The sequence below is a fragment of the Hymenobacter puniceus genome (assembly GCF_014333525.1).
Taxonomy (GTDB): domain Bacteria; phylum Bacteroidota; class Bacteroidia; order Cytophagales; family Hymenobacteraceae; genus Hymenobacter.
In genome coordinates, this window is sequence record NZ_JACSCX010000004.1 from 57,672 (window position 1) to 115,342 (window position 57,671).

Here is a 57,671-nt window from a genome sequence, read left to right on the forward strand (position 1 = left end):
AAATCGACGACTCGCTGCTCTCCGACCGCGAAATGCTGGCCGACCTCGTAGTAGCGGCCGTGAACAAGGCCCTCGACGAAGCCGGCGACAAAGCCAAAGAAGAGCTGAAGCGCAAAACCAGCGGCCTGATTCCCAACATTCCCGGCCTCGACCTCGGCGGCTTTGGCCTCTAGTATTGCTCCGGAATCGGCGGCGGCCACCTGCGCCGATGTAGCCGTGGTGGTGCTGAACTGGAACGGGGCGGCCCTGCTGCAACAGTTTCTGCCCTCGGTGCTGGCGCACAGCCAAGGAGCCACCGTTTGGGTGGTTGATAACGCGTCGACCGATGACTCGGTGGCGGTGCTGGCCCGCGAGTTCCCGAAGGTGCAGGTGCTCCGGCACACTACTAACCTGGGCTTTTGCGAAGGCTACAACCAGGCGCTACGGCAGCTGCCCGCGCAGTTCCAGCACGCCGTACTGCTCAACTCCGATGTGGAAGTGACGCCGGGCTGGCTGCAGCCGCTGCGCCAGCTCCTAGAAGAGCGCCCCAGCATGGCAGCGGTGCAGCCCAAAATCCGGGCCTTCGCCGACCGGACGCAGTTCGAGTACGCCGGCGCCGGCGGTGGCTACCTCGACCAACTGGGCTACCCTTTCTGCCGCGGCCGCCTTTTTGATACGCTGGAAGCCGACCACGGCCAGTACGATGACGCCCGGCCGGTAGCCTGGGCCACCGGCGCCTGCATGGTGGTGCGCCTAAGCAGCTGGCGCGCGCTGAATGGTCTGGAGCCCGAGTTCTTCGCGCACATGGAAGAAATCGACTTGTGCTGGCGGCTCTGGAATGCCGGCCACGAAGTGTGGTACCACGGTGGCAGCACCGTTTTTCACGTGGGCGGCGGCACGCTGCACAAGTCTAACCCGCGCAAAACCTACCTCAACTTCCGCAACGGCCTGGCTTTGGTGTACAAAAACACCCACCCCAGCGAGCTAACCAGCACCCTTGTAGTGCGGCTGCTGCTCGATTGGGTGGCCGCCCTGCGCTTCCTGCTACAAGGCGCCACCCCCGACGCCCGCGCCATCGTGCGCGCCCAGCGCGACTTCTACCGCCGCCGTGCCTATTGGAAGCAGAAGCGGCAACAGTTTCCGCCGCGGCTTACGCTGGCTGAGCGTCCCGGCGTGTTTCGGGGCAGTTTAGTCTGGGCATATTTCGGGCAGGGAAAGCGGAAGTTTTCGGACCTCAACACGAATCTATTAACCTGGCAATCACAACTCTAAGGCAAACAACTTGCAGGAGTTACCAGCACATGAATCTGTGAAATTCCCTTTTTTTAATCTGCAACATCTGTGATTAAAAAAAGCCTGCCTTCTTATGAAGGCAGGCTCTGAAACCAAGTGTATCAAAGTTTATTGATTGGCTTACAAGTCCCAGACGGTGCTGCGCTGCCGGCGCATAGCCCGGCGCACATTCATCCAGAAGGCCAGCGCGAAATACAGCACAATGGGCGAGCCGAAGGTAAAGAACGAGGCGTAAACGAACGACAGCCGGACGCTTCCCGTGGAAAAGCCCAACCGGTTGCCTAAGGCATTGCAGACACCGAAGCTCTGCTTTTCGATGTAGTCGGTGAGTCGTTTCATAACGGTTGGTAGTAAGTGTGGCACGCTGCTAACCTGGTACAAGATAGCATGATACGATAGCGCAAGCAAGCTGAAGCAGGGTAATTTCCTTCGAAGATACGTCTCCCTGGCGCGGTTTTGCGTTTGTTGTTGGAAATTCCGCCCCGAACCTCTTTGTATGAGAAGCCCGTTGCCCCGTAATCTTTCTATTCTGTTGCTGGCGCTGGCTGGTACGCTGCCTGCTTGTACGCTACCCCGGATGCTGAAGGTTGCGCAAAGTGGCCAGCAAGTGAGCGTGCAGCCGGCTGTGCTGGAAAGCAACGGCGAAAATGTGCTGTTTGAGGTGACGGCCCGCGTGCCGGCCAGCCACCTCAAAAAAGGCGCCGCCTACGGCCTCAACCTACGTTACGTCTACGACAACGGCCTGCGCGAAGACACGCTGGGCCGCCTCAGCTTCCAGTCGGGCGAGTATGTCTACGACGAGGAAAAGAAAGATCAGCTGGTCATCAAAAAGCAGCTTTCCTTTCCGTACGCACCCAACAAAAACCCCGGCCAACTCTTGGCCCTGGCCGAAGTGCGGGAGCTGAAACCCAACGGCAAGCGCCTCAAGGGCCAGGAAACCCGGCTGGCGCGGGGCGTGGCCAGCACTGGCCGTCTGGTCGTGCGCCAAGATACAGCCATTGTGCTGCTGCCCGAAACTGCCGACAACAACATGAGCGGCACCCGCGTGCTGCCGTTTTTCTTTGATGCCGGCCGCTCGGAAATCCGCAATTTCCTGGGCACTAACGTAGCGGCGCTGGAAGATTTCATCGAGGCCAACCAGCGCACCGAGAAGGTGATGATTGTGGCCGGCCACTCGCCCGACTCGCTCGATGCCCACGACCTGCGCTTGGCCGACAAGCGCGTGCAGGCCCTGCAGCGCTACTACAAAAACCGCGTCGACACCGACTCCTACCTCAACCGGGTGCGCGACATCGACTTCGAAACCGAAGCCTACCACCGCCGCTGGGACCTATTCCTGAACAAAGTGCAGGAGTCGGCCCTGAAGCCGGCGCAGGTAGATTCGGTGCTGCTGCTCATCAACGACACGCCCGGCACCTACGCCCAGAAGGAGAAAAGCCTGCACGGCCTGTCATTCTTCGACTACTTGGAGCAGTACATCTACCCCGTTATGCGCTTCGGCACGGTGGCCGTGCAGTACACTGCCCCCAAGCGCTATGACTCGGAAATCTACCTGCTGTCCAAGAAGATTGTGGATAAGCAGCTGGAAGTAGACGCTCTGACGCCGGAAGAGTTGCGCTACTCGGCCACGCTCACGCCGCTGCTGGCCGAGAAACAGCGCATCTACGAAACTTCGGCCGCCACCACGGGCCGCTGGGAAGCCTACCACAACCTGGCCGTGGTGCTGCTACAACGCTCCGAAAAGGAAGTGAGCGACAAGGTGCGCAAGGCCTATCTGCGCCGGGCCGCCGTGAATTTCACGCTGGCGGCCCACCGCAACCCCACGGCACCCATGTTCTACCGTGTGGCCACCGCCTACCACCGCGCCGGCGACAAGTTGGAAGCCCTGCAGAACTACGACTACGCCATCAAGCTCGGCGGCGCCCGCCCGGTGCTCGACAAGGTATTTGCTGACAAAGCGGCGCTGGAAATCGAAATCGGGCAGCTCGATGATGCGCTGGGCAGCCTCAGCTACAGCGCCAAAAGCTACCAGAATACCATGAACCGTGCCCTGATCTATCTGCTCAAGGGCAACTACGACGGAGCTGCTGGCATCTACCAAGAGGCCCTCACGCTGCAGCCCAACGACCCGCTGGCCTACTACTGCCTGGCCGTGGTAGCCGCCCGCCAGAAAAACGAAGCCGCCATGGGCGAGAACCTGCGCCGCGCTGTGCAAATCGACCGAAAGTTTGCCAACCGCGCCGTCGAGGACCTGGAGTTCATGGATTACGCCAGCGGTAAGGTGTTTCTGGAGACGCTGCGGTAGATGAGCGAGTGCACTTTTGATATTTATAACTATGAGAACAATTATGAGTTGCGTACTGCTACTAGGGTTAACAGCGTGTAACTCCACACCACAAGAGAAGCAGCAGGTGGTCAAACATTTTAAACCTATTACCTATAGCCTCGCTAAGCTTTCAGAGAATAATAACCATCTGCTGGATAGCCTACGGGCACTTCATAAAGCTGACACTTCTCTCATTAAGTGGCTCTCTCCCACTTCTAACACAATGCCGGGCGAAGATGCTTTCTATCAGGCAACTCGTTTCTACAGATACAACGATTTCACAATAGGTGAAAGCAAAGCGGTGATAGTGGCCGTAATTACAGATTTCAACACTCTATCTGCTTCCCTACAACTCCTCATGTTTGATAAAGCAGGCAAATGGCTTTCTACAATGCCTCTTGCGCTCTATTACGATGAAGCAGGTGCGACAGACGCAATGACTTCTATCCAAACCACCTTGGACACATTCGTTCAGCAACGAGTAGTAGAAGATTTTAAATACGGTCCTGAAACCCCAGAAGTGCCGACCGAAATACTTGGACGTTTATCTACTACTACGCACACATTGGTCAAGCTTGATAAGAATGGTGTTCACAAAACCCAATTAGACAGCACCACGATACTGAAAAAGCAATGACATTCTCAATGTCTACTCTCACCGTTTGCCCGTCCCGGCTACTCGTCGTAGCTTTACGCGCCGGCTGAGGCCGGCTTTTTCATTCTGACTTTCGAACTGCCACAGACTATGCGGACCATCCAATTCCGGGAAGCCCTGCGTGAAGCCCTGTCCGAAGAAATGCGCCGCGACCCGCGCGTGTTCCTGATGGGCGAAGAAGTAGCCGAATACAACGGCGCCTACAAAGTAAGCCAGGGCATGCTGGACGAGTTTGGCCCGGAACGCGTGATTGACACCCCGATTGCCGAACTGGGCTTTGCCGGCATTGGCGTGGGCGCGGCCATCAACGGCCTGATTCCGGTCATCGAGTTCATGACCTTCAACTTCTCGCTGGTCGCCATCGACCAAGTAATTAACTCGGCTGCCAAAATCTATTCGATGTCGGGCGGGCAGTACTCCTGCCCCATCGTGTTCCGCGGCCCAACGGGCAGCGCCGGCATGCTCAGCAGCCAGCACTCGCAGAACTTCGAGAACTGGTACGCCAATACACCCGGCCTGAAAGTGGTGGTTCCTTCTAACCCCTACGATGCCAAAGGTCTGCTGAAAGCCGCCATCCGCGACCCGGACCCAGTAATTTTCATGGAGTCGGAGCAGATGTATGGCGATAAAGGCGAGGTGCCGGAAGAAGAGTACCTGCTGGAAATCGGTAAGGCCAACGTGGTGCGCGAAGGCAAATCGGTGACGCTGGTGAGCTTCGGCAAGATGATGAAGATTGCCCTGGCTGCCGCCGATGAGCTGTCCAAGGAAGGCATCGAAGCCGAAGTAATCGACCTGCGCTCGGTGCGCCCGATTGACTACGACACGCTAGTGAATTCGGTGAAGAAAACCAACCGCATGGTGGTGGTGGAAGAAGCCTGGCCGCTGGCCAGCATCAGCTCGGAGCTGGCCTACACCGTGCAGCGCCGCGCCTTTGACTACCTCGATGCCCCGGTAGTGCGCGTTACCTGCATGGATGTGCCCCTGCCCTACGCCCCTACCCTCATCGAAGCCTCGCTGCCAAATGTAGGCCGCACCGTGAATGCCGTGCGTGAGGTGATGTACGTGAAGAAATAAGGAAGCTTAAATTTCCACAAAAAAGCCCCGCAGCCAGATTGGCCGCGGGGCTTTTTTGTGCGCTGTGCGGTCGGGCTGACCGCTACAGTTCTTCAGCTTTAGTCCTGAAGCAGGATGCGGGTGAAGCGCATGCCTTTGCTGGTTTGCAGGCGTGCCATGTAGAGGCCAGCTGCCAGCTTCTCGCGGCGGAACTCGTAGGTATAGGTCTGGCCGGCTTTGCCCTGGCCTTCAGCTACTACGGCCACCACCGAGCCCTGCAGGTTCAGCACTTCCACGCGGTAGCTGCCTTCATCGGTGAGCTGGAAAGCCAGCCGCGTGGAAGCCGTAGCGGGGTTCGGGCTGGAGGTAAACAGCTCCGATTCGGCCAGCAGTGCCTTTGGCTGCCTCATATCATCCATAGAAGCATTGGCGGCGCTGCCACAAACGCCCACATTGTCGCCGTGCCGCAGGTGGTCGATTACATCGGCGCTGGAAATGCAGATGGAGTTGCCGCGGTGGCACACCTGCACCTTGTCGTTGCGGTTGCCGCAACGCACATCCACCACGTTGATGGTCACCTGCGCTGTTTCCACGCAGCTGTTGATGTTGGTGGCCGTGACGGTGAACGTGTAGGTGCCGGGTGCTGTGGGCGTGAACACCGGTGTGGCGCTGCTGGTGCTGCTCAGCCCGGTGGCCGGCGCCCAGCTATAGCTCACAATATCGACGCCGCTGGCTTGCAGCGTAAGGCTGGGCAGGCCGTAGCCCAGGTAAATCGTTTTAGGTGCCCCGCCCACAAACGTCGTCAGTGGCGAAACGGTGATGGTAGGTGGGTTGCAGGCGTAGAGCGGCGGCAGGTCGAAGTTTTCCACCTGATCTGAGCGGCTGGTGCGCAGGCCCTGGCTGGCGCCGAAACCCAGGCCACGCTTGGCAAACACCTGCCAGATCAGCTTTTGGTTGAGGCCACCGTTGGCCATGTCGGCCGCCAGAATAGCATTGCGCCCATCCACGAAGCCGGGGCTACAGGCCTGCCCCTTCATTCCATCCATCACCAGCTGCATGGCCAGGTTGTTGCCGCCAGTACCGCTGTAGAGGTTGGCATCATACCCATACCGGTCAATCAGGGCCCAGTTCAGGTCCCAGAGCATGGTGCACCACACAAAGCCCACGCCATGCGGCTGGGTCAGGGTTGGGCTATTGGTGTCGCCGTAGGTGTAGTCGTTCACGGCAAAGTCGGTGCTGTAGGGGGCGGGCCGGATGCCCTGGGCTGTGGTAGCCTGGCCCAGGGCGTAAGTGCCAATACCGCGCCGCTTGGGGCTGGTGTCGCCGGTTTTCATGGTCAGCATCAGCCCAAACCAGTCGCTCCAGCCTTCACCCATCTGCTCGGCATTCTGCAGGCAGTTGACTACAGCCGGGCCTCCCGTGAGACGGTTGGAGATGCCGTGGCCGTATTCGTGGGCAATGATACCGTTGTCGAAGTCACCGTCAATTTCCGGGCCCGAGCCCACATTGCGCAGCGCCACCCGCACTTCCTGGGCAGCATCCAGCGCCGCCCGGATGGTAGCGCCATCAGCTTGCCCGATCATCACGGCCGGGATGGTGATGGGCACGGCTGCCGTGCCGCCCATGGCCGTAGGGTCGCCGGCTACGTTATTGATAACTATTGCCGCAATTGCGCCGGCTTCCTGCGCATTCTGCACTTTCTGAGCGAATGTGCAGCTGCCCCGGTACACCACGGCAATATTGCCGGCCATGGCAGTTGCATTGCTGAAAGTAGTGCACCCCTCCTGTCCTACACCCACAGCTGTGGCTGCCAGCACAAGTTTGCCAGTAACGGGTACGGGCGTCAGGGGTGCGCTGAAAGAAGCCTGCACGCTCTTGTAGCTGCCAGCCAGCGCAGCCGGGGCCGTCACCTTGAACATGTCCGGGTCGGGGATGCCGCTCCACAGATACATCTGCATGCGGGGCCGCAAGCCATCGGCGGGCGTGAAGAAGTTGGCGTTGTTGCGGGTAGTAGCAATGTTGCGGCTGTCCTGGGCTTCACCCCGCACGTCGTCGTTGCCGATGCCACCGCGCCCGAAATTATCCACCTGAAAAGAGCCGCTCATCTCATCGAAGCCATACTGGTACCAGATGTCGTGCATGATGTTGTTCATGTAAAACAGGTTGGTGATGGCGGCGTCGCGGTAAGTGACTGGCTGCTGGGTGAAATCAATGGGGTAGTCGAACAGCAGTGAGGCGCCGGCATTGGGGCTGTAGTTGAGGGCGCCGTTGTTGTTGTTGGTGGGGTCTTCGTAGGCGTGCACGTTGTTGCCGCGCGTGGTGGTGTAGCTGGTGGCGCCGGCCGTCTGCCAGCCCGCTGGCGAAGCCGTGGCGTCGGCAGCCGTGGTGGCCACAAAGTCGCGGGTGCCGTGGCTGGGGCTCTCGGCCGGAATCGGGAATACATTGTACGCGTTAGCCGTCGGCGCAGCCAGCATGGAGGCTTGCCGCAGCGGCAGCAGCAACGGTGGCTGCGCGCCCAGGGCCAGTCCCCCGGCTCCATTGTTATCGAACTCGCAGTGGGTCACTAGATTGTCCCGGTCCAGCTGCTGGCCAGTGGCGGCATCCAGCCGGATATTCCACGCGTTCAGAGCGCTCAGCTCATAGATAGCAACCTCCCAGGCCAGCCGCAGCTGGCCATCAGCCAAGGGTTGATAAACGAGCCGGGCCGAGATAGGCTCCAGAGAAATACCCGCCGTGGAAAACACGGCAGCCCGATCCGCACTGCGAGCCTGGGTTTGCAGCGTGAGTGGCGCACGCATGCTCAGGCCCAGTATACGGGCCGCGGCGGCCACTGCTTCTGCAGCCCCCAGCACCGGCCGGGTAGTGGGCTGCTGGTTTCTGGCCTGTGGCAGCGCTTGAAAGCGGGCCTCAACATTCAAAACCTGATCAGCGGCGCTCAAACTCACGGTAGACAGCGCCCCGTGAATATCGATGCCCTGGTACTGCTGCTGCAGGTAGAAGTGCTTCACGCCGTTGTGGCGGCTCATTGTCTCGCTGCTAACTACCAGGTCGGCCAACGTGGCATCCGTCAGGCCCAGCTGCTGCTGGTGCTGCTGCAGATAGCGGGCGGCCCCCACAGGCACGGCACGCCGGCTGGCTTGCTGCTGCCCCAGTGCACTGGCGCTAACCAGCAGCAACAAGAGCAATACCCACATTCCCTCTCGAAATCGTCTGTTTCCGCTCATGGTGATTGTTGGTGTGGTGAGAAGATGTATTATTAATATTATAACATTTATTTATATATTTTTTATAATATTTATAAGCGTAGATAACTAAATCAAGAATGTGCCGAATTATATAACCACAACCGTACTAGCGTTTCTGTCTGGCAAGTTATCAGACCAGGAGGCCTCCGGCGAAAGTACTTAGGATGAGCACCGTGCAGGCTGCCAGCTATTTGCTGCACGCTTCTGCTTATGGCAGCTTTCCGCAGGCTTCCTAAGCAGAAGCGTACTATTGGTGTTCACCGCGAAACACCCACTACTTCAACTCGCTACCAGCACCGCTATAGCACCCTGCGCTATGCCTGGGCAGGTTGCAGCTTAGCCTTCTACCCCACCCCTACCACAAGGCCCGCGGCCCCAACTCCAGCGTGGCCTGCGCGGTGGCAGAAGCCCAGAAGCACAGCAGTACAAACGCTACATACGCCACCCCTACCCCCGCCAGCCGCTGGCGCGGCCAGGCTGCCGGGCGCCACGCAGCTGGCCAGCCAAAGCACAGCACAGCGTATAAAAACAAGTGCAGCGGCAGCAGAAAGCGGCATTCCATGCTCATGGGCAGCATGGGAATACAGGGCACGAGCAGCACGGCCAGCACCAGCCACTGCGGCAGCGTTAGGCGACGAAACTGGGTGCGAAGCAGCACCAGCCCGGCCCCAAACCACACCGAGTAATTCAGCCACGCCAAGCCCCAGGTGGGCACGTAGACTTGCTTGATGTAGGGCGTTGGGTACTGAATATCGAGGCCGTTGAACAGCCGCCACGCATACATCCGAGCAAACAGAGTGGGGTGGCGCAGCACCAGTTGCAGGTAGCTGCTGTAAGAGTCGAACCAGCCGATCTGCTCCTGCCGCACCAGCGCTTCGCCGGCATAATCCCGGAAAATCATGACTCGCTCGGGGTAGTCATTGCCGAGGCTGGTTTCGTATTTCTGGTGCAACAAACCCCATTTTAGCTTCTCGCGGTAGAGGTTGTTGGTTTCCAGGTTTTCATCCTGCGCCAGTACCAGCGGCGAGTTCTGGTGGAAATGCCGCTGGTTGATGAGCAGCTGCGGACCCAGCACCAGTGTTGCCCCAGCCAGTAGCGCCAGCCCGCGCATCAGCCGCTTCACCTGCGAAGGTGCCGGCAACACCAGCGCCAGCGCTACGAAAAACGGCACCGCAATCAGGTAGGAAGGCCGGATGTTGCAGGCTGCCGCCAGACACGCCCCGGCTGCGGCCGTCCACCACGCGCCGCGCCGGTAGAGCAGTAGCAAACCAAGCAGCAGCGCCCCCAGACTCGGAAAATCAGTGAGCGGGAAGTTGAAGTAGTCGCGCCAGAACACGAAGCCCAGCACTGCAAACGCCAGCCGGCGCGGCCAGCTCAACGGCCCCGAGTGGCTGACGGCCTGCCAGAGCCGCGGCCCCAGCCAGCCGAAGCCTACGGCCGCCAGCACCGCCCCAAACACACGCGCAAACAGGATGATGGGCAGCCCGCTGTAGAACTGCGTGATGCGCAGCGGCAGCAACAGCAGCGGCAGCAAATAGCCCCGGAAACCGTCATGGAAGTTGAGCAGTGACAGGTGACCGTTTTTATGAAAGTAGATGGAAATGAACCAGTAGTTCAGCGCATCAAAGTAGATGGCGGTGTACCCCGAGAACGGCAGATATACCAGGTACGCCACCAGAAGCAGTAGCGTCAGGCGCCGGTAAGGTGCCCGGACATGGTTGGCAGATAGCAGAGGGGCCAGCTTCAAGAATAGAGGTTTATAGGAAAAATGGCCGCTTAATCATCTACCAGGGACTTGCCGTGGTCGGGCTGCAGGTTGCGGAAAGTGGCCGCCGAAACCCAAAAGCAGCCCCCCAGCCACAGTCCGGCAGCCAGCACCACAGCCAGCGCCCGGCCCGGCCGGCCGCGCAGCCGGCGTGCCCAGGCCGCCGGCGAAAACCGGAACGACGCTACTACCAGCAGCAGCAAATGCAGGGGCAGCAAAAAGCGGCATTCGATGGCCGTAGGAATGCCGGCCGCACAAGGCAGCAGCAGCGCCAGCAGCATCAGGGCCCGGGGCCACGTCAGCCAGCGTCTGGGGCGGCGCAGCACTACCAGCATTCCAATTCCCAACACGGTGTAGTTGAGCAGCTGCACCCACGGCCGCTCCAACCCATAGTTGCGGATCAGGTACGGAGCAGGCTGCTGCACATCGAGGCCGTTGAAGAGGTGGCGCAGATAGCGTACAGTATAATTGAGCGGATGGTGCAGCAAAATGCTTGTAAACTGCCCATAAGAGCTGTACCCGCGAATTCCTTCCTCCTGCAGGACGTTTAGCCCGGCCGAATCGGCATAGATGAGGCGCTGCTGCAGGCTGGTGTCGTAGCGCAGCACACGGGTGCCCCAGGTGAGCTGCTTGAGGTAGAGTGGCGTGGTATCAGCAGGATTTACGCGAGCCAGTACGAAAGGCGTGTTCTGCCCGAAATGACGCTGGTTGATACGCCACTGCGGTGCTAGCACCAGCGCCACGCCCAGCAGCAGCAATGCCCAACGCCACAGCCGCTGCTGGCGGCTATGCTGCACGCTCCACCAGGCCGCCAGGGCCAATACTGCGGGCACTGCCGCCACGTAAGCCGGCCGGCTGTTACAGGCCGCCGCCAAGCTCAGGCCGGCCAGCAGCCACCAGCCCAATCCGGCCCGGCACAAAGCCCAGAGCGCCAATAATAGTAGCGTCAGGGCCGGTATATCAGTCAGGGAAAAGCTAAGATGGTCGCGCCAGAAGGCAAACCCCAGCAGCAGCAGCAGCAGCCAGCGCCCTCCCGCCACGCGCCCCGGCACCACGCTGCGCCACAGCGCCGGCAGCAGCCACGCATTCAGCAGCGCGGCCCAGCCCAGCCCGGCAGCTTTGGCGGCCACTGGCATCGAGCAATGCGTGATAAAGCGTACGATGAGCGCCGGCAACTGCAGCAGTGCCGCACAGTAGCCACGTGTAGGGTCCCGGAAATTGAGTAGCGAAAAGCCGGTGTCCGGGTTTTTCAGGGCCACGGCCAGCTCCCAGTAGTGGCCGGCGTCATAGGGCATCCGCTCCCCGGTAAGGCCGCCGCCGAGCAGAAAGTAGCTGCCATACAGTGCCAGCACCACCAGCACCCGCACCCGCAGCGGCCATTCCCGGCGCAACAGCGCCAGCCCCACTGGTGGCGCTACCGGAAACGGCGAACCAGAAGATGAGGCAGTTGAAACGGACATAGAACCGGGAGAAGAAAGCCGCGTAGAAGCCAGCGGCAGGGATTTGCGTACCTTTTGCCCAAAGCTACGTCGTAACCGCTCACTCCTGCACTCCTCTATGAATCATCGTCTGCACTTACGCTTCGAGCAACTTGAACTGGCTACTGCGCATTTGCTGCAGGCTGCGGAAGCCCTGGGCAGCAAGGCCCACCAGTCGCCGGGCCCGGGGCAGTGGTCGGCGGCGCAGGTAGTACAGCATCTGCTGGTAGCGGAAACCGGCATTGCGCAATACCTGGAGAAGAAGCTGCAGCAAACGGAAGAGCTGGAAAAGGCTGGCGTAGCACATACGCTTAAATCGTTGCTGTTGCGCGGACTGCTGCGGCTGCCGTTCACGCGCTTCAAGGCACCGAAGCGGCTGGCCGAGCTGACACCGGATGAAGTGGATTCCCTGCCGGAGCTGCAAACCGAATGGCAATCCATCCGGCGGCGGCTGGAGCAGCTGCTCAACGAATACCCCGGCCGGCTTCTCGACCGGGCCATCTTCAAGCACCCTCGCTCCGGCATGCTCACCATCTACCAGACCCTGGATTTCATGCTCGACCACGTGCTGCACCACCAGCGCCAGGTTGAGCGAATTGCCAAAGCCCTGAAAAAGGCGTAGTGCACAGCCAGCAGGTCATTTCACCCAAAAGAGGCCCTTCATACTGCAGTATGAAGGGCCTCTTTTGTGGGTTCTGAGCCGGGATTACGCCGGTCAGCAGGCAGGATTACTCTCCGGCTTTTTTCTCGCGCACGATGTCGGCGTAGGTGGCGTGGTGGGTGATGCCGGTGAAGGCCGCCGTTAGTTCGGGTGGCGGCAGCGTGAGCTTACGCAGGCGCAAATCCAGCCAGGCCCCGTCAACGGTTACGGTAGCAGCTTCGCGGCCGTCGGCTTTGTAGATGGTGTGGATGATGCGCCAGCGCGAGCCGTCGGCGCTGAGGCCCCCCAGCTCCGCCGTCACCCGGATGGTTTCGCTCATGTGTATTTCCTTGAGGAACCGGGTGTCTTCACGAAACAGAATCGGGCCGATTTTCAGCTCGGCGAAGCGCTGCATAGAGAAGCCCTGGTCGGCCAAAAAGTCCAGGCGGACCTGCGCGGCGTAATCGGTGTAGGCGGAGTGGCGCATGTGCACATTGGGGTCCATATCGGCCCAGCGCACTGTAAACGTCTTGCTATAGCTCATAGAGGCAGCGTACTTGATGAAGCGAAAAAAGGTTGAAGCCAGCGGCAGACTTGACTGATCGTCCTGTACTTATCCATTCGCCAGCGTGAGGCGGGCCAGGTATTGCTGCTGCTCGTCTTCGCCCAGGAACTCCACCTCGTAGCCGGCTTCCTCGGCGTAATCCTGCAGAATGCCAGCATCGGCAAACAGCCAGTGAAAGGTGGCCCCCTGCTCGGCGCCGTACTGCATGGTGTAGGTTACTTCGCCGTGGTAAGGCCCATTGAGGTCAAATACCAGTGCGCCGTCTTCGTCTTCGTAGAGGTAGCTAATGTCGGAGGAAGTAGCCAGAATCTGACCGCCGGGGGCCAGCAGCTGGCGCGCGTGGCGCAGAAAAGCCGCCAGCCCATCGAGGGTGCCTACCAGCCCCAAGCCGTTCATGAGCATCAGGATAGTGTCGTACTTTTCGTGGGTGAGGGCGGCGTCGCGCAGGTCGTGGTGCGCCACCTGGCGTACGCCACGGGCCTGCATCACCTGCACGGCCCCGGCCGAGGCGTCGATGGCCTTCACCTCGAACCCGCGGCTTTGCAGCTCCAGCGCGTGGCAGCCGGCGCCGGCGCCCAGGTCGAGCACGCGCCCCTGGCACTGCTCCAGCGCCTGCCGCTCCAGCTCAGGCATTTCCCATAAGCTCCTGAAAAAATAAGCTGCCGGCAGCGGCTCTTCCTCGGCTACATCACTGAACACGGTGAGCGTGGCATCGAGTTGCCCGTGCAGGTAGTCGAGCAGGGCGTGGCCCAGTGGATCGGCAGAAGCGGGGGTGGCAGTAGCAGGCATAAGCATCAGTCGGATGGGTAGGAGCCGGCCAGGCTCCGGCGCTGCAAGGTACGGCATCGGGCGGGCCACCGCAGATTGGCTGGCTCAATAAAGTTTCGCATCTTTCTGTGGTGCCACCCGGCTGGTTTGTTTTACGCTTCCTATCCTACTGAACTGCTATGCGCTACCCGTATTTCTGGCTGCTGATTACCCTGGCGCTGCTCACGAACCCAACCCACGCCCAACGGGCAGATGAGGGAGGCCGGCTCAGCAACTACGACTACATCAACCGGGAGCTGGGCCGCAAGCGCGACGGACTGGCAGCTACCGGCAGCCCGTATCTGCTGCCGGGCTGGGCATTGGGCACTGTGGCCATGCGTACCGGCAACGTGCAGCGCCAGCAGTGGCTGAAATACGACCTGTCGGATGGCCGGCTGCTGTGGCGCCGCCCCCAGGGCGACTCTGTGGAGCTGTTTACAACCATGGTGCGCGAGTTCACCCTGCGCGACTCCGCCACCCATCAGACGCACGTTTTCCGGCTTTATCCCGACGTAAAAACCGAACAGCCCGTGCTGCGCGCCACATTTTTTGATGTGCGCTACGATGCCGGCCGCACGGCCCTGCTGCGCCAGCTCACGCGGCAGGTGCAAACCCAGTCTTCCAGCGGCGCCCTTACCACGGTGAAGAAAGCCATGTGGAGCAGCAAAACCCTGTACTTCATCAAGCGCCCCGACCAGGTGCTGGTGCCGATACGGCTCAATGGCCGGAGCGTGCTGGAAGCGCTGGCGCCACAATACCGGGCGCAGGCCAGCACCTATAGTTCGCAGCAGCAGCTCAACCTAAGCCAGGAAGTTGACGTGGTCCGGCTGCTGGCTTACTACGACAGTCTGCAGCCTTAGCCGGGCGGCGCTGCATCTTTCCCGGGCAGGCTACGTTTGCCAGGGTTCATACCAGATTCTCCTTCTATGTCCACCAACCTAGACTACCTCGACTCCTCTCTATTGCCGCTGGAAGATAAGCTGAATGAATACTTGGCGGCTGAAAAAGCGCTACAGGCCGCCACCAACGAACGCGCCAGCCTCGCGCAGCAACACCAGCAGGAAACACTGGCGGCCGAAGCCTTCGAGCAGCGCTCTGCTACCGGTAGCTTCCCGCAGCACTCCGAGCAGGTGCGTGAGCAACTCGAGACGCTGCAGCAAGACCTGGACCGGTTGCGCCACGAGATACTGGCACTGCTGCCCGTGCGCGACGAATGGGTGAAGGTGAACCTGGGCTACGGCCCCAGCCGAGCGGGCGCTTTCCAGCTTCCCGGCCAGCCACAGGGCACTTACGAGCTGCGCGTAGTACACTAGGCCTGGTTCTCGCCTGGGGCCAGGCTGGATGTTGCAGGCTGCATACACAGGCAGTTATACACCAAACCCATGTACCCATACCAGCCGGGCGCTGAGCAGCCGGCTAATACTATGCGGATGCAGCGCTGAGGGCACTCAGCCCTACGAATGGGCCTAGCCGACCTGCATTCTCAGCCTGCCATTTCATCCTGGTCCTGTGAAGAGCCCCTGACGATTAGTTGGGGGCCTTTTTTATTCCGGGCTCACAGATGGCAAAGCAGCGCTGGGGTGCTCACCCGCTTACCAACAGGCGCTGGCTAAGCAACTCACATGCAAAGCAGGCCAGCAGAAATTCCGCGAAACGCTTCGGCAGGCCAGGATTTGCTGGCACCTTTGAGGCTCGATTGTCAAGTACAGCCCGCCATGAACGCTACGCAGCAGGAAGAAAAAGAATACCTCGAAGAAATAAAGGAACAGCTGACGTTGGCCGTGCGGCGGGTAGATGAGGCCGTCAAACAGTTTTCCAGGGAGCTTCAGCAGAAGAAAGAATACATTCACGAGCACCAGTCGGGCATGGACGAGGCCGATATGGTGGCCGCCGACCAATCCATCAACCGCATGGCCCTGACGGGCGAAGGGGCCGTGGGCCGCAAGCGCCGCCTGCTCAAGCTGGGCCAGTCGCCGTACTTCGGCCGCATTGATTTCGCCAGTTCAAACCAGGGCGCTGTACCGGTATACATCGGCGTGTATTCCTTTTTCGATGAGCAGCAGCGCCGCAACCTGATTTACGATTGGCGGGCCCCGATTTCCTCGCTCTTCTATGATTTCGAGCTGGGGCCGGCTTTCTACACCACGCCTTCCGGCACTGTACGGGGCACCATCGAGCTGAAGCGGCAATATAAAATCCGCGACGGCCGCCTGGAATTCATGCTCGACAGCGACGTGAACATCCACGACGACGTGCTGCAGCAGGAACTGGCCAAGTCTTCGGACGACAAGATGAAGAACATCGTGGCCACGATTCAGCGCGACCAGAACGCCGTAATCCGCAATGAAACCGCGCCGGTGATGATTATTCAGGGCGTGGCTGGCTCAGGCAAAACCTCCATTGCCCTGCACCGCATAGCGTTTCTGCTGTACCGCTTCCGCGAGACGATTGCAGCCAAAGACATTCTTATCATTTCGCCCAACAAAGTATTTGCCGACTACATCTCCAACGTGTTGCCTGAGCTGGGTGAAGAGCATATTCCGGAGCTGGGGATGGACGAGCTGGCCGCCGACCTGCTGGAAAACCGGTACCCGTTCCAGACCTTCTTTGAGCAGGTTTCTGCCTTGCTGGAGCAGCACAACCCGGCGTTTATCGAGCGGATCCGGTTCAAGTCGTCGTTTGAGTTTTTCGGCAAGCTAAACCAGTATCTGCTCCACATCGAAAACAACTACCTCAACTGGACTGAGCTTCGGATCGGCAGAACAGTAGTGCCGGCGTCTCTGATAGAGCAGAAGTTTAAAGCCTACCACCGGGTGCCGCTGCTGAAGCGTTTCGCACTGGTAGCCAACGACGTCCGGGCCTACGTGCGCGACGCCGCCGGGCGCAAGCTCACCGGCCAGGAAAAGGGCGCCATCAGCGAAGCAACCAACCGGCTGTTCAAATTCAACAACGTGCTGGACCTGTACCGCGACTTTTATCGTTGGATTGGCCAGCCGGAACTGCTACAGCTGGGCCACCCCGTACGGTTGGAATACGCCGATGTATTTGCTTTGATTTATCTGCGGATTCGTTTGGAGGGTGCCACCGCCTACGACCAGGTCAGGCACCTGCTGGTCGACGAAATGCAGGATTACACTCCAGTGCAGTATGCGGTGCTGTCCCGGCTGTTTCCGTGCCGCAAAACCATCCTGGGAGATGTAAGCCAGACCGTGAATCCCTACAGTGCTTCTTCTGCTGAAGCCATTGAACGGGTTTTCCCGCAAGCGGATGTGGTTAAGCTGCACCGCAGCTACCGCTCCACCGTCGAGATTACTGCTTTTGCGCAGCGGCTCATGCCCAATCCTCACCTTGTTCCGCTGGAACGGCACGGGCCGGAGCCTGCCGTTGTGCGCTTTGCCAGCCCGGCCGAAGAGCTGGTTGGAATTCAGCAACTGCTTGCGGCTTTCAAAAGCTCCGGAAGCTATTCGCTGGGAGTTATCTGCAAAACGCTGCGGCAGGCCGAGCAGGCATATGAGGCACTGCAGGCTTCCGGTGTCCATCTGCTGACAGATGAGTCGACAAAATTCAAGGAAGGAGTTGTCATTACCACGGCCCATTTGGCGAAAGGGCTGGAGTTTGACGCAGTCATCGTACCGTTTGCTTCGGCCCGCCATTACAAAACGGAGGTTGACAAAAGCATGCTCTACGTGGCCTGCACCCGGGCTATGCACCAGCTCACGCTGACCTACTCCGGTGAACTCACCCCCTTTTTATCTGCCTAGAAAGCAGAAAGGCCAGCCTGCGTGCAGCGGCTTTCCGGCGAACCGGAACGGGTTAGAATAAGCTGCGCTGGCAGCGCGCAAGGCGGCTGGTCGGAACTTGTGCGGGCAGAGTGGGTTATTGTCCTGATTTTTTGGTGGCAGCTTCTGCACGGCACCCCATTACCAGGAAAACTCCGTATCACTCCTCACCCACAGACAACACCTTGATGAAAGCCACTCTTCTTACGGTAGCCCTGGCCGCATTTGCGGTGCAGGCACAGGCCCAAACCGCCCCCACCACTACCGCGCCGCGCGTAGCCCCCGACCAGATTACGACCAAAAAGGGGCCACTCACAGTGCAGCCTATCACGCATGGCAGTGTGGTGTTCACTTGGAATGGCAAGACCATCTACGTGGACCCCTACGGCGGCGCAGAGGCCTATGCCGGGTTGGCAGCACCCGACGTCATCCTGATTACTGACATTCACGGCGACCATCTGGACTTGAAAACAATAGCGGGGCTCTCCGTTGGCAAAGCCCTGATGGTGGTGCCGAAAGCAGTGGCTGAAAAGCTGCCGGCAGAATACAAAGCGCAGGTGCGTATTCTCGGCAACGGCCAGCAGCTCGATACGCTGGGCATGCGTGTATCGGCCATTCCGATGTACAACCTGCCCGAAGCGGCGGATGCGCCGCATATTAAAGGCCGCGGCAACGGCTACGTGCTTAACCTAGGCGGCAAAAACGTGTATCTGTCCGGCGACACCGAGGATATTGCCGAAATGCGCGCCCTCAAGGGCATTGATGTGGCCTTTGTGTGCATGAACCTGCCCTACACCATGGACGTGAACCAGGCGGCGCAAGGCGTGCTGGCTTTCAAACCCGGTATTGTGTACCCGTACCACTACCGCGGCCAGAACGGACTGAGCGACGTAGATGGCTTCAGAAAAACCGTGAATACGGCCAACAAGAAAATTGACGTTCGGCTGCGCAACTGGTATCCGGCCGCCAAGTAAAACAACCAAGCCGCCCCAAAGCGCCCTGCCAAGCTAAATGCTCGGCAGGGCGTTTTGTTTGTTAGGAGCTAGCCAGCCGCCTTACGCTGGCTTAAACCGAGCAAATTGCACTATCTGGCACAAGCTGCCAGAGCCGGTATCCGCTTCTGCTGCTAAGCTCGACTAAATCAAACCTGGGTGCTGGCACCTAACTTTGGCTGTTCCCCACCTCCTACTACATGCCTACTGCCACTCCCGATTATCTGCACCTGTTCCGGCTGCTGCCGCACAACTACCTGCTGCTGCTGCCAGACGGCACCATCGTCGACAACTCCGACAAGCACGTGGGCGTGTCTATGCTGCCCCGCGAGCAAGCCATGGGCCGGAATATTTTCGAGGCCTATCCTTCGGCTCCTGAAAGCCAGCGCGACCTGAGCGAGTCGCACGAGTACGTGCGCCAGCACAAGCAGCCGCACACCATGCCCCTCACGCGCTACGACCTGCAGCGGCCGGCTCATCAGGGCGGCGGCACCGAGGAGCGCTACTGGCGTATCACGCACTACCCGGTGCTGGATAGTAGCGGGGAACTGCTGTACATTCTGCAGCACCCGGAAGATGTAACAACCCAGCACCTGGCCGACCAGCAGCGCGCCGCCGCCGAGCAGGCCTTGCTGCAAGCCCGGCAGCGGGCCCTGTTTACGCTCGAAGCCTTGCCCGTGATGGTCTGGACCGCTCAGCCCGATGGCATCATCGACTATTTCAACCAGCGCTGGCGCTCCTTCACGGGCCTGGCCACAACCGATAACCCCACGCAAAGCTGGCAGTCCGTTATCCACCCCGATGACCTGCCGCATCTTGCTCAGGAGTGGGCCGAGGCCATTGCCGAGCGCCGCGCCTACGAGGCCGAGTTTCGGATGCGCCGCCACACCGGGCACTACCGCTGGGTGCTGGCCCGAACCGTACCGCAGCTTCAGCCGGATGGTAGCGTGGAGCTGTGGGTAGGCAGCGGCGTAGACATTCATGAGCAACGCACGCTGGTGCAGGAACTGATGGAAGCCAACGAGCACCAGATGCTTTTATCAGAACAGGCTTATCAGGCCGCCAAGCTGGCACAAGAGCAGCGCGAGACATTCTACACCCTGTTTATGCAGGCACCGGCTCTGATTGCCATCGTGCGGGGGCCAGCCTATACCATCGAGTTTGCCAACCCCGCCTACCACGAGCTATTTGCCACAAATGACTTGGTGGGCCGCACTGTGCTGGAAGTAGTGCCTGACGCTGCCGAGCAAGGCTTTATCGGGCTGCTGGACCAAGTATATCAGACTGGCGAGCCATTTTATGGCACTGAGATGCCCTTGCAGCTGCACCGGCGCGCCACCGGGCTGGTAGAAGAGCGGTATTTCGACTTTGCCTACCAGGCCTTCCGCGAAAACGACCAGATCGTCGGCATTTTCAGCTTTGCCTTTGACGTTACGGAGCGGGTACTAATGCGCCAGCAGCTCAACCAGCTGCAAGGCCTGCTCAACCCTGATCATAGCTGAGCTTTTGCTCTGTTTTTCTATCTGGTAGCGCCCCTTAGTTATGGATATTGATAGCCTGGAGTTTCAACAGGCCCGCATCAAACAGGTCGTATTCAAGTCCCGGCTGCGGTCGGTGCTCTACGGCGTGCGCGAGCCCGACCCGATGCTATTCTCGCTGGCGCAAAATCCGTTTGGGCAGTGGCTTGCCACTACGCTGGCCCCGCGTTTTGGCCTGACTCCGGAAGTGCGCGGCATAGAGCGGGCGCTGCAGCAGATGCTGCGCCACGGCCAGGAACTGGTTGCCCTCTTCCAACGGGGCCGGATTGAAGAGGCCCGCGCCGGCCTAGAGCGGATTGACGCTTACGCCGCTGAAATCGACCAGCTGCTTTCCCAGCTAGAGCAACGCAGCGCCTAGGCAGCCGATTCTTCGGTTGCTGCAACTGATTATAGAATCCGTTGCCGATAAAACACGTGGTAACTGCCGGGTCCGGTTTGCCTTCCCTACGTTCTCCTTCTTGCTCTGCATGCAGCCAGCCACTTTCCTAACTGCCTTTTCACCACTCGATGACTTGTTCAGCGACTTGCTTGCTGTTTCATTGACGGGTGTAATCTTTTATATGCCGCTTTACAACGCGGCTGGTGAGCTGATTGATTTCACGTTTGAGTACCTGAATCCCACGGCTCAGCGCATGATGCGCATGCCCGAGCGGCCGACACTCACGCACAATGAGCAGTGGCCGCATAGCAAAGCCCACGGCACCTTTGCCTTTCATGTTGATGCCTACGTGACGGGCCAACCCCGCGAATACAACATCAACTACCAGGCCGACGGCTACGATAATTACTACCGCCTGGCTGCGCGCCGCTCGGGCGCGGGGCTGCTGGTGAGTTTCACTGACACTGCTGACCAGCCCCGTAGCCAGGTGGAAGTGGCCCTGCGCGAAAGCCAAACCGCCGAGCGCGCGGCCCGGGCCGAAGTAGAGCGCCAGCGCCAGCAGCTGCAGCAGGTTTTTTACCAGGCGCCGGTAGCTATTGCTGTGCTGGATGGCCCCGAGTACAGTATATCCCTGGCCAATCCTTCCGTCTGCCAGATCTGGGGCCGTTCGCAGGAGCAGCTGCTTGGCATTCCGCTGATGCAGGCATTGCCGGAACTGCAAGGCCAAGGCATCGAGTCCCTGCTTGATGGCGTACTGCACTCCGGTGAGCCATTTATTGGTACAGAGCTGCCGTTCAGCCTGTACCGGAATGGTGCCCTGGATACTATCTACTTCAACTTTGTTTATCAGCCTCAGCGAAACGAGCAGGACCAGACCACCGGGGTGCTGGTGGTAGCCACCGATGTAACCGACCAGGTGCTGGCCCGCCAGCAGGTGCATCAACTCAACCAAGAGCTGGAAGGCCGGGTAGCGGAGCGCACCGCCGCCGCCCTGGCCCTGCAGGCTGACCTGCTGGCGGCCACCCAACGCCAGGTGCAGGAGCGCGAAACGTTTTACCAGGTGTTTGCACAAACGCCCGCCAGTATTGCGTTGCTGCGAGGCCCTGAACACCGTTTCGAGTACGTCAATGAGGCATATCAGCATCTTTTTCCGGGGCGCGTGCTGGTAGGCCGTACGCTGGCGGCGGCCCTGCCCGATGCTGCCGAGCAAGGGTTTGTGGCTTTGCTCGACGGGGTGTACCGCACAGGTAAAACGTTCTTCGGTACCGAGCTTCCGCTGGCAATTGAGCAGCCTGAGGGCCGTCCTGCCCGGCAGGCATACTTTAATTTTACGTATCAGGCCTACCACGAGCATGGCCAGATAGCTGGCATCTCCATCTTTGCCTATGATGTAGCCGAGCAGGTGCTGGCCCGCCAGCAGCGGGAGGCGCAACAGCGGCAGCTGCACGATTTGTTCTGGCAGGCCCCGGCGCCCATTGCCATCCTCGATGGCCCCACCCTAGTGTTCCAGCTGGTCAATCCCGCGTACCAGCGCATCTTTCCGGGCCGCGACTTAGCTGGCAAGCCGCTGCTGGAAGCTCTGCCCGAATTGCTTGGTTCGCCGGTGCCAGATCTGCTGCAGCAGGTGTACACCACCGGCCAGACCTACGTTGCGCTGGAGCTGCCCCTCATGCTGTCCCGCCACGAGGGTGAGCCGCTCGAGGAAATTGTATGGACGTTCACTTATCAGGCGCGCCGGAATGAGCGTGGCGAGATAGATGGTGTCTTGGTGTTTGCTTATGACGTAACCGAGCAGGTGCACGCCCGGCGCCATGTTGAAGAAAGCGGCCAGCAGGCCTTGGCTCTGGCCAGTGAGCTGGCAGCCTCCAATGCACAGCTCACGCGCACCAACATCGACCTGGATAACTTTATTTACACCGCGTCTCACGATTTGCGTGAGCCTATCACCAATCTCGAAGGCTTAATAGTGGCCCTGCGCGAAGAGCTGCCGCCCTCTGCGTTCCAGGTTCCGCTTGTTTCGTCATTGCTGCTGATGATTCAGCAGGCCGTGGCGCGGTTCCAGCTGACCATTGCGCAACTAACAGATCTGGCGCAGCTGCAGCAGGCCCAGTTACAGGCCATTGAGGCAGTAGATGTTGCCAGTTTGGTAGAGTCTATTTGTTTGGACCTGGCTCCTCGCCTGCAGGCCGCTGATGCGCAAGTAAAAGTAGATATACCTAAAGGGCTGGCTGTATCATTCGCCCCGAAGCACCTGCGGAGCATCTTCTATAACCTGCTCAGTAATGCGGTGAAGTACCGTGACCCTTCCCGGCCCTTGGTTGTGTCGTTGCGGTGCTCCCGCACAGCTGACTCCGTGCTGCTGGAAGTCCAGGACAACGGCCTGGGGTTGGATGCAACCCAGCAAAGCAAGCTGTTTGGCTTGTTTCAGCGCCTGCACCATGATGTGGAAGGCTCCGGCATTGGGTTATATATGGTCAAGCGCATCATCAACAATGCCGGGGGTAGCATCACAGTCCAGAGTCAACCCGGAGTAGGCTCTACCTTCTCTGTTACCCTGAACGATTCTTTGCCCTTGGTAGTAGCAGGACGGCCAGAGTAAGCAGTCCGGCTAAGGCAGGCAGTGCGTAGCAGCAAAAAATTATTTGTGCTTCTTAAAGCTCAACAGCTACCAAAAGCCTGGGTTTGCGCCTCATTTTCACCATTCACTTGAAACGAGTGAGGCAGTACCAGCCAGTGCCTGCTTGCAAGGTGGCCGCTGGTCTGGCTCACTTAACGCCACTTAACTAAGCTCTGCTGCCGAAACGACTTTCCGAGCCAGTCACATGATTCTGAGCAGTAGCTCGCTCGACTGTATCTACCCCCACTATCCGCTCATAAAACTAGGCGCCGCTTTCACCGAGCTACGCGCATCTACCTGACTATAAGAAATAAAAAAAGGACGACTAGCAGCCGTCCTCTTTCCCACAACCAAAACACCTAAATATTATTTAGATGATTACAGCGCTTACAACTATCAGGCCAAACAGATAGAATAGGAGCCATTTTGCTGCCCGCTTACTCATGTATTTTTCCTGGCGCTTGTAGCACCTGTAGCTTAAAGAGTTGCCTAGCTACTACTGGCACAGTGCGCGCTGCATGAAAAGCCCACTGAAGATGGTTCAGTGGGCTTTTCCTTGCTACACGTTTTGGCTTATACTATTCCTTCACTATCCGGCTAACCAGGCGTGAGCCTTCTACTTCGATAGAAAGCAGATACATGCCTGCTGCCAAGCCCGGCAGCGCTACGGTTTGCTGGTTGGTACCGGCTCGAACTGCCAGTTGCTGCTGCACCAGAGTGCGGCCCAGCAAATCCGTGATTTGCAGCGTCCCACTACCGGCGCGGCGTGCCTCAAAGCTCACACCAACGGCGGCGCGCGTAGGGTTCGGGAAGGTGCGGAAACCTTCGGCTACCAGCGCCGCTGGCTGCGCCGAAAGCACAATGGCCAAGTCTTTGGCGCCCCGGAATACCTGGCCGCGAATTTCGCCGCCGGGGTTAGTGGCCGTGTGAATGTTTACATACATACTGTCGCGGCGGAACTGCAGGGCGCGGCGCGCCGTGAAAGGCCGGGCGGCATTGGGCGCGGCATTGCCGGTAGGCTGCCAGAATCCTTCCGCAGCGCTAGGTGCTGTCGTTGAATTAAAGAACGGGGTTAGCTCGAATACCACCGGGCCTGCCTGCGTGCGCAGTCCTGTGTGGAAGTGCCCGGCCTGCGCCGGCCCGCTCAGCCCCGCCCAGGTCATGCTGAAGCGTACGTTGCTCTGGTCGCGGTCCATGCTTACAAAACCAGAGCCGTACCCAGCGCTGGCCACGGGGTTGGGGCGCTCCTGTGCTCCATTAAGCGAGAACGTATAGCCTTCCCGTGCCAAACGGTACACCTGCCCCCGAATTTCACCCCCTGGATTAGCGGCCGTGGTGAACACCATGTTCACGCCACCCTGCAGAAACAAGTTTACGAGGGCCGGAGTCGGGCTGGTAAACAGCACCGAAAATGCATTGGGCGTTCCGGCCGGAATGGCCACGTTGGCAATCGGCGCAGCCGGATTGGCTTGCCCGGCATCAGCCTGGTACAATGCGAAATTGGTGGCTGGGCCACTCAGGCCGGTATGGGCCACAAAAATCCGCAGTGAGTCCAGCGTGGTATTCAGCCGCAGAAACGATACGGCTTTGGCCGTGGAGGCATTGGCCGGCACCATCTGGGCGCCGTCGAGGCGGGCATCGTGGCTGAGGTAGCGCGCATCCCGGATCAGCTGGCCCCGGATTTCGCCGCCGGGGTTGGCGGCCGTGTGCACGTTGATGTAAATCTGCCCGGCCAGCATAGCCGTGACAATGGCCGGCGTCGGCGTCACTTCACCTTCAATTACGTTGCCGTTTACCAACGAAAACAAATCGAGCACCACTGGCCCGGCCACGCCGGTAGCGCCTTGGTGGAAGTGGCAGGCCGTAATCGGGCCGCTGAGCCCACCTACCACCACCCGAAACTTCAGCTTGTCCTGGCTCTGCGCCAGGTTAAAGGTGCCAATGCCCACGCCATTGGTGGTAACAGGCGGTACTTCCTGCGTGCCCGACAGCGACGCCACAAACTCTTCGTCCTTCTCCACCTCAATCTGGCCCCGGATTTCACCGCCGGGATTGGCCGCCGTATGAATGTTGAGGTAGTAACCACCGCGCAGGTAGCGGTCCAGCTTGCCCCGGTCGATGTCGGCGCCGGTCAGGAAGCCTTGGATGCGGTTGCCGCGGATGAATCGAAACAGGTCGGTTACCACTGGCCCGGCGACGCCTCTGAGGCCGTTGTGCGTGTGTGCGGCCGTAATTGGCCCGCTAAGGCCCGCAAAAGAGCCGGAAATAAATAGCGTGTCCCGAGTAGGGTTGAGTGTGAAGCTGGCAGTTCCGCGGGCATTGGTGGTTACGGCAGGCACTTCCTGAGAACCGCTGAGTGTAGCCCCAAGGAGCAGATGGGCCCGCAGATGGTCGGCGAAGGCAGTACTGCTGCTTAGCAAAGTGCATAGCAGCAGCAAGCGAGTAAGAAGTTTTTGCATGGGAATAGGGTAAGAAATGAACAGAATGCCAACTGGTTATCAGGCCAGCTATATAGTAGATACCAATTTGATGCCTGCAGGTTATGTATAAAATTGCGTCCTTGCGGGCTTGTTTGCCAACGGCCGGGCCCGCGGCACCCACCAACAGCCTTTCCCGTTCTTTACTTCACCCTGTATGGAAGCTCCCAACCCCGAATTCATGCGCGAAGCCATTCGCCTGTCCGTTGAAAAGATGCAGGCCGGCCACGGCGGGCCTTTCGGCTGCGTTATCGTGAAGGACGGCCAGATCATCGCGCGCGGCTTCAACCAGGTCACCAGTACTCACGATCCTACCTGCCACGCCGAAGTAGACGCCATCCGCAAAGCCTGCGCCGCGCTGGGCACCTTCCAGCTCGACGGCTGCGACCTGTACACCAGTTGTGAACCCTGCCCGATGTGCCTGGGCGCCATCTATTGGGCCCGGCCGCGGCGCGTGTTCTATGGCAACACCAAGGCCGATGCCGCCGCCATTGGCTTCGATGACCAGTTTATCTACGACGAAATCGAGAAGCCCCTCCCCGACCGCCAGATTCCGATGACTGAGTTGCTGCGCGACGAAGCTTCCGCCGGCTTCCGTGCTTGGGAGCAGCACGAAAGCCGCACGGACTACTAGAATCACGGATTTCCTTCAACCAGGCCACAACGAAAAGAGGCTTGCCAATGGCAAGCCTCTTTGTTTTCAACGAACCTCAATCGACTACAAAATCTGTGAAATCCGCTTAAATCCGAAAAATCCGTGATTAGCGTAGCGGGCCTTTCATGCCCATCATGCGGGCCATTTGCTGCATGCCGCCTTTGGTCTGGCTCATCTTGTTCATGGTGCGCATCATTTTGCGCATGTCCTCGAACTGCTTCATCAGGTTGTTTACCTGCTGAATATCTGTGCCGGAGCCTTTGGCGAGGCGACGACGGCGGGAGCCATTCAGCAGTTCAGGCTGGGCACGCTCAGTAGGCGTCATGCTTTGGATGATGGCCTCAATCGGTTTGAAGGCGTCGTCGTCGATGTCCACGTCCTTAATGGCCTTGCTCATGCCCGGAATCATGCCCACCAAGTCCTTCAGGTTGCCCATCTTCTTGATCTGCTCCAGTTGGGAGAGAAAGTCATCGAAGTTGAACTGGTTTTTGCGGATCTTCTGGTTAATGCGCTTGGCCTCATCCTCATCGAACTGCTGCTGCGCACGCTCTACCAGGCTGATAACGTCGCCCATGCCCAGGATGCGCTGCGCCATCCGGTCGGGGTAGAACATGTCCAGCGCCTCCATCTTCTCACCCGTCGAGATGAACTTGATGGGCTTCTCCACCACTGCCCGGATGCTAAGGGCCGCACCACCGCGCGAGTCACCGTCGAGCTTGGTAAGCACCACGCCGTCGAAGTTCAGCCGGTCGTTGAAGGTTTTGGCGGTGTTCACGGCGTCCTGGCCGGTCATGGAGTCCACCACGAACAGTGTCTCCGACGGATTGATGGCGCGCTTCACCGCCTCAATCTCATTCATCATCTGCTCGTCCACAGCAAGGCGGCCGGCGGTGTCGATAATGACGACCTTCTTGTTGTTTTTGCGCGCATACTCGATGGCATTGCGCGAAATGTCCACCGGATTCTTGTTATCCGGCTCCGAGTACACCTCTACGTCCACCTGCGCGCCCAGCACCTTCAACTGGTCGATGGCGGCGGGGCGGTATACGTCGCAGGCCACGAGCAGCACCGTGCGGTTCTGCTTCTTCAGATAAGCGGCCAGCTTACCGGCAAACGTAGTTTTGCCCGAGCCCTGCAAGCCCGACAGCAGCACCACGGCCGGCTCGCCCTTGATGACGATGTCCTGCTTTTCGCCGCCCATGAGCTGCGTGAGCTCATCGTAGACGATCTTGGTCATGAGCTGGCCCGGCGACACGCTGATGAGCACGTCACGGCCCATGGCCTCGTCCTTGATCTTATCGGTTACCTCCTTGGCTACCTTGTAGTTTACGTCGGCATCCACGAGGGCGCGGCGGATTTCCTTAACGGTCGCGGCAACGTTGATTTCGGTGATGCTGCCCTGGCCCTTGAGGGTTTTGAAGGCTTTATCGAGCTTGGTACTGAGGTTATCGAACATCTGGTGATGTGCTGATTATTGATGAGTTGATGTGCTGAACGGGTATTTAAGAGGCTTTGCGCAGCACAATGCTTTCCAGAATTTCCAGGCGGTGCAGCATGTCGGCCTGCGTGGCCTGGTTGGCTTCAATGCGCACTAGCCGCTGGTCTATTTTCTGCACATCCGTTCGCAACTCGGCTACTTCCTGCTTCACACCGGCTACTTCCTGTTTCACGCTAGCCACTTCTTGCTTTACGCCAGCCACTTCCTGTTTTACGCCGGCCACTTCCTGCTTTACGCCATCAATCTTCTTCTCCATGCGGGAAAATCCGTCCGAAGTAGCTTCAGCGAAGCGGTTGAAGATGGCCTCGAACCGGTTGCCTAGGTTATCAATGGCCTTTTGATTGGCTTCTGTTTGCCGGTCTACGGCACGCAGGACGTCACCCATCAGGGCCAGCAGGTCGGTGTAGTCGGCAGCCATAGAGCAGCGTACGAATGAAAAACGGATTTAGCCTTCAAAAGTAACCAGAAAACCCCAAAAGGCCGCATCTGTGTACCTTCGCGCTTTGCCTAGCCTTTTGCCTGTGTCTGCTGCTCGTCCGCTTCGTTTGCTTGTTATCACCTACTACTGGCCGCCGTCGGGCGGGGCGGGCGTGCAGCGCAGCCTCAAGTTTGTGAAGCACTTACCAGCGCTGGGCGTCGAGCCGACGGTTATTACCGTGGACCCCGAAAAAGGTGCGTATCCGGTGCTGGACCACTCGCTGGCGGCCGAGGTGCCGGCGGGAGTACGCGTGATTCGCACAGGCACCTCCGAGCCGTTTGGCTCCTACAAGAAGCTCACAGGTCGCCAGCAGATTCCGTATGGTGGCTTCGTGGGCGAAAGCAAAACCAGTGTAACCCAGCGCTTTTTCAAGTTTGTGCGCGGCAACCTGTTCATTCCGGACGCCCGCCGCGGCTGGAATCATCACGCCCTGCAAGCCGTGGCCGAGCTGCTGGCCCAAGGCGAAACCTTCGACGCTGTACTCACCAGCTCGCCACCGCACTCCACGCAGCTGATTGGGCTGGCGCTGAAGCAGCGCTACGGGATACGCTGGCTGGCCGATTTGCGCGACCCGTGGACCGACATCTACTATCATCAGGAGCTCAACCAAACGCCGCTGGCCCGCTGGCTGGATGCGCGCTACGAGCGCCAGGTGCTGGCGCAGGCCGATATTGTGCTGACGACCAGCCCCGACACGCGGCGGCTGTTTCTGGGCAAGTCGCTGGAGTTGCTGCCCGGCAAGTTCCATGTGCTACCCAACGGCTACGACGAAAACGACTTTCAGCTGCCCTCCCAGCCGCCCAATGACCAGCTGCTTATCACCCACACTGGCACCATTTCCGAGACGTACCACATCGAGCTGTGGCTGAGCGCCGTGGCGGAGTGCGCGCGCCGCCACCCGGCGGTGCCGCTGCGGCTGCGCTTTGTGGGCAAAGTGTCGGACGGGGTGCAGCGCCAACTGGCCGACACAGGGCTGCTGCCTGTTACGGAGCTGGTGCCGTTTGTGCCGCACGACGAGTCGGTGAGCTATTTACGCCGCGCTACGGTGCTGCTGATGGCCATTCCAGACGTGCCGCACAACTTGGGCATTCTGCCGGGCAAGGTGTTCGAGTATTTGGCGGCTAATAAGCCCGTTATCTGCATTGGCCCCGCCGGCTCCGACGCCGACCTGCTGCTGCGTGAGTGTGGCGCCGGCCAGGCGTTTCCGTACGGCGCCTACGAGGCCATGCTGGACTATCTGGAGGAGTTGGTGGCGCAGTGGCAGATCAATCCGAACCTGGATTTGCCTTCACTCAGCCACTCCCGCTACTCTCGCCGCGCCCTCACCAAACAGTTGGTGGCGCTGGTGCAAGGCAATGAGGCAACAAGTGACAGGTAACAGATGTGCTCAATCAATAATATCGGAACAGGCAAGCCGTAGCCGGCCAGAGCCTTTCCAGGCTGCGCGCAGACACCTACCTTTGCCCTTTACCCCCCGATGGGGAACCTGTCACGTGTTACGTGTCACCTATTACCTCTCACCTCTCTCACCTGAATGGCCCTCGACCTCAATCATAAATCCATCCTGGTAACCGGCGGCACCGGCTCCTTCGGCAAGCAGTTTGTGCAGACTGTGTTCGAGCAATTTCCGCAGGTGAAGCGCCTGGTGGTGTACTCGCGCGACGAGCTGAAGCAGTACGAAATGTCGCAGATATTTCCGCAGAGCCAGTTTCCCGCCATCCGCTACTTCATCGGCGACGTGCGCGACGGCGAGCGGCTGAAGCGGGCCTGCGAGGGCATCGACATTATTGTACATGCCGCCGCCCTCAAGCAGGTACCCGCCGCCGAGTACAACCCGATGGAGTGCATCAAAACCAACATTTTCGGGGCTGAAAACGTGATTAACGCTGCCCTCGACTGCGGCGTGAAAGAAGTAGTGGCCCTAAGCACCGACAAAGCCGCCGCCCCCATCAACCTCTACGGCGCCACCAAGCTCTGCTCCGACAAGCTATTTGTGGCCGCCAACAACATGAAAGGCGCCCGCGACCTGCGCTTTTCGGTGGTGCGCTACGGCAACGTTATCGGCTCGCGCGGGTCGGTGGTGCCGTTTTTTCTGCAGCGCCGCGAGTCCGGCGTGCTGCCCATCACCCACCCCGACATGACGCGCTTCCACATTTCGCTGGAGCAGGGCGTGGATTTGGTGCTCTACGCGCTGGAAAACAGCTGGGGCGGCGAAATCTTCGTGCCCAAAATCCCGAGCTACGTCATCACGGAGGTGGCCAAAGCCATCGGCCCCAACTGCCGGCAGGAAATTGTGGGCATCCGGCCCGGCGAGAAGCTGCACGAGGAAATGATTACTTCCACCGACGCGCTGAGCACCGTAGAGCTGCCTAAATACTACGTGATTCTGCCCTTCACACCGCAGTGGGACGTGGAGCAGTTCATCCGGCATTTCAACGGCAAGCGTGTGCCTGAAGGCTTCCACTACGACTCGGCTAACAACGACGAGTGGCTGGACGCCGCGCAGATCCGGGAGGAAATCCGCCTGCACGTGGACGCGGAGTTTGCGGTGTAGCGGCTAGAGGGCTGCTGTTGCAACAAGCTTCCTTCATGCTGTTTTCGATTTAGTTGCACCACCCTTACCCACCACTGCCGCTTCCTGCCCAAGGAGCGGCAGTGGCTTTTATGAAGGGACCAGAACATTGAGGCCAGCCCCTTACTTTTGAATTCTATGAGCGCTCCTGTCTTCCAGCCTATCCGCCCCATCGCCTACGGCCGCCAGCACATCACCGACGACGACGTGCAGGCCGTGGTGGCAACCCTGCACTCCGACTACCTGACGCAGGGGCCGAAAGTGGCGGAGTTCGAGCAGAAATTTGCGGCGTATGTGGGGGCTCAGTACGCGGTGGCCGTGAGCAATGGCACGGCGGCGCTGCACCTGTGTGCGTTGGCGCTGGGCGTGCAGCCGGGCCAGCGGGTCATCACCACGCCCATCACGTTTGCGGCGTCGGCCAACTGCGTGCGCTACTGCGGCGGTGAGGTGCATTTCGCCGATATTGACCCGGCCACGGCCCTGATAGACCTGCAAGCTGTACGCCGGCTGTTAGAAAGCCACCCCAAAGGCTACTTCCACGGCCTGATTCCGGTGGATTTTGCCGGTTTACCCGTGAACTTAGAAGACGCTCGCCAACTCTGCGACGAATTCGGTTTGTGGATGATAGAAGATTCCTGCCACGCGCCCGGCGGCTTTTTCACCGACTCGCAGGGCCGGGAGCAGCGCTGCGGCAATGGGCAGTTTGCTGATCTGGCCATCTTCAGCTTCCACCCCGTCAAGCACATTGCCACCGGCGAGGGCGGCATGATTACCACCAACCGCGCAGATTTGTACCAGGAGTTGCTGAAGCTGCGCACTCACGGTATCACCAAAGACCCCGCCCAAATGCAGCGCAACGACGGCGGCTGGTACATGGAAATGCAGGAACTCGGCTACAACTACCGCATGCCCGACATGCTCTGCGCCCTCGGCATCAGCCAGCTCCAGCGCGCCGACGAGGGACTGGCGCGCCGCCGCCAGTTAGCCGCCCGCTACGATGCGGCCTTCGCGGAAATGCCGGCCGTAAGGCCGCTGCTGGGCGCCGTGAGCCACGCCTACCACCTCTACGTGATTCAGGTGCCCGACCGCAAAGGGCTGTACGACTTCCTGCGGACCCGGGAAATTTTTGCGCAGGTACACTACATTCCGGTGCACACCATGCCCTACTACCAAGGCCTGGGCTGGCAGCCCGGCGACTTTCCGCTGGCCGAAACCTACTATGCGCACTGCCTGAGCATTCCGCTGTTTCCGAGCCTTACCGACGAAGAGCAACAGTACGTTATCGACTGCATCCAGGAGTTTGTAACAGTGCATTTGTCATCCTGAGTTTGCGAAAAACCTTGTCACGTTAGGTGCATCGGACCATTACCGCTCAACGCAACAAGGTCCTTCGCAAGCGCAGGATGACAGTCCTCATCACCTGATTACCTTATCACTTCATCACCGCTTTTGAAAAACGTCGGCATCATCTCGCAGGCCCGCATGACCAGCACGCGGCTGCCGGGCAAGGTACTTCGGGCTGTGGCCGGGCAGCCGCTGCTGCACTACCACGTGCAGCGCCTGCAAGCCAGTGGCCTGCCGCTCTACCTGGCCATCACTGATCAGCCTACAGATGATGCGCTGGCGGACTACGCGGTGGCCAGTGGCCTGCCCTATTTTCGGGGTTCTGAAGACGATGTGCTGGCCCGCTTTCAGCAATGCGCCGCCGCGCACCACCTCGACGTGATAGTGCGCGTGACATCGGACTGCCCGCTGCTGGATGGCACGCTAATAGCCGCAGCTGTGCACGAGTATCTGGCCACCGACAATCCGCGCCTATACCTGTCGAATGTGCTGGAGCGTACGTTTCCGCGTGGCTTCGACTTCGAGGTGTTTTCGCGGGAGTTACTGGACGAAGCAGCCAAGCAGGCTACGCTGCCCTCCGACCGGGAGCATGTAACACCCTACATCCATCAGAACCGCTCGGGGCGGGTGCAGTTCCGCCACATCACGCGTAGCGCTAACCGTAGCGCCTATCGTCTCACGGTGGATACGGCCGATGACTTCGAGCTAATCCGGCAACTGATAGAGAACTACAACGCTGCCACGCTGCCTGCCGACGCCCTGATTGCCCTATTGGACGCGCATCCTGAACTGGTGGCACTCAATGCCCATATCGAGCAGAAAAAGCTGTGACGCACCGGGCCATTGCCAGTAGGTAGAAAGCAGTACTTCACACGTTCAGCCGCGCATTTTTAATTTTTAATTCTCCATTCTTAATTGACTCCTTCCCGCCTTGTGTTTCGTGCCGATGGCAACTCCCGCATCGGGCTGGGCCACGTAATGCGCCTGTTGGCGCTGGCGGAGATTCTGCGGCCGGATTTTGCGGAGTCGTTGTTTCTGATTCGGGAGCCGGACGAGGCGCTAAAGCAACAGTTGCTAGCGGCCGGCCTGCAAGTGACGACGCTGCCCATCCAGCCGCTGGCCGAGGAAGCGGCGTATCTCGTGCGCCACGTGCTGCGCCCCACCGATGTACTGGTGCTCGATGGCTACGATTTCCGCTACGACTACCAGAATACGGTACGCGGCGCAGTGGCCCGCTTGGTGTATGTGGATGATCTGCACAGCTTCTCGTTGGCCGCCGACCTGGTGCTGAACCCGGCGGGCGGCGTGCAGCTTAGTCAGTATGAAATGCGGCAGCCGGGCGCCCGGCTGCTGGCCGGCCCTACCTACGCGCCTCTACGCCGCGCCTTCCGGGATGCCACTCACCAGCCCGCTTCCGAAGCTTCGTACACGTCGGTGCTGGTGTGCCTGGGCGGCGCCGACCCCACCCACCAAACCCGCCATGTGGCGGCTGCCCTGCTCGCGCTGCCCACGGTGGCGCAGGTGCACGCCGTGGTGGGCAGCGCCTACAGCGGACTTGAGGCGCTGCAGGCCTGGTCTGATCAGCAACTCCGTCTGACACTGCACCACAGCCTACCCGCGCCGGAGCTGGTGGCCCTGATGCGCCAGTGTGGCGCCGCTGTATGCTCGCCGAGCACCATCAGCTACGAGTATTGCGCGGCCGGTGGCGGTGTGCTGCTGCTGCTGCCCGTAGCCGAAAACCAGCACGACATCAACCATTTCCTGCTGGAACAGGGCCTGGCGCTACCCTACCCCAGCGCGCCCAACGTACTGACCAGCCCCGAAGCCGGCCGGCTAACGCAGCAGCTACGGCAAGCCCAGCGACGCGTGTTCGATGGGCTGGCGCCGGTGCGGCTGCGCCAGGAGTTCCGGGCGCTGCTGCTGCCGCCACCGCCGTTTCTGCTGCGCCCGGCAACAACCACCGATTCCGCGCAGCTGCTCACCTGGACCAACGACCCCACCGTGCGGCAGTTCTCTTTCAACCCCGATCCGGTAGCGCAGCCTATGCACGAGCTGTGGCTGGCCGCTCGCCTCCGGGACCCCAACAGCCTGCTACTACTGGCCGAGGACGCCGCCAGCGGCCAGCCCCTCGGCCTGATTCGGTTTCAGGTGGAAGCCTCCCAAGCCACGCTCAGCTACCTGCTCGATGCCCGGTTTCGGGGGCGGGGGTTGGCGCCGCTGCTGCTGCTGGCTGGCACCCGGCAACTGGCGCAGACGTTCGGGGCAGTCCGGCAGGTGGTAGGGCATGTGCAGGCTGCCAACGTGGCGTCAATGAAAGCGTTTGAGCGGGCGGGGTTCCGATTGAGCCCGGCGGCAAGTTCTGCACCTGATTCGGTGACATTTAGTTGGGAAACTGCGGGGCTTTAGGCTTCTTTGAGGAATCAATTTCTCTTGATTCATTCTTCCTAGTTTATGCTTCGCGACAATTCGGCCCGCAGTCAGCAGGCACTTTACGTCTTTATTGGTTTGGGCTTGGTTCTGGCAGCCAGCGCCGCCGTGAACGTCATCTATTGCATTATACTGGGTGGTGGCAACCCCTATTCTACTACCGGCACCCTTTTCGCGAGTCTGCAGGGCCTGTTAAGCTTGGCCGTATTCGCCCTGACTATTCTTAGCGCCGTGGCCTTTATCCGGTGGATGCGGCGTGCCTACTACAACCTGACAGCCGTGGGCATTGTGGTAGAGTACGATGACAGCTGGGCCGTATCGGGTTGGATTGTGCCCATTATCAGCTTATCTCGGCCGTACACTATCATGCGCGAAATCTGGCAGCGTACCCAGCGCATGGGCTATGGTACCGTGACTTCGCACGCGCTGTTGCGGGTGTGGTGGACGCTGTTCTTGCTACGCAGCGCCAGCGGCATTGTCACTAGCCTGATTGCCAACCAGGCAAACACCCTGGAAGGAATCCGGGCGCAACTGCTGTGGCTGGCCGGGGCGGCGCTTTTCGATCTGGTGGCCCTATTCGTGACGCTGAAAGTCATTCGGCGGATTACGGATTTTGAGCAGCAGATGCAGCTACAGGCGCAGGTGGCCACGCTGGGTGGGCTACCTCCCGAGCCGGAAAATCTGAGTGCCACAGCCGAGGAAACGTACGGCTGACATTCCTGCGCCCTGCTTCGTAGTTTTGCGGCATGACGATTTCCTTTGGCTCCCGCCTCGTAGGCCCCGATCAGCCACCGCTTATTATTGCCGAGCTTAGCGGCAACCACAACCAGGACCTCAACCGCGGCCTGGCCATCGTGGATGCCATGGCGGCAGCGGGTGCCCACGCCATCAAGCTGCAGACCTACACCGCCGACACGATGACGCTGCCCGGCGCCTACCGCATCGACGACCCTAATTCGCTGTGGTTTGGGCGCGAGCTGCACGAGCTATATCAGGAGGCCCACACGCCCTGGGAATGGCACAAGCCGCTATTCGAGCGCGCCCGGCAGCACGGCATGCTGGCGTTCAGCTCCCCTTTCGACGAAACGGCCGTCGATTTTCTGGAAACCCTCGACGTGCCGGCTTACAAGATTGCCTCCTTCGAGAATACCGACTGGCCGCTGCTGCGCCGCGTGGCCGCCACTGGAAAGCCCGTGATTATGAGCACCGGAGCCAGCACTTTAGCCGAGGTGGCCGAGGCCGTGCAGGTGCTGCGCGCAGCCGGTTGCCGCGAGTTGGTGTTGCTGAAATGCACCAGCACCTATCCTGCTACGCCCCAAAATACCAACCTGCGCACGCTGCCCCACTTCCAGCAGCTGTTTCCCGACGCCTTAGTGGGTCTCTCCGACCACACGATGGGCGTAGGGGCAGCCGTGGCGGCAGTGGCCCTGGGTGCCTGCGTAGTGGAAAAGCACGTAACGCTGCGCCGCGCCGACGGCGGCGTGGATTCGGCCTTTTCCCTGGAGCCTGAGGAAGTAGCCCAGTTGGTGACGGAAACGGAGCGCGCCTGGCAGGCCCTGGGCCAGATTCAGTACGGCGTGCAACGCGCCGAGGAGCAAAGCCGCCTCTACAAGCGCAGCCTCTACGTGGCGCAGGATATCCAGGCCGGCGAGCTGTTCACGGTCGAAAACCTGCGCGTGGTACGCCCCGGCGACGGCCTGCCCCCGCGCTACTATGATCAGCTGCTGGGCAAGCCGGCCCGCCAAAACCTACGTGCCGGCACCGCCCTGACGTGGGACGCGCTATAACGCCGGCCATGCCTGATTCAGCTGTACCACCTACTCCCGCCGCCCGCCTGCGCGACATCCTGCAGCTGCGCTTCACGGCCCTATTTGCCACGCTGCCGGCCCGGATGCTGGAGCCCATTTCGCCGGCCAGCCCGTGGAAACGGCTGCTTAAAGTGGCAGGTTACGCCGGGCTGCGGCTGGTGGGCAATGTGTTTCAGCCCATCCGAAACCCGGAAAACCTGCACGGCAAAGTATGGCTGTATGCGGTGAGCCAGAACAACTACGACTCGCTGTATTTCCTGCGGGCGGCCCGGCCCGATGCGGTATTGGTAGCCGGCCAAAGTAAACAGCTTGGGCGCTACAATGGGCAGGTAAACCGGCTATCGTTGCGGCGCAAGCTGCTATATTATGGGCAGCTGCCGGGCGTGTACCGGGCGTTGCGGCGCACGGAGGGGGAGCAGGCCTGGCGGTTTTTTGATTTGATTTTCAACGCCATTGGCTACTACGAGGTGTACCGCCGAGCCCTGCGCCACCACCGGCCGCGGGCCGTGGTGTTTGCCAACGACCACAACGACGACGCCCGCGCCCTGCTGCTGGCCTGCCACGCCGAAGGCGTGCCCACCGCCTACGTGCAGCACGCCAGCGTGAGTGCCAACTTCCCACCGCTGGGTTTCGACCTGAGTTTGCTGGAAGGCCAGGATGCGCTAGACAAGTACCGCCAGTGCGGCCCAGTGCGCAGCCGCGTAGAGCTGGTGGGAATGCCCAAAGCGGATCCTTTTCTGGCCCAAAAGAATCAGAAGCCGCAGGTACAGCGCGTGGGCGTGGCTTGCAACACGCTGGATACCACCGAGGCCATCACCGAAACCCTGGCTTATCTGCTGCGCGAGTTTCCAGCCCTTACGTTCACCTTCCGCCCACACCCCAGCGACCTGCGCGACTTCTCGTATCTGCGGCAGCTGCACCCGCAGCTGCGGTTTTCGGATGCCCGGCAGCAAAACGTATTCGAGTTTCTGCAGCAGCAAGACGGGCTGATTGCGGCTGATACCAGTACACACCTGGAAGCTACGCTGCTGAACCTGGCCAGCATCTATTTCCGTTTCGGCACCCACGTGGTGGCCGACGACTACTACGGCTACGTGGCCCACGGCCTGGTGCCCCGCGCCGCCACGCTGCCGGAGCTGGCAGCGCTGCTGCGCAACTACCAGCAGCACAAACCGCTGAATTTGTACCGCAAAGCCGCCTACTACAACGCCACGCTGGGCACTCCCGACGAAGGCCACAGCCAGCAGCGCGCCGCCCGCTTCCTGCATGAATGGCTTGCAACTGTAGCATAAGCGTTAGCTTGGGCCGAATAGCTGCTTTCAAGCTTTCAATCCTGCTACTTTTCTGATTCAATTCTCTGCCGAAACCATGCTGCCGCCGCTGCCACCTGTCGTTGCTACCACGCCCGAAAGCCGGCTGGCGTATGTGTTGCACCATTTCTGGCAGGCCTACGATGGACGGCCGGAGGTAACCTGCGGCTATAAAGCCACGCAGCCGCAGGTGAGAATCGTTGACGCGGCCGGCACTTTCTTCGCCGAAACCAACCCCTACCCCGCTCCCCCCAACTGGCGCGACTGGGACGGGCAGCAACTGCCGTTTTTCTTCGACCCGCACCCCGAAAAGCCGCTGCTGGAACTGCTGCCCAGCGGACAAGCGCGTATCAATGCTGATATCGTGTCGGCGGCTTTTTACCTGCTCAGCGGCTGGCAGGAGTTTTTCTCTGACGAGCGGGACCGGCACGGCCGTTTTCCGTTTGCAGCCAGCGTGCAGCACCGCTACGGGTTCGTGGCCGTGCCCGTCGTCAACTACTACTTCGAAGTGCTGAAAACGGCCGTGGAGCACGCCACGGGCCGGCCGCTAGCGCCGCGCCGCTGGGCGGGTGGCGTGCCCTTCGCCACCTTCGTCACGCACGATATCGACAGCCTGCACGGCGCCTGGAAGGCGCCGGCTAAAGCCGCGCTGCAGCAGCGGCAGTGGCTGCGCTTCGGCAAACAACTCTGGCAGCACTTCACTCGGCCCGATGCCTGGGACAACCTGGAGCTGGTGCAGCGTACAGTTGCGGAGTTTGGAGCAAAGAGCACATTCTTCTTCCTGCCCGAACACCGAAAAGCGGCTAACGGCACGCCGAATGCGGATTATCAAATTGCGGCCTTACTACCGCGAATAAGAGCTTTGGAAGCGGCCGGGGCGGAAATTAGGCTACACGCCAGTATTGGCACCGCCAACGACAGTAACCAGTTGATTCGGGAAACTTCTTTGGGGATAGGTACGCCCAACACCGTACCTGGCGTGCGGTTTCACTACTTACAATGGGAGCCGCGCATCACGCCAGGCGTGGTTGATGATTTGGCCTTCGAGTACGATTCTACACTAGGGTTCGCCGAGCATTTCGGCTTCCGCAATTCCTATTGTCTACCTTTCAATCCATTCGATTTCACGAGCGGCCAACGGTATCGTTTCCAGGAATTTCCGCTCAACGTTATGGATGCTACGTTGCATCACCCCAACTACCTGCAGCTGGCCCCCAACGAAATCCTGACGGCCCTGACGCCCATGTTCCGGGAAATCGAGCGGTTCGGTGGCGTCTGCACGCTGCTTTGGCACAACGACCACTTCGACCCGGCCAACACCACCACCGGCCCACGCCAGTTCGCCGAGCTGATGCACTACCTTCGCAGCCGCAATACGGCTTTCGTTAACGGCACGGATATTTGTGCGGCAATGCGCCCTCTATCATCCTGAGCAGCGCGAAGGATCCTTGCGCGTCAGCGAGATACCAGAACTTAGTCAGAGGTAGAGATACTTCGACTGCGGCTGCGCCTTCGCTCAGCATGACGGCCTGATTTCGTTCGATTCCCCTCATCACTTCATTACCTCATCACGTCCATTGGGTATCGTTCGGCGGCAGGGGCTGCGCAACACGGTTATTTCTTACGCGGGCCTGGCACTGGGTTTCGTAAATACGGTGCTGGTGCTGCCCAAGGTGCTGGAGCCGCGCCAGATTGGCCTGACCAGCGTGCTGGTGGCGCTGGCCACGCTGTTTGCGCAGGTGTCGGCGTTTGGATTCGGCAACATGGGCGTCCGGTTTTTCCCGTATTTCCGGCAGCCCGAAACCGGTCATCGGGGGTTTCTGCCGTTTCTGCTGGGCGTGCCGCTGCTGGGTTTTGGACTGGTGGCAGCGTTGTACTTGGTGGGCAAGCCGCTGGTGCTGAGCTGGTATCCCAAGGATGCCGACTTGCTGCGCGAGTACTACGTGTGGGGGCTGGTGCTGGCCTTGTTCACCCTGCTACTCAACCTGCAGGATTCCTACCTGAAGTCACTTTATCACACAGCGTTTTCCTCGTTTGCGCAGGAAATTGTGCTGCGGCTGCTCATAACGGCGGGCGCGCTGCTGTTTGGCAGCGGCTATCTGAGCTTCTCCGGCTACGTGCTCTGGTACGTGGGAGCCAGCAGCAGTATCGCGCTACTGCTTACGCTCTACACCGCCTGCATCGGGGAGCTGCACCTGCAGCCTAAGCGGGAGGCGCTGCACGTGCGGCCGCTTCGGGAGATGCTCAGCTTTGGGGCGTTTGCACTGCTCGGCAACGTGTCAGGCGTCATCATCACCACCATCGATTCGTTGATGGTGGGCTCCAAGGTGAGCTTCGATGGGGCAGGCATCTACAGCGTGGCGTTCTTCATCAGCACGGCGCTGGTGCTGCCGTTTCGGGCGCTCTACAAAGTGGCGTTTCCGCTGCTGGCTGATTACTGGAAAGAAAACGACCTGGCGCGCATGGCCGACTTCTACCAGCGCACCACCCGTATCAACACGCTGCTGGGCTGCTACCTGGCTCTGGGTATTGCCCTCAACCTCGACTTCATTTTTGCCCAGATGAAGCCCGCCTACGCCGCCGGTACAAGCGCCGTGCTTATCCTGCTGGCCGGCCGCCTCTTCGACGGCATCACCGGCGTAAACGGCCTGATCGTCGTTACGTCGCCGCGCTACCGCTACGATTTGCTGTTCAACGCCTCGCTGGCCGGCGCCACGGTACTCATGAATCTGTTGCTGATTCCGCGCATGGGCCTGACCGGGGCGGCAGTGGCTGCGGCCGTGGCATTGCTGGTCATCAATACGGCGCGCACCTGGTTTGTGTGGCGCAGCTTCGGGCTGCAGCCTTTCGATAAGCGCGTCCCGCTGATTTTGCTGCTGGCCGCCGTGGCCGGCGTAGCGGCGTGGCTGGTGCCGTTTGTGCACTCGCTGTTTGTCACGATGCTACTGCGCTCCGCCCTGCTCACGGCCGTGTACGGTAGCCTGCTGCTACTCACCAACGCCGAGCCGCAAGTGCGCGTGGTGCTACAGAAGCTAATTAAGAGGAGTATTGCGTAACCCACACTCAGAGGTCGTACCAGGCCCAACTATCTTACCAGCTACTCTTCTCAACGCTTTCCTCTGAAACTATTCTGGCCACCGCCACAACCTCGAACGTTTCCGGTGTATCAGCTGAACCGGCTGCTTCTGGCAATACGGTGGTTTTGTGTACGCGCCACAGCAACCCAGCCAGCACGAGGGCACTCACTATCACCACAGCGGCGTATATCCAGGGCGTCCCAAACATAGCTGTAACATCTTCTTCCTTGGTAGTTTTGGTGGTAGCCAACATTGCCGTGAAGGCAAACAGGTTGTTGAGGAAGTGCACGCCCATGCACAGCCACAATGAGCGGGTACGGTAATACAGCCAGCCCATCAGCAACCCCAGCAAAAACGTAGCGAGGCTCTGCGGTGGGTTGGCGTGCATCAGCCCAAAGATGAGGGCCGACTGGCCGATAGCTACCCATGGGCGGCCTGGGAAATTGCGCAACAGCCCTTGCAGCAGCACCCCGCGCAACAAAAGTTCTTCCAGCACCGGAGCGGCCACGCACAAAATCAGAAACGCTACTACAGGTAGCTTCAACAGTTTATGATAGGTGTCTGAACTGAGGGCGGGCAGGTGCAGCAAATCAATTAGTGAGAGGATCATATCCGCGGCCAATACCATTACGGGCAAGGCCATAATCAGCCAGTTGGGCACCTGGCCGTGCAGGTTGATGCCAAGCCAGCGGCCGGAGTGTTGCCGCCGCAGAAACCACAGCAACGTACCGTTGCCAGCCACCACAACCAGCAGCAGCGCCACAGCCGGTGGCAAAGAGAGCAGCTTTTCACCTAGTAAAAAGACTGGCACTCCCACCACCAGCGAAACCAGTAAATACCACCCCAAAAAGCCCCAGCTTTCTTTGATGGTCGGATACACGTTTGGGGCTGGCTTGAAAGCCTCAGTGGGTGTTTCGATAACAATAGTTTCCACGGAAGAGCAGGATAAAACAAGACCTAAAGCTACGTGCAAACCACCACGCAACGCAAACAGCCGGAACCTTGCGGCCCCGGCTGTTGCAGTAGGGCCACCGGCCCAAATCGTACTAGCTGCTACTCAGCTTTTACCGGATTCCCCAGCTTGCTGTGCTTGCGGCCGTAGCCATAATAAATAGCCAACCCGATAGCCAGCCACACGGCCAGCCGCAGCCACGTTTCCCAAGGCAGCGCCAGCATCATCACCACGCAGGTCAGGATGCCGAGGATGGGCACCAGCGGCACCCAGGGCGTGCGGAAACCACGCGGCGCATTCGGCTCGCGCTTGCGCATAATCAGGATGCCCACGCACACCATCACGAAGGCCAGCAGCGTGCCGATACTCGTCATTTCACCCACCACCGAAATAGGCACGAAACCGGCAAACAGCGCAATGAATAGCCCCAGCAGCAGGTTCGACTGCAGCGGCGTGCGGAACCGTTCATGGATACGGGCGAAAACCGGGGGCAGCAATCCGTCTTTGGCCATGCTGAAAAATACTCGGCTCTGGCCCAGTAAATCTACCAGAATCACGGAGGTGTAGCCGATGATGATGGCCAGAATAACAGCCGACGACAGCCACGCATACGGCGTTTTTTCGATGGCAATGGCCACCGGCGCGGCGCTGTCCTTGAATTCGGTGTAGTTGGCCAGCCCGGTCATGACGTGCCCGAACAGCACGAATAGTATGGTGCAGATAAGTAAGGAGCCGATGATGCCGATGGGCATGTTGCGCTGCGGATTCTTGGTTTCCTGGGCCATGGTAGCCACGATATCGAAGCCGATGAACACGAAAAATACCACCCCTGCCCCGCGTAGAATTCCGCTCCAGCCGAACTCGCCAAAGGTGCCAGTGTTCTGCGGAATGTAGGGTTGGTAGTTGGTTGGGTCGATGTACTGCCAGCCCAACGCAATGAACACCAGCACCACCGAAACCTTCAGCGTAACCACCAGCGCATTGAACCACGCCGAACCCGACGTACCGCGAATGATAATCATGGTAATGGCCAGCACGATGAGCATGGCCGGAATATTCACGAAGCCGTGCACCTCGCTCCCGTTGGCCAGCGTAGCCGTCTCAAACGGCGACATCACCAGCTGCGGGGGCAGGTTGATGCCGTATTTACTTAGAAATTTGAGCAGGTACTGCGACCAGCTAATGGCCACCGTGGCCGCGCCCACTGAGTATTCGAGCACCAAATCCCAACCGATAATCCAGGCAAACAGCTCACCCATAGTGGCGTAGGCGTAGGTATAGGCCGAACCGGCTACGGGCACCATGGAGGCAAACTCGGCGTAGCACAGCGCCGAGAAGGCGCAGCCCACCGCCGCCACAATGAAGGAAAGCGTCACGGCCGGGCCGGCGTTGTTGGCGGCAGCAATGCCGGTAAGCGAGAACAGGCCCGCCCCGATAATCACGCCGATGCCGATGGTAATGAGGTTGAAGCCATTCAGGCTCCGTTTAAGCGTTCCGGCGCCGGTTTCGGCCGCCTCCTGCCGCAGCAGTTCCAGTGATTTTCTGAGCATGAAAGAGGGTGAAGACGCACACAGTCGTTGTGTAGCGGCGCCTTGCTGGTAGTGGGGTGATAAGCAACTGACTGGGGTTGGGCTGCCTGCCAGTACGTGAGAGATTGACGTTTGAAAGTAACGACGCTACACCAGCGTCTGAATGACGGACTCGGAGAAACGCTCCATTTCTTCCAGCTGCGGGCTGGCCTGTAACAGGAAGAAATCGACGCCCACGGCCTCGAAAGCGCCAATCCGGTCCTGCAGCTGGGCGGGCGTGCCGGTCAGGCCGGTGCGCAGGCCACGGTTGGATACCGAGTAGTCGTGCAAGGACACCTGCTGCTCCAGCTGGGTGCCGGCCAGCCACTGCTGGTAGTTGCCGTAGCCAGAGGCCGAGGCCTTCACGTTGGTGATGCGGTCCAGTTCCTTCTTCACGTCCTGCTCCGAGTCGCGCACTATCGTGTAGCCGGCCACGCCAAACTTCATGGGCGGCAACCCTTTCTGCTCGCGGCGACGGCGCATGTCGGCAATTCGGGCTCCAATCTGCTCTGGCGAGTCGCCGTGCATCACGTAGCCGTCGCACTGGCTGGAAATGAGGTCCTTAGCCGCTTCCGATTCGCCTCCGGCGTACAGGAACGGAGCCTTGGCGGGCTTGGGCTGCAGCACGTTATCGGCCACCTGGTAGTACTTGCCGTCGTAGCTGAAGTGGTCCTGCTTCCACACGTTGGTCACCACGTCCAGCCACTCGCGGGTGCGGGCGTACCGGTCATCGTGCTGCTCGAAGTGCAGGCCGTACTTGGTGGCCTCGTCGCGCCACCAGCTCGATACCACGTTCAGCGACAACCGCCCGGGCGCAATCAAATCGATGTTGGCGGCCTGTTTGGCCAGCAGCGCGGGGTTGTGGAAGGTGGGGCGCACGGCCACCATAATTTCCAGCTGCTCGGTCACGGCAGCCAGGGCGGCGGCCGTGCTCCAGGCTTCCAGCGAGGGCGCTTCGGTGCCCTTAATGTCGTTCAGGTAGAGTTCCGCAATCAGCGTCAGGTCGTAGCCCAGGGCCTCGCTGCGCTGGGCCAGTTGCTTCACGTAGCTCCAGTCGGTAGGCATCTGCTCGTCCTCGACATTGCGCAGCCAGCCCCCGAAAATGGGCATCCAATAGCCAAATTTCATGGTTCGTTGAGTTGAGTTTATTGGAACGTCATGCTGAGCGAAGGCGCAGCCGCAGTCGAAGCATTTCTACCACTTCGTTGAATTACTGCCGCAACGAAGCGGTAGAGATGCTTCGACAAGCTCAGCATGACGTTCTGATTTATTTGCTTGAATGAATCGTCGGCCTACACCGTGGCTACTTCCTTCTGGGCCACAGCCGCCACCGGCAGCTGCGACTCCAAGTAGTCCACGAAGCGGGCGTAGGGGTCGAAGCCGACCACGTTCACGGCGTCGGCCACGAAGTTGGACAGGGCGTTGATGTCATAGAACAGCACGTCGCCGGTGCGGTCGTCGATGAGGTATTCGATGCCGCCTACGTCGATTTTGGCGGCGGCCACAATGCGCTCCACGGCTTCAATCACCTCGGCGGGCGGCGTGAAGGCTTCCACCTGAATTCCTTTTTTCGGGGCTTCGGTGAGGCAGAATTCGGCCGACTGCTCTTCCGGAATCTGGCAGATTTCGGCCGGGCACAGGTTGAAGCTCTCGCCGGTGGTGTACACCTTCATGGCGTAGAGAAACTTGCCGTTGAGCGTTTCTACGCGGTGAATATGGCCGCCGCGGGGCGTTACGTACTCCTGCACCAGCGCCGTTTGGTCGATGCCTAGATCAATCTGGTGGTTGTCGACGGCGGCCTGCAGACCTTCCGGAGTATCGAAGCGGATAATGCCCGCGCCGCTGCCGCCGATATTCACCTTCACCACCACTGGAAAGCGCAACTCGCGGGCCGCGTCCACGGCCCGCGAGGCGTGGTTGATAACGCGTGAGGCCGGATATTTCAGGCCCAGCGACTCGAACAACGACAGTTGCCGGGCCTTGTTGGTCTCGATGGCCGTGGCCGCCGAGCCGTTGATGATGCGCGTGCCGATGCGCTCCAGGTGCGTGGCGTAGCCGGCCGTGTGGAAGATGCCCTGCCCATGCCCGCGCAGGTACGCCGACGAGCTCATACGGTTCACCACCAAGCTGTAGCGGCTCTCCTTTTCCGAGGGATTGAACAAGTGGTGGGCGGCGTCGATTTTCTCATAAGGCAGCCCGCGGCGGTCCAGCTCCGCAAATAGGGGCTTGAACCACTCGGGGTGCTCAAAATAGATACCAATGGGCTTTTGGAGGGATGACATAGTCAGAAGCAAAAAGACAGAAGATGTGAAACGAACCGGTGCCGACAGCAGCGCAAAGCCACTGGCTCCCGGGGAAAAAAACACAGAGGCAGAAGTCCGGCCAGCCTAATTATGCCGCCCGCAAGCCGCGCAACGCACGCATCAGTGGCTCCCGCAGGCCGCCAGCCGGAGCGCGAAGACTACGACTGGCCCGGCCATCGGGCGACAATCCGAGAAAAAAGGGAGGTGCAGACGCGAAGCCGCTTAGTGCAGCTGCCAACCGACGGTCAACGTCAGCTGGCGCGTACCCGCGAGAAGCAAGGAAGGACTAGCTACGCCCGACAACAACAGCAACAACAGCCCCGGCCCGCCAACCGCAAAGCGGCAGCCGGAGCCAAAAAAGCGAGGGTTGAATGCAGGAGGTTGTTAGAAGCGTCCACGGCGTTGTTGTTTTTATATGGTCAGGAATTGGCACCGTTCCGGAGGGTTCCGGGTGGTTGCCGACGCTTCATCGAGCCTGTCTCTCAGCGCCTCTGTATAAAAACAATCCTTCGGGCTAGAAAGAATTGATGGGGCAAAGGTAAAACCGGATTGCTGCCCCCACAACCCGAACTGTACAAAGCCCAAACCACCGCGTTTTGTTGCGGGCCGACGATTCTCTCCGCGCTAGAATGGGTGCAACAAGGCCAATAAGCCCGCGCCCCCGACCCCTGCTTCCCAAGCACCGGACAACGCTTCTGCAGGTTATCAGGCCCATAGAAACCCGCGACTGGGCCAGCAAACGAAGGTTTAACCTGAAAATTTAAATTTTTCAAGAGGCCCATTTTTGGCATTGGTACCAAAAACTGGCACCGGAGTTGCAAACGACCCTGCAGAAGCCCAAACGCCAGTCCGGACGGCAACGGGCTTCTTTCACCCGCCATAACTTTTCCAACCATAGTCATGAAGAAGCTCCTCGTAATCCTTGCCGCTTTCTCGTTCTCCGCCGCCGCCGTTTCGGCCCAGACGCTGCCCACCAAAGCCGCCCACGGCCAGCACCGCATGAAAGGCGACAAAGCGGGTAAAGCCGCCAAAACGCCCGAGCAGCGCGCCGACCACGCTGCCCAGAGCCTCACCAAACAGCTCGGCCTGTCGGCTGCCCAAACCGAGCAGGTTCGTCAGCTGCACCTGAACCGCGCCCAGGAAATGCAGGCCTACAAAGCCCAGGCCAGCACCACACCTACTACCAAGCGCCAGAGCCATGAGGCCATGAAAGGCAAAAAGGCGCAGTACGAAGCCCAGCTCAAGCAAATTCTGAGCGCCGACCAGTACGCTAAGTACACCCAGCTGCAGGCGGACCGCATGGCCAAGCGCAAAGCCCACCAGGGCAGCAAGCAAGCCAAAGGCTAAGCTTCTCAGCTCCTAAAAAAACAGCCCTGACAGAAACGTCAGGGCTGTTTTTTTGTGTCATTCCGAGCAAAGCGAGGAATCTGGGTAAGCATGCGCAACGGCATCACTCAGATTCCTCCTTCGTCGGAATGACACCTTATTGGGTAGAATCCGTCATTTCAGCAATCTGACCGTTCTCAGCAAACCACCGCAGGCGGTAGCACATAATGGCCGTTTCGCCGAGCTGCGCTAGTAGGCGGTAGTTGGCCACGGCCCCTACTGCGGCCCCAATTACGGGCACCAGTTGGGCCAGCTTGGCCAGGTCGATATAGTCGCGGTACTCTTGCTGGAAGGTGCGCCAGTCAAAGGTTTCAGCCGTGACGGCTTGCTGCGTTTCGGACCAGGCCGCCAGCTGGCGGTAGGTTTCGCGGCGGGTGTGCTGGCTGCTGAAGGCCAGTTGGAATATGTGCAGCAGGTAAAGCCGCTCCGGAAAGCTGCGCACATCGTGGCCGTAGAGGGCCGCAATATCAAACAGCAGCTTGAGCTTGATGCCCAGCAACAGCGGAAAATCGGCGAGGCCCAGCAGGAAGCCACCGGCCCCGGTCACGCCACCTTCCAGGGCCGCCGTGTTGCGGTACGCCCGGATACGGGCCCGCACCTGCTCTTCCCGCGCCTGCAACGTCCCCTCCAGCACCGGCCGCTGGGTGGTGTACGTGGAGCCGAACAGCACACCCTGCACCATCTTCTGGATGGCCACGGTAATAGCTACGTGCACTTTCTCCGGCAACAACGCATTCAGCCGCGCCTGCACCCGCCGCGCCACCTGGTTCAGCCACGTGGGCTGCTGCTGCATCCGGCGTTGCCAGATCTGGAGGTCGTGGAGGGCTTGCTGGTCGGAATGTTTCAATGGTATTTTCCTAATTTAATCAAATGAACCTTCATTTAAATATAGTAATGTAGGTCATAGCCAACAATAACAAACCACCCATGATTAGAAATCCACAATCAACTTCATCGGAATATTTACGAGCACCCACTGTTTTCGCGTTTACAGACAGATTAATTAATTTCTGCCTGAAAATAGCATACCCGTTTATCTGAAAGGAATAAATCTGCACCATCTTATTATGTGCCTGAACTTGCACCTTCTCACCCTTAGCGACAGTATCGTTCTTGAGCGACCCGGTGCGAGCCTTTTCGATATTGGCCTTGCTGAAAGTTAAAGTACTTATTGAATCGTATGGTATGCTATCAACAACAATAATCCCTCTTTTGATGATCATGTTTCCGCTCACCAGACTCACTTCACGGGGTAAAACAAGTTCGATGAGTGCCCACAGCCCAAGCCCTAACGCACTCCCGTAGAATACAATAAACAAGACTGGCTCAAGAGAAATATTTTCTCTTAATTTATTTAACGCATCTAACGCATTTTTTGAAAACAACAGAGAAATATTCAGACAAAATACAACACATTCAATCAATAAAACCTTATAAAACAACCTTATTCCACCAATGAAATAAACCATGAGTGCTACTACATTATTTCAACGCGTAAATCCGCTCAATCATCTCCACCACTTTCAGGCCTTCCAGGGCGTTGGTGGTAGCTACGCCGCGCTTTTGAATGGTATCCACTACGTTGTCGATGACGTGGACGTGGTTGGCGGCGGAGCCCTGGTAGGGGCCATACTGGTTGGCGGGGTTGGTGGGCGCGAGTTCGGGCATGGTGTAGTTGCGCAGGTGGCAGTAGTCTACTTTGTCCATGTACTGGCCGCCGAGGCGCAGGCTGCCGTGCTCGGCCACCACCGTGAGGGAGCTTTCCAAGTTTCGGTCCCAGACGGCGGTGCTGTATTGCAGGGTGCCGCTGCCGCCGCGCAGCAGGTCGAACGTGACGAGGCCGCTGTCCTCGAATTCGGTAAGGTCGGCGTGGTTGAAGTCGCGGAAGCGGGCCGCAATGTTGGTGATGTCGCCGAACACCCAGTAGAGCAGATCCACGAAATGGCTGAACTGGGTGAACAGCGTACCGCCGTCGAGGGCCTGGGTGCCGTGCCAGCTGCCGGGCGTGTAGTACCGCTCGTCGCGGTTCCAGAAGCAGTTGAGCTGCACCAGAAACACTTGCCCTAGGCGGCCTTCGTCCATCACCTGCTTCAGCCAGGCGGCCGGCGGCGAGTAGCGGTTCTGCATCACCCCGAACACAAAACGACCGGTCTGCAGCGCTGTGTGCACGATTTGCTCCGCATCGGCTTTGCTGAGGGCCAGTGGCTTTTCTACCACCACGTGCAGGCCGGCGCGCAGGCCGCGCACTGCCTGCGGGGCGTGCAGGCCGTTGGGCGTGGCAATGGTCAGCACGTCGGCGGCGGGGCCTTGGGCTAGGTAGTCATCTAGCGACGCGAAGAACGGGACACCGGGAAGCTCGGTGGCCAACGCGGCCTGGGCTTCGGGGTTTGTGTCAATGAGGGCCACCAGCTGGGCACCGGCGTGGCGCGCCACCAGCGCGGCGTGGCGGCGCCCGATGTGGCCTACGCCGCAGATGGCAAAACGAACGGCAGCAGGAGAATCAGCCAAGGAAAGCGGTTTTCAGAGCACGGGAATGTTCGGCAAGCTCCGAAAAAACGCGGGTTTCTCCTGCACCTCCCCTGCTCCACCTTCGGAACTCCTTTCATAGCCTTCGGAAGTCGTGTCGAAGGCCCCGGACGCGTGGCAGTAGCGCGAACTTGTAGTTCGCGCCCTCGCGCTGCTGAAACAAAATCGTCCGAACGGCACTGGCACGCGCACTACAAAGTTCGCGCTACTGCTAGGCGCTATAGTAACCGAATGTCGGCGCTTATGAAGCGCAAAAAAGCCAGTTCCGGCCGGGCAAGGCTCTGGAACTGGCTTTTTGATTGAATGCAGACAGCAGCAGAAACTACAGAATGCGTTTCAGCTCCGCAAAATTGGTGTTGCTGACTGAGCGGCTGGCGCAACCCAGCGCCTGCGCGCTTTTCTGGATGTTGGCGATGCGCGAGCCGGGGTTGGGGTGGGTGCTCAGGAACTCGGGCGTGCGGCCGCCGCCCTGCTTTTCGGCCTTAATAAAGAAGCCAGCGGCCCCGTCGCAGTCGTAGTAACGAGTGCCGTTGAGGTAGACAGTGGAGTATTTGTCGGCGTCCAGCTCGTAGTCGCGGCTGAACTTGAGCTGGCCTACGCCCGCCGCCAGCTGCACCAGCTGGTTGGACGAGCGGTTGCCGAGCACGATGCCCAGCAGCAAACTAGTGCCGTACTGCTTCTGCAGCATTTGGGTGCTGTGGCGGCGGTCGGAGTGGGCAATTTCGTGCCCCAGGATACCAGCCAGCTCGCTCTCATTGTCCAGGAACTTAACCAACCCTGAATACACGTAGATGTGGCCACCGGGCGTAGCAAAGGCGTTTTGCACGGCGTCGTCCTTGATAATTTTCACGTCCCAGGGAAACTGGGTGCGGTACTTCACGTTGCCGTTGTCGAGCACGCGCTTCACCACGCCGTCGAGCAGCTGGTAGGCGCGCGGGTTGCGGCTGCGCTCCAACAGCTGGCCTTTAGCGCGGTAGATGGAGTCGGTCTGGCGAGCCACCTGGGCGCCCAGCTCGATGTCCTGCTGGATGGAGAACAAGCTGAACTGCGTGGGCTTGTGGACGGCGGCGGTGGTGAGGGCAGCTACCCCGGCCAGCGGCAGAAGGAGCGTCAGGAAGGAACGGCGCATAAGTCAGAGATTCTGGAAGCGTGGAAAGGAATGTCTATACGGCGAAAAGAAAAAACAGTGCCAAGCCATTACCGCCACCCGCTGCAAAGGGTTGCGCCAGGCCACTGCGCTACCGCCAGGCACGCACTACATCCGCCACAAAAGCCACCTGCTCCGCGCTGAGCGTGGGGTGAATGGGCAACGACAGCACCGTACCACACAGCCGCTCGGCTACCGGGAACTGCCCGGCGCGGTAGCCCAAATGGGCATAGGCAGGCTGCAGATGCGTGGGCAACGGATAGTACACGGCACTGGGTACACCGTACGCTGCCAGGTGCTGCTGCAGCGCGTCGCGGCGGCCGGGCAGGTCGTCGGTTATGATGAGCGTGTACTGATGAAAAACGTGGGTGCTGCGCGGGTCGCGGGTGGGGATTGCCAGGCCGGGCAAATTGCCGAGGGCCGCATCGTAGCGGGCGGCAACGTGCTGGCGGGCGGCAATCCAGGCAGGCAGGTGGGGCAGCTTCACGCGCAGCAACGCGGCCTGCAGGGTATCGAGGCGGGAGTTCAGGCCGATGTGGGCATGATGGTACTTGCGGTCCTGGCCGTGGTTGGCGAGCTGGCGCAGGTAGGTGGCGCGGGCCTGGTCACGGGTGAACAGGGCGCCGCCGTCGCCGAAGCCACCCAGGTTTTTGCTGGGGAAAAACGAGGTAGTGCCCACCTCCCCCACCGTGCCGGCCACCCAGGTTTCGCCGTAGCTGGTTTGGAACGTGGCCCCGATGGCCTGGGCATTGTCTTCAATAAGGGCTACGCCGTGCTGGTCGGCCAGCGTGCGCAGCGCCTCCAGATCGGCACACTGCCCGAATAGATGCACGGCCACGATGGCACCGGTACGGGGGGTAATGGCGGCGGCGGCGGCCTGCGGGTCGAGGTTGAAAGTGCCGGGCAGCACGTCGGCGGGCACGGGCACCAACCCCAGCACGGCCGCGGCTTCCAGCGTGGCTACGTAAGTGAAGGCCGGCACAATAATCTCGGTGCCAGGCGGCAAACGCAGTGCCATAAGAGCCAGCTGCAACGCGTCGGTGCCATTGGCGCAGGGCACCACGTAGGGCCCGCCGAGGTGGTCGCTCAGTTCCTGCGCAAACTGCTGCACGGCCGGCCCCTGGATGAAGGCGGCCTCCTGCAGCGCGTGGCGCAGCGCCGTTTCCAGCTCGGCCTGAATGGGCGCGTGCTGGGCGGGCAGATCGAGCAGTTGGATAGGCGACGGAGGCAGGTTGGGAGTGAGCACGAGGGCAAAGCAAACAATTGGAGGCGAAAGATAGAACACAGCCGACGCGCTGGCCGCTGCGCTGGTGGCGTAACCCCGGGCGTTTGGGCTGCGTTACATCTGCCAAAGCCGGCCTGCCAACCAGTTGCCCGCCATTTACTCCCTACACACCCTCTCCCGCCATGTTCAAAAAACAACTCACCCTTCACGCGCTGTCGGCTATGCTGCTGATGGGCGGTGCTGCCTTCACCCAAACCAGCTGCAGCCAGAGCCAGCAGAAAGAAATTTCGGCTGAAAGCGACCAGGCCTATAACGACTTCGCCACGTTTGTTTCGGACGCTGAAACCAAGGCGGATGCCGTAGCGAATGAAGCAGAGGCTGATTACGAGCGGGAAACTGCCCAGATGAAAGCCGACTTCGACGCCAAAGTGGCCGCCGTAGATAAATACGCTGATGGCTACGATGACGCCCGTCGTCAGGAAATCGAGGCGCTGCGCACGCGCTATACTGCCGCCTACGACAAGCGCGAAATGGCTTGGAAAAACCGCTCCGGTGCCGGTATGGCCACCACGGGCACTTCCACTGACATCAGCACCATGAAGCCGGGCAAATACTACAAGCCCATGAGCCCGGCGGCGCAGGTAACGGCCGCTAACGCCCGCGCCACCTACGAGAGCTTCGTGGCCAACGTGAAGCAGAACGAAGACAAATACGACATCGAGGACTGGCGCTACATCAACGCCGAGTGGCGCGCACTCGATGAAGCCTACGATAAAGTAAAAGGCGACATTCCGGCGAAGGATCTGGCCGAGATTCAGAAGGAAAAGCTGAAATACGCCGCCTTCAAATCGTTCGACAAGTCGGAAGCCCGCGCGGCTCAGGGCGCTGATGCCGTAAGCAGCGGAGCCAATGAAGTGAAAGCTGAAACGGCCGATGAGCGCAGCAAAGTAGGCCAGGCCGCCAGCAATACTGCTTCCGACGTAAAAGATGCCGGCAAGAAAGTGGGTGGTGCCGTGAAAGGCGCTTTCAAAGAAGTGAAATCGGAAGTCAAGAACACCGACAACGACTAAGCATCAAGCATTTAGATAAACAAAAAGCCTCTTCCTTTGCAGGAAGAGGCTTTTTTTGTGTTCTATACTTTCAGATTATCTGCTGCCAGGTTACTTCAGCTCCGTAAGGAGCCAGTAAAGTTTGAGGGCGTCGAGCTGGCGTAGGCTGGGCTGGCTGGAAAGCAGGTTGCGGTGCACCTGTGGCTGCCGAAGCGCAAACGCAACGCGCACTGCTTCGCTTAGGCCCCAGCGGCGCAGCTGCAGCGCAGCCTTCAGCAGCTTGGTGTCGGCCCCCAGCCCTTCTGCCAGGTAGAGGCGCGCCAGATTGCGCACAGCATCGTGCGTTTTGCTTATAAACACCGCCGCTGGCTCCAGTCCATCGTGCAGCACAGGGTTGTCGAGGTGATGGACGGCGGTGCCGGCCTGCCGCAACAGCCAGCCGAATTTTGTGTCTTCGTGGCCGTAGCGGGTCAGGCTTTCATCGAGGCCAAAGCGGCGGAACACGGCGGTCTGCACCAGCATGTTGTTGAGCGTAAGCTGGCCGTGCGGGGCGCGCTGGCGCAACGCGGCCGGCCGGGCTTCGCGGCGGCGCCCATACAGCCAACGCAGGTATAGGTCGGGTTCCGTAGGTGGTTGAGCCTCGTAAGCAGTGCCGCCTACCAACACCGGCGCCAGCAAGTGAGCCGCAGCATAGCGGGCCAGAAAATGCCCGTCCGGCAGCAGACTGTCGTTGTCGAGCAGTAGCAGCCATTTGTGGCGGGCGGCGGCGGCCAGTTGGTTGCGGATGGCCGCGCGGCCTATATTCTGCGGCAACTCCTGGTAGCACACGCCCGGCAAATCGGCCAGCGGCTGGTTGAGGTGGCGGTAGTGCGGGGCGGAGGCGTCGTCGAGGCAGCGTATTTCCAGCGGCCCGCCCCAGTCGGCCGCTTGCGCCAGCAACGCCCGCACCAGCGGCGTTACGTCGCGGTTATACACCGGAATCAGCACCGACAATCCGGGGAGAGTCAATTGAGAATTAAGAATTAAAAATTAAGAATGACGCGCCGTGGCGGCCTTACTCTTTACTTAAGTAACTGTCAGCCGCTACCGGTCGCCCTGCAGCTGAAACGGCGTGGTGGCCGAGTCTACCAGCTGGCCTTTCTCGCACTTGAGTACCCGCTTCGGGTATTGCTGAATAATCTGGTAGTTGTGGGTGGCCATGAGCACGGCCGTACCCGAATTGTTGATTTCCACGAACAGGCGCATGATGCTGTCGGCCACGTCGGGGTCGAGGTTGCCGGTGGGCTCATCAGCGAGCAGCAGCAGCGGCTCGTTGAGCAGCGCCCGGGCAATGACCACCCGCTGCTGCTCGCCACCGGAAAGCTGGTGCGGCATCTTGGCAGCCGAATTGGCCAGCCCCACCTGCATCAGCACTTCGGAAATGCGCTGCTGCTTGCGGGCTTTGCCGCTCCAGCCGGTGGCGTTCAGCACAAACAGCAGATTTTCGGCCACCGTACGGTCGAACAGCAGCTGGAAATCCTGGAAGATGATGCCCAGCTTGCGCCGCAGAAACGGCACTTTGCTGCTGCTACTGAGCTTAGGCAGCGGAAACCCCACCACCGTACCCGTGCCGCCGCCCAGCGCCAGATCAGCGTAGAGCGTCTTCAGCAGCGAGCTTTTACCGGAGCCGGTGCGGCCCACCAGATAGGCAAATTCGCCTTTGTCGAGCGTGAACGTCACCTTCTGCAGCACGGTGTTCACGTCCTGCATGATGTAGGCATCGTGGAGCTCGATAACGGGGTTGGTGGCAGTAGGCATAGGGCGAAGATACGGGGCGGAAGGATTTCCTGAAAAACAGCGTTCCGGACAAAGCAAACCGGCAACCGGCCGGTAAACCCGGCCCGCTCCACAGTTCTACTTCATCCGGAACCCTGCAATGGCGGGCGACAGCTCAGACTTCCAGCTTCTGTAGCTTGCCGAACTCCAGGCCTTCAATTACGGCGGCCAGCGGCACTTCCTTGCCCTCCAGACCGTAGCGGTGCAGGTCTTTCAGAGGCCGGTCGGCGCGGAAGTACGCAATCAGCACAAACTCCTCGTCGCGCAGCTGAATGTAGTCCGGAATCTTGGCCTTGCCTTTTACTTTGATGATGTACATCTGTACTTAGTTGATTGATGCTTGTTGAGGGGGTTGATCATTGACAGGTTCGGCCGGCGGCTAAAACGATATGGAGCAAGGCCAACCGATAACCAGCACTTCAACAATCAACATATCAACTATCAGCACATCAGTTACCCATTCACCTTGGCGTGGTCGGCCAGAAACGTGGCCAGGCCCTTGTCGGTGAGCGGGTGGTTGAGCAAGCCGGTAATGACGTTCAGCGGGCAGGTTACTACATCGGCACCCAGCTCGGCGCACTGCAGCAGGTGCGGCACGTGGCGCACCGAGGCCGCCAGCACCTGCGTGGGGTAGCCGTAGTTGGAGAAGATGTCCACAATCTGCTGCACCAGCTGCAAACCATCGTGCCCGATATCATCGAGACGGCCCACAAACGGCGACACGTAGGTGGCACCGGCTTTGGCGGCCAACAGCGCCTGCCCGGCCGAGAAAATCAGCGTGCAGTTAGTTTTGATGCCTTTCTCCGAGAAATATTTGATGGCTTTCACGCCGTCTCGGATCATGGGCACTTTCACCACGATGTTGGGGTGCAGGTCGGCCAGGGCCTCCCCTTCCCGGATCATGCCATCGAAGTCGGTGGCAATCACCTCGGCCGACACGTCGCCGTCCACCAGCTCGCAGATCTGCTTGTAGTGGCTCAGCACCGCGTCGATGCCGCGGATGCCCTCTTTGGCCATCAGCGAAGGGTTGGTGGTTACGCCGTCGAGGACGCCAAGTTCTACGGCTTCCTGAATTTCTTTCAGGTTGGCGGTGTCAATGAAGAATTTCATGCGGGTAGGTTGGGGAACAACAATGGCCGCAAAGCTACTCACTGATTAACCGGATTCGGCGGCATGGCCGGATTTTGTGTGTTACGCTGACAGCAGGCGGCCGATGGAAATGCCGTAAAACAGGAAAAGCGCCCCTTGCAGGGCGCTTTTCACTTTGCTAGATGCAGGCAACTACTTGCGTAGTCATCGACATCCGTGATAAAAAAGCGAGCCAAAATCGCACCGCTCAACCATCTACCCTTGCTACCTTCCGGTCCTGGGGGAGTTCAACAGGAGCTGGTCGTTCTGACTCGCCGGTCCAAAGGTACGCACAGATTCATCTATTGCTGCAACTGCGGGCACTATTTTCTTGAAAATATCACTCTTCAATCAGCCCATATCAGCGCCCATCGACAGTAAGTCATTCTTTCACAAAGGGCTGCACCCGCACTTCACCATCTTGGCGCAGGCGCAGCCAGTAGCTCCCGGCTGGTAAAGTGGCTACAGAAAGTTGCCCAACCCCGGTAGTGCTGGCGGCCAGGCGCTGCTCGGCTCCTACCACCCGACCAAGAAAATCGATTATCTGCACCTGCGCCGCTTGATTTGGCCTCGGCAACTCAACCTGCAGCGTACTGGTTGCGGGGTTCGGATAGAGTGCCAGCACCAAACGGCGGGCGGCAGCCGTAGCCTGGGGCGTGTTGAAGGTGAGCCGGATGTTGCACAGCACGTTGGTGGCCGTTAGCATGGTGGCGCTGGTAACCGGAAGCGTACCGGTATAGCGGCGGCAGGCAATCCGGAGCGGCGCCGTTGTGACGCCGTAAAGAAAGCGCGCCCGGGGCCCGATGGTGGCCTGCACATTGCCACCCCGCCGCAGCACCAGCACAGAGAGGTGCTGGCCGGCAGTATTGGCATAGCTGAAAGGCCGCTGCAGCTGCACCTCTTGGTAGCCGCTGGTGGTGGCATTCGGGAAATTGCCGGCATACACCCGCTGATAGCCCAGCGTATCGAGCGCGCCGCTCTGAAACTCGGTTGCCGTGGTGGTTTTCAGGTACAGAATCACGCCACTGAGCGGGGTAAGCTCCGTACCGTCAGATTTCTCGAAAGCCAGCCGCGTGATAGCGCCGGCCTGGTTGATGGAATTCTGCAGATATATGGTTTCATAGGCGCCTTCGGAACTGGCGTGGTTGATGGGCGACAGCGCCGAAATTTGCGAGCCAGCGGTAACGGTAGCCACCTGGGCGGTGGCCGGGACCAGCGCTATGCCTGCCAGAATACCAGCCAGCAACAGAGAGAATAGAGGTTTTGCCATGTGTAGAAAGCAGAAGGTTAAGGACATACAGACCCCTTAATATACCTCTCCGCCTGACAAGTCTGCTGTATCACACAAAAAATCCTGCTGCTTCCAGCCACTGAACGGCAGAAAGCAGCAGGATGTAAACTCGGTTTCAGCTCTGAGGCGGCTGAGTGGTGCCTGGAGCGTTGATTGAAGCTCAGCAGGACCATCTTGGGTTTTCAGATGCCAGCCAGCTAGCTACACAACGCTAGTTTTTGCGCCAGGCCTTGTCAGCTGACTTCAGTTGCTTTTTGAGTTGCTTCTTGTAGCGCGACACTGCCCGCAACTCCACCACAAGTGGCTGGCCGGGCGGCGGCATCACCACTGTCGTGTCATAGTAGCCGGCAAAGCTCACCCGTAGCTCCGGAGTTGGCTGCGGGCTGGGCAGCAGAAAGCGCCCGGCCGAGTTGGTGATGACAGACGAGTTACGGTTTGCGGCCAGCATAACTGTGGCCCCGGCCAGCGGCTCGCCGTTGCGGTTTGCTATGGTACCTACCAGCTGATGCGGGGCTGCCTGCCAG

At 59.7% G+C, this 57,671-nt stretch carries 50 protein-coding genes, 1 other RNA gene and 1 riboswitch (2 of these 52 cut by a window edge); of the genes, 26 read left to right on the forward strand and 25 right to left on the reverse strand.

Features of this window, described 5'->3' with window-relative positions; all coding sequences use genetic code 11:
• Together H8B14_RS12565 and H8B14_RS12570 are read left to right on the forward strand one after the other, a co-directional pair.
• Positions 1–173, forward strand: partial view of a YbaB/EbfC family nucleoid-associated protein gene (locus tag H8B14_RS12565; protein WP_044017950.1) — the 3' portion only. Its footprint begins 157 nt before the window's first position; only the last 173 of its 330 coding nucleotides appear in the window; its start codon lies beyond the left edge, outside the window; the stop codon is at positions 171–173.
• Positions 163–1,251, forward strand: a complete 1,089-nt coding sequence (locus H8B14_RS12570) for a glycosyltransferase family 2 protein (RefSeq protein WP_222840599.1) — start codon at positions 163–165, stop codon at positions 1,249–1,251. Before H8B14_RS12565 ends, H8B14_RS12570 begins: the two co-directional genes overlap by 11 nt.
• A 141-nt stretch (positions 1,252–1,392) precedes the next feature.
• Here the strand turns inward: H8B14_RS12570 and H8B14_RS12575 are convergent, their stop codons facing one another.
• Positions 1,393–1,611: a PspC domain-containing protein gene (locus tag H8B14_RS12575; protein ID WP_044017951.1), complete on the reverse strand. Its 219-nt coding sequence runs from the start codon at positions 1,609–1,611 to the stop codon at positions 1,393–1,395.
• A 157-nt stretch (positions 1,612–1,768) separates the two neighbouring features.
• On the opposite strand from H8B14_RS12575, the gene H8B14_RS12580 reads away from it, so the two are divergent.
• From H8B14_RS12580 to H8B14_RS12590, 3 genes are all read left to right on the forward strand, one after another.
• Positions 1,769–3,577: a tetratricopeptide repeat protein gene (locus H8B14_RS12580; RefSeq protein WP_187316000.1), complete on the forward strand. Its 1,809-nt coding sequence runs from the start codon at positions 1,769–1,771 to the stop codon at positions 3,575–3,577.
• Positions 3,578–3,608: 31 nt separating this feature from the next.
• Positions 3,609–4,235: a hypothetical protein gene (locus H8B14_RS12585; RefSeq protein WP_187316001.1), complete on the forward strand. Its 627-nt coding sequence runs from the start codon at positions 3,609–3,611 to the stop codon at positions 4,233–4,235.
• A gap of 108 nt (positions 4,236–4,343) precedes the next feature.
• Positions 4,344–5,327 (forward strand): pyruvate dehydrogenase complex E1 component subunit beta, encoded by a 984-nt coding sequence (locus H8B14_RS12590; protein WP_187316002.1) that lies wholly within the window; start codon positions 4,344–4,346, stop codon positions 5,325–5,327.
• A gap of 98 nt (positions 5,328–5,425) precedes the next feature.
• Here H8B14_RS12590 and H8B14_RS12595 read toward each other — a convergent pair whose 3' ends face one another.
• The 3 genes from H8B14_RS12595 to H8B14_RS12605 form a co-directional block, all read right to left on the reverse strand.
• On the reverse strand, positions 5,426–8,500 hold the full coding sequence (locus H8B14_RS12595) for a T9SS-dependent M36 family metallopeptidase (protein ID WP_187316003.1): 3,075 nt from the start codon (positions 8,498–8,500) through the stop codon (positions 5,426–5,428).
• A 406-nt stretch (positions 8,501–8,906) separates the two neighbouring features.
• Positions 8,907–10,298, reverse strand: coding sequence for a hypothetical protein (locus H8B14_RS12600; RefSeq protein WP_187316004.1), 1,392 nt, complete (start codon positions 10,296–10,298; stop codon positions 8,907–8,909).
• A gap of 29 nt (positions 10,299–10,327) precedes the next feature.
• A complete protein-coding gene (locus tag H8B14_RS12605) occupies positions 10,328–11,776 on the reverse strand; it encodes a hypothetical protein (RefSeq protein WP_187316005.1) in 1,449 nt (482 codons plus the stop codon).
• Positions 11,777–11,873: 97 nt separating this feature from the next.
• Here H8B14_RS12605 and H8B14_RS12610 point away from each other — a divergent pair, with 97 nt between their 5' ends.
• Entirely contained in the window at positions 11,874–12,416 is a 543-nt protein-coding gene (locus H8B14_RS12610; RefSeq protein WP_187316006.1) for a DinB family protein, read from the forward strand.
• Positions 12,417–12,522: 106 nt separating this feature from the next.
• On the opposite strand, the gene H8B14_RS12615 is transcribed toward H8B14_RS12610, so the two are convergent.
• Together H8B14_RS12615 and H8B14_RS12620 are read right to left on the reverse strand one after the other, a co-directional pair.
• Entirely contained in the window at positions 12,523–12,978 is a 456-nt protein-coding gene (locus H8B14_RS12615) for a thioesterase family protein (protein WP_187316007.1), read from the reverse strand.
• Positions 12,979–13,047: 69 nt separating this feature from the next.
• On the reverse strand, positions 13,048–13,788 hold the full coding sequence (locus H8B14_RS12620; protein ID WP_261990004.1) for a class I SAM-dependent methyltransferase: 741 nt from the start codon (positions 13,786–13,788) through the stop codon (positions 13,048–13,050).
• A 158-nt stretch (positions 13,789–13,946) separates the two neighbouring features.
• On the opposite strand from H8B14_RS12620, the gene H8B14_RS12625 reads away from it, so the two are divergent.
• From H8B14_RS12625 to H8B14_RS12655, 7 genes are all read left to right on the forward strand, one after another.
• Positions 13,947–14,666, forward strand: coding sequence for a hypothetical protein (locus tag H8B14_RS12625; RefSeq protein ID WP_187316009.1), 720 nt, complete (start codon positions 13,947–13,949; stop codon positions 14,664–14,666).
• Positions 14,667–14,732: 66 nt separating this feature from the next.
• Positions 14,733–15,119: a hypothetical protein gene (locus H8B14_RS12630; RefSeq protein ID WP_187316010.1), complete on the forward strand. Its 387-nt coding sequence runs from the start codon at positions 14,733–14,735 to the stop codon at positions 15,117–15,119.
• Between the two features lie 402 nt (positions 15,120–15,521).
• The gene (locus H8B14_RS12635; RefSeq protein ID WP_187316011.1) at positions 15,522–17,567 is read left to right on the forward strand and encodes a HelD family protein; all 2,046 of its coding nucleotides are present in this window, start codon (positions 15,522–15,524) and stop codon (positions 17,565–17,567) included.
• A 206-nt stretch (positions 17,568–17,773) separates the two neighbouring features.
• Positions 17,774–18,559 carry an MBL fold metallo-hydrolase gene (locus H8B14_RS12640; protein ID WP_187316012.1) on the forward strand — a complete coding sequence of 262 codons (786 nt, stop codon included), beginning with the start codon at positions 17,774–17,776 and terminating at the stop codon, positions 18,557–18,559.
• A gap of 218 nt (positions 18,560–18,777) precedes the next feature.
• Complete coding sequence (locus tag H8B14_RS21350; protein WP_187316013.1) at positions 18,778–20,079, forward strand: PAS domain-containing protein; 1,302 nt, start codon at positions 18,778–18,780, stop codon at positions 20,077–20,079.
• A 40-nt stretch (positions 20,080–20,119) separates the two neighbouring features.
• Positions 20,120–20,473: a hypothetical protein gene (locus H8B14_RS12650; protein ID WP_187316014.1), complete on the forward strand. Its 354-nt coding sequence runs from the start codon at positions 20,120–20,122 to the stop codon at positions 20,471–20,473.
• Positions 20,474–20,675: 202 nt separating this feature from the next.
• A complete protein-coding gene (locus H8B14_RS12655) occupies positions 20,676–23,093 on the forward strand; it encodes a PAS domain-containing sensor histidine kinase (RefSeq protein WP_187316015.1) in 2,418 nt (805 codons plus the stop codon).
• 596 nt (positions 23,094–23,689) lie between these two features.
• Here the strand turns inward: H8B14_RS12655 and H8B14_RS12660 are convergent.
• Positions 23,690–25,570: a CHRD domain-containing protein gene (locus tag H8B14_RS12660; RefSeq protein WP_187316016.1), complete on the reverse strand. Its 1,881-nt coding sequence runs from the start codon at positions 25,568–25,570 to the stop codon at positions 23,690–23,692.
• A 175-nt stretch (positions 25,571–25,745) separates the two neighbouring features.
• Between H8B14_RS12660 and H8B14_RS12665 the strand changes: the two genes are divergently transcribed.
• On the forward strand, positions 25,746–26,222 hold the full coding sequence (locus tag H8B14_RS12665; protein ID WP_187316017.1) for a nucleoside deaminase: 477 nt from the start codon (positions 25,746–25,748) through the stop codon (positions 26,220–26,222).
• A 127-nt stretch (positions 26,223–26,349) separates the two neighbouring features.
• On the opposite strand, the gene ffh is transcribed toward H8B14_RS12665, so the two are convergent.
• Positions 26,350–27,699, reverse strand: coding sequence for a signal recognition particle protein (gene ffh, locus H8B14_RS12670; protein ID WP_187316018.1), 1,350 nt, complete (start codon positions 27,697–27,699; stop codon positions 26,350–26,352).
• 46 nt (positions 27,700–27,745) lie between these two features.
• Positions 27,746–28,159, reverse strand: coding sequence for a hypothetical protein (locus H8B14_RS12675; protein WP_187316019.1), 414 nt, complete (start codon positions 28,157–28,159; stop codon positions 27,746–27,748).
• A 103-nt stretch (positions 28,160–28,262) separates the two neighbouring features.
• Here H8B14_RS12675 and H8B14_RS12680 point away from each other — a divergent pair, with 103 nt between their 5' ends.
• The 10 genes from H8B14_RS12680 to H8B14_RS12725 all read left to right on the forward strand — a co-directional run bounded on the left by H8B14_RS12680 (position 28,263) and on the right by H8B14_RS12725 (position 40,736).
• Positions 28,263–29,597 carry a glycosyltransferase family 4 protein gene (locus tag H8B14_RS12680; RefSeq protein ID WP_315984826.1) on the forward strand — a complete coding sequence of 445 codons (1,335 nt, stop codon included), beginning with the start codon at positions 28,263–28,265 and terminating at the stop codon, positions 29,595–29,597.
• Positions 29,598–29,753: 156 nt separating this feature from the next.
• Positions 29,754–30,773 (forward strand): UDP-N-acetylglucosamine 4,6-dehydratase (inverting), encoded by a 1,020-nt coding sequence (gene pseB / locus H8B14_RS12685; RefSeq protein ID WP_187316020.1) that lies wholly within the window; start codon positions 29,754–29,756, stop codon positions 30,771–30,773.
• Between the two features lie 156 nt (positions 30,774–30,929).
• Positions 30,930–32,117: a UDP-4-amino-4,6-dideoxy-N-acetyl-beta-L-altrosamine transaminase gene (gene pseC, locus H8B14_RS12690; RefSeq protein ID WP_187316021.1), complete on the forward strand. Its 1,188-nt coding sequence runs from the start codon at positions 30,930–30,932 to the stop codon at positions 32,115–32,117.
• 123 nt (positions 32,118–32,240) lie between these two features.
• Entirely contained in the window at positions 32,241–32,966 is a 726-nt protein-coding gene (locus H8B14_RS12695; protein ID WP_187316022.1) for a cytidylyltransferase domain-containing protein, read from the forward strand.
• A gap of 102 nt (positions 32,967–33,068) precedes the next feature.
• Positions 33,069–34,541, forward strand: a complete 1,473-nt coding sequence (gene pseG / locus H8B14_RS12700; protein WP_187316023.1) for a UDP-2,4-diacetamido-2,4,6-trideoxy-beta-L-altropyranose hydrolase — start codon at positions 33,069–33,071, stop codon at positions 34,539–34,541.
• Positions 34,542–34,586: 45 nt separating this feature from the next.
• Positions 34,587–35,276, forward strand: coding sequence for a DUF4328 domain-containing protein (locus H8B14_RS12705; RefSeq protein ID WP_187316024.1), 690 nt, complete (start codon positions 34,587–34,589; stop codon positions 35,274–35,276).
• A gap of 32 nt (positions 35,277–35,308) precedes the next feature.
• The gene (gene pseI, locus H8B14_RS12710) at positions 35,309–36,349 is read left to right on the forward strand and encodes a pseudaminic acid synthase (protein WP_187316025.1); all 1,041 of its coding nucleotides are present in this window, start codon (positions 35,309–35,311) and stop codon (positions 36,347–36,349) included.
• A gap of 8 nt (positions 36,350–36,357) precedes the next feature.
• On the forward strand, positions 36,358–37,662 hold the full coding sequence (locus H8B14_RS12715; RefSeq protein WP_261990007.1) for a glycosyltransferase family protein: 1,305 nt from the start codon (positions 36,358–36,360) through the stop codon (positions 37,660–37,662).
• A 76-nt stretch (positions 37,663–37,738) separates the two neighbouring features.
• Positions 37,739–39,112, forward strand: coding sequence for a DUF7033 domain-containing protein (locus H8B14_RS12720; protein WP_187316026.1), 1,374 nt, complete (start codon positions 37,739–37,741; stop codon positions 39,110–39,112).
• Positions 39,113–39,257: 145 nt separating this feature from the next.
• The gene (locus H8B14_RS12725; protein WP_187316027.1) at positions 39,258–40,736 is read left to right on the forward strand and encodes a lipopolysaccharide biosynthesis protein; all 1,479 of its coding nucleotides are present in this window, start codon (positions 39,258–39,260) and stop codon (positions 40,734–40,736) included.
• A 34-nt stretch (positions 40,737–40,770) separates the two neighbouring features.
• Here the strand turns inward: H8B14_RS12725 and H8B14_RS21355 are convergent, their stop codons facing one another.
• The 4 genes from H8B14_RS21355 to H8B14_RS12745 form a co-directional block, all read right to left on the reverse strand.
• Positions 40,771–41,691, reverse strand: coding sequence for a CPBP family intramembrane glutamic endopeptidase (locus H8B14_RS21355; RefSeq protein WP_187316028.1), 921 nt, complete (start codon positions 41,689–41,691; stop codon positions 40,771–40,773).
• 119 nt (positions 41,692–41,810) lie between these two features.
• Positions 41,811–43,259 (reverse strand): amino acid permease, encoded by a 1,449-nt coding sequence (locus H8B14_RS12735; RefSeq protein ID WP_187316029.1) that lies wholly within the window; start codon positions 43,257–43,259, stop codon positions 41,811–41,813.
• A 126-nt stretch (positions 43,260–43,385) separates the two neighbouring features.
• Positions 43,386–44,405 (reverse strand): LLM class flavin-dependent oxidoreductase, encoded by a 1,020-nt coding sequence (locus tag H8B14_RS12740; RefSeq protein ID WP_187316030.1) that lies wholly within the window; start codon positions 44,403–44,405, stop codon positions 43,386–43,388.
• Positions 44,406–44,569: 164 nt separating this feature from the next.
• The gene (locus H8B14_RS12745) at positions 44,570–45,559 is read right to left on the reverse strand and encodes an ATP-grasp domain-containing protein (RefSeq protein ID WP_187316031.1); all 990 of its coding nucleotides are present in this window, start codon (positions 45,557–45,559) and stop codon (positions 44,570–44,572) included.
• A gap of 429 nt (positions 45,560–45,988) precedes the next feature.
• A riboswitch (SAM riboswitch) is annotated at positions 45,989–46,082 on the reverse strand.
• Between the two features lie 398 nt (positions 46,083–46,480).
• On the opposite strand from H8B14_RS12745, the gene H8B14_RS12750 reads away from it, so the two are divergent.
• A complete protein-coding gene (locus H8B14_RS12750; protein ID WP_187316032.1) occupies positions 46,481–46,927 on the forward strand; it encodes a hypothetical protein in 447 nt (148 codons plus the stop codon).
• 136 nt (positions 46,928–47,063) lie between these two features.
• On the opposite strand, the gene H8B14_RS12755 is transcribed toward H8B14_RS12750, so the two are convergent.
• From H8B14_RS12755 to H8B14_RS12775, 5 genes are all read right to left on the reverse strand, one after another.
• The gene (locus H8B14_RS12755; protein ID WP_187316033.1) at positions 47,064–47,813 is read right to left on the reverse strand and encodes an EcsC family protein; all 750 of its coding nucleotides are present in this window, start codon (positions 47,811–47,813) and stop codon (positions 47,064–47,066) included.
• Positions 47,814–47,844: 31 nt separating this feature from the next.
• Entirely contained in the window at positions 47,845–48,435 is a 591-nt protein-coding gene (locus tag H8B14_RS12760) for a hypothetical protein (protein ID WP_187316034.1), read from the reverse strand.
• A gap of 13 nt (positions 48,436–48,448) precedes the next feature.
• Positions 48,449–49,474, reverse strand: a complete 1,026-nt coding sequence (locus tag H8B14_RS12765) for a Gfo/Idh/MocA family protein (protein ID WP_187316035.1) — start codon at positions 49,472–49,474, stop codon at positions 48,449–48,451.
• A 340-nt stretch (positions 49,475–49,814) separates the two neighbouring features.
• Complete coding sequence (locus H8B14_RS12770) at positions 49,815–50,621, reverse strand: M48 family metalloprotease (RefSeq protein WP_187316036.1); 807 nt, start codon at positions 50,619–50,621, stop codon at positions 49,815–49,817.
• Between the two features lie 109 nt (positions 50,622–50,730).
• The gene (locus H8B14_RS12775) at positions 50,731–51,885 is read right to left on the reverse strand and encodes a DegT/DnrJ/EryC1/StrS family aminotransferase (protein ID WP_315984827.1); all 1,155 of its coding nucleotides are present in this window, start codon (positions 51,883–51,885) and stop codon (positions 50,731–50,733) included.
• Between the two features lie 161 nt (positions 51,886–52,046).
• Between H8B14_RS12775 and H8B14_RS12780 the strand changes: the two genes are divergently transcribed.
• Positions 52,047–52,934 (forward strand): DUF6565 domain-containing protein, encoded by an 888-nt coding sequence (locus tag H8B14_RS12780; protein ID WP_187316037.1) that lies wholly within the window; start codon positions 52,047–52,049, stop codon positions 52,932–52,934.
• A 90-nt stretch (positions 52,935–53,024) separates the two neighbouring features.
• On the opposite strand, the gene H8B14_RS12785 is transcribed toward H8B14_RS12780, so the two are convergent.
• The 7 genes from H8B14_RS12785 to H8B14_RS12815 all read right to left on the reverse strand — a co-directional run.
• Positions 53,025–53,921, reverse strand: coding sequence for a glycosyltransferase family 2 protein (locus H8B14_RS12785; RefSeq protein ID WP_187316038.1), 897 nt, complete (start codon positions 53,919–53,921; stop codon positions 53,025–53,027).
• A gap of 75 nt (positions 53,922–53,996) precedes the next feature.
• The gene (locus H8B14_RS12790; RefSeq protein WP_187316039.1) at positions 53,997–54,710 is read right to left on the reverse strand and encodes a cell division ATP-binding protein FtsE; all 714 of its coding nucleotides are present in this window, start codon (positions 54,708–54,710) and stop codon (positions 53,997–53,999) included.
• Between the two features lie 133 nt (positions 54,711–54,843).
• Positions 54,844–55,047, reverse strand: a complete 204-nt coding sequence (locus H8B14_RS12795; RefSeq protein WP_187316040.1) for a fructose-6-phosphate aldolase — start codon at positions 55,045–55,047, stop codon at positions 54,844–54,846.
• A 134-nt stretch (positions 55,048–55,181) separates the two neighbouring features.
• Positions 55,182–55,838, reverse strand: coding sequence for a fructose-6-phosphate aldolase (gene fsa, locus H8B14_RS12800; RefSeq protein WP_187316041.1), 657 nt, complete (start codon positions 55,836–55,838; stop codon positions 55,182–55,184).
• A 200-nt stretch (positions 55,839–56,038) separates the two neighbouring features.
• Positions 56,039–56,135: signal recognition particle sRNA small type (gene ffs / locus H8B14_RS12805), an RNA gene on the reverse strand.
• A gap of 103 nt (positions 56,136–56,238) precedes the next feature.
• Positions 56,239–57,126, reverse strand: coding sequence for a T9SS type A sorting domain-containing protein (locus H8B14_RS12810; protein WP_187316042.1), 888 nt, complete (start codon positions 57,124–57,126; stop codon positions 56,239–56,241).
• A 232-nt stretch (positions 57,127–57,358) separates the two neighbouring features.
• Positions 57,359–57,671, reverse strand: the 3' portion of a protein-coding gene (locus H8B14_RS12815; protein WP_187316043.1) for a carboxypeptidase-like regulatory domain-containing protein. The gene runs 95 nt beyond the window's last position; the window shows 313 of its 408 coding nt (coding positions 96–408); its start codon lies off the right edge, out of view; it ends in the stop codon at positions 57,359–57,361.

Coding starts and splice junctions, on each gene's coding strand:
- H8B14_RS12575 (WP_044017951.1), bottom strand. CDS start 1,611: ATGAAACGACTCACCGACTACATCGAAAAGCAGAGCTTCGGTGTCTGC.
- H8B14_RS12580 (WP_187316000.1), top strand. CDS start 1,769: ATGAGAAGCCCGTTGCCCCGTAATCTTTCTATTCTGTTGCTGGCGCTG.
- H8B14_RS12585 (WP_187316001.1), top strand. CDS start 3,609: ATGAGAACAATTATGAGTTGCGTACTGCTACTAGGGTTAACAGCGTGT.
- H8B14_RS12590 (WP_187316002.1), top strand. CDS start 4,344: ATGCGGACCATCCAATTCCGGGAAGCCCTGCGTGAAGCCCTGTCCGAA.
- H8B14_RS12595 (WP_187316003.1), bottom strand. CDS start 8,500: ATGTGGGTATTGCTCTTGTTGCTGCTGGTTAGCGCCAGTGCACTGGGG.
- H8B14_RS12605 (WP_187316005.1), bottom strand. CDS start 11,776: ATGTCCGTTTCAACTGCCTCATCTTCTGGTTCGCCGTTTCCGGTAGCG.
- H8B14_RS12610 (WP_187316006.1), top strand. CDS start 11,874: ATGAATCATCGTCTGCACTTACGCTTCGAGCAACTTGAACTGGCTACT.
- H8B14_RS12615 (WP_187316007.1), bottom strand. CDS start 12,978: ATGAGCTATAGCAAGACGTTTACAGTGCGCTGGGCCGATATGGACCCC.
- H8B14_RS12620 (WP_261990004.1), bottom strand. CDS start 13,788: ATGCCTGCTACTGCCACCCCCGCTTCTGCCGATCCACTGGGCCACGCC.
- H8B14_RS12625 (WP_187316009.1), top strand. CDS start 13,947: ATGCGCTACCCGTATTTCTGGCTGCTGATTACCCTGGCGCTGCTCACG.
- H8B14_RS12630 (WP_187316010.1), top strand. CDS start 14,733: ATGTCCACCAACCTAGACTACCTCGACTCCTCTCTATTGCCGCTGGAA.
- H8B14_RS12635 (WP_187316011.1), top strand. CDS start 15,522: ATGAACGCTACGCAGCAGGAAGAAAAAGAATACCTCGAAGAAATAAAG.
- H8B14_RS12640 (WP_187316012.1), top strand. CDS start 17,774: ATGAAAGCCACTCTTCTTACGGTAGCCCTGGCCGCATTTGCGGTGCAG.
- H8B14_RS21350 (WP_187316013.1), top strand. CDS start 18,778: ATGCCTACTGCCACTCCCGATTATCTGCACCTGTTCCGGCTGCTGCCG.
- H8B14_RS12650 (WP_187316014.1), top strand. CDS start 20,120: ATGGATATTGATAGCCTGGAGTTTCAACAGGCCCGCATCAAACAGGTC.
- H8B14_RS12655 (WP_187316015.1), top strand. CDS start 20,676: ATGCCGCTTTACAACGCGGCTGGTGAGCTGATTGATTTCACGTTTGAG.
- H8B14_RS12660 (WP_187316016.1), bottom strand. CDS start 25,570: ATGCAAAAACTTCTTACTCGCTTGCTGCTGCTATGCACTTTGCTAAGC.
- H8B14_RS12665 (WP_187316017.1), top strand. CDS start 25,746: ATGGAAGCTCCCAACCCCGAATTCATGCGCGAAGCCATTCGCCTGTCC.
- ffh (WP_187316018.1), bottom strand. CDS start 27,699: ATGTTCGATAACCTCAGTACCAAGCTCGATAAAGCCTTCAAAACCCTC.
- H8B14_RS12675 (WP_187316019.1), bottom strand. CDS start 28,159: ATGGCTGCCGACTACACCGACCTGCTGGCCCTGATGGGTGACGTCCTG.
- pseB (WP_187316020.1), top strand. CDS start 29,754: ATGGCCCTCGACCTCAATCATAAATCCATCCTGGTAACCGGCGGCACC.
- pseC (WP_187316021.1), top strand. CDS start 30,930: ATGAGCGCTCCTGTCTTCCAGCCTATCCGCCCCATCGCCTACGGCCGC.
- H8B14_RS12705 (WP_187316024.1), top strand. CDS start 34,587: ATGCTTCGCGACAATTCGGCCCGCAGTCAGCAGGCACTTTACGTCTTT.
- pseI (WP_187316025.1), top strand. CDS start 35,309: ATGACGATTTCCTTTGGCTCCCGCCTCGTAGGCCCCGATCAGCCACCG.
- H8B14_RS12715 (WP_261990007.1), top strand. CDS start 36,358: ATGCCTGATTCAGCTGTACCACCTACTCCCGCCGCCCGCCTGCGCGAC.
- H8B14_RS12720 (WP_187316026.1), top strand. CDS start 37,739: ATGCTGCCGCCGCTGCCACCTGTCGTTGCTACCACGCCCGAAAGCCGG.
- H8B14_RS12735 (WP_187316029.1), bottom strand. CDS start 43,259: ATGCTCAGAAAATCACTGGAACTGCTGCGGCAGGAGGCGGCCGAAACC.
- H8B14_RS12740 (WP_187316030.1), bottom strand. CDS start 44,405: ATGAAATTTGGCTATTGGATGCCCATTTTCGGGGGCTGGCTGCGCAAT.
- H8B14_RS12745 (WP_187316031.1), bottom strand. CDS start 45,559: ATGTCATCCCTCCAAAAGCCCATTGGTATCTATTTTGAGCACCCCGAG.
- H8B14_RS12750 (WP_187316032.1), top strand. CDS start 46,481: ATGAAGAAGCTCCTCGTAATCCTTGCCGCTTTCTCGTTCTCCGCCGCC.
- H8B14_RS12760 (WP_187316034.1), bottom strand. CDS start 48,435: ATGGTTTATTTCATTGGTGGAATAAGGTTGTTTTATAAGGTTTTATTG.
- H8B14_RS12770 (WP_187316036.1), bottom strand. CDS start 50,621: ATGCGCCGTTCCTTCCTGACGCTCCTTCTGCCGCTGGCCGGGGTAGCT.
- H8B14_RS12780 (WP_187316037.1), top strand. CDS start 52,047: ATGTTCAAAAAACAACTCACCCTTCACGCGCTGTCGGCTATGCTGCTG.
- H8B14_RS12790 (WP_187316039.1), bottom strand. CDS start 54,710: ATGCCTACTGCCACCAACCCCGTTATCGAGCTCCACGATGCCTACATC.
- H8B14_RS12795 (WP_187316040.1), bottom strand. CDS start 55,047: ATGTACATCATCAAAGTAAAAGGCAAGGCCAAGATTCCGGACTACATT.
- fsa (WP_187316041.1), bottom strand. CDS start 55,838: ATGAAATTCTTCATTGACACCGCCAACCTGAAAGAAATTCAGGAAGCC.
- H8B14_RS12810 (WP_187316042.1), bottom strand. CDS start 57,126: ATGGCAAAACCTCTATTCTCTCTGTTGCTGGCTGGTATTCTGGCAGGC.